The following is a 57,671-nucleotide window of genomic DNA, read 5'->3' on the forward strand; positions in this document are numbered from 1 at the left end:
CACGGCTCGCCCGTCAGCCCCGCGACAATATGGTGTACGGCCAGCCCCTTTCAGCTGCATTTCCCAACGCTTGCCGTTTAATACCGCTTCAACGACAGAAATAGCGCGACCATCTCCATAGCCGTTACCTGTCCTAAATGGACATTGCTGGGTATATTCCGTGCCGTAAATTGATAGCGCGTAACCTGTCGCCCAGCCATAAGGCACCATAGGCGAGGGAACCGCAGACATATCACCTGAAAATAATGCAGCGAAATCCGTGGTGGTGGCCAAGCTGTCGTCTAAACCTAATTCTGCAAACAAGGTTTCGCTATGCGCAATGTAGACAGGTGACATTAAAGGCGTAGGTGTAACAGGCACGTAGTGACCTGAGAACACTTGGCGAGGGTTGTGATCGTTACCGTCGCCCGGTGACTCTGGGTCAGGCGTGAGTGTATTTAGCAAAGAGTAATTTACGTGCTTTGCGAATGCGTCTAATGTTTTAATTCGTTCAGTCACTATACCTTCCTATTGCGTCACTCTGTGATGAAAACTGTCTTCGAAATTGTATTTCATAGTTGCAAGTTGAATGGGGAACTCTGCTTGTAAAAGCTTACTGCTTGGGTCGCAATGCGAGTTGGCCTTGCTCAACAGTCAGTTGCAATGGCACTGTTGACAGTAGGCTAATGGCTTTGTTCGTTGCGTCTAAACGATATACAGGATTAGTCGCCAAAAAGCCGTTAATCAGTTGCATCAGCTCGCCACTTACCGGCGCTAAATTGCCTTTAAATCCACCAGCATCAATGGTGCTATCAAGTAGCGACAGGGAGCGTACAAAAATGGCTTTTTCTTCGCTGTCGTAATATGGCGTGCCTTCTAAAGCAAGGCTTACCTTCGCAGGGTAGTTCAAACCAAACGCGCTAACACGGGCAGTGGCAATAGCGCCTAGATGAACCACATCTCTGCCATCTGGGCCAATGGACACCGTCATATCTTCAACATCTAATGTCAGTGGAATACCAGCAAGTGAAGTCTGCTTTTGCAGCTGGCTAATTTGGCCGTCGAGTACCTGCTCTAGCTCGGTGCTAGATACAGTGTACACCGATAATTGCGAAAGCGTTGCACAACCCACAAGGGCAAAAGCAAGGGCAAGCGAAAGTAAATAGTTCATAAAAGGTGCCTCTTTAGAAAAGCAGTGTCGATTTGCACAACATTAAGCCGCAACAAGGTCGTAACCATTGTAGAACCTACAACCGGTGTACACAATGCGCACACCTCGTGATGCCATCATCTTACGATGTAGGTGGGCTATTGTGCTATTTCAGCAGCGACTACAGATATTTCTACCAGCAACGCGTCGCGAGCCATATCTGCGGTCACACAAGCCCGAGCTGGCGCGAAACCTTCAGGAACCCAGTTATCCCATACCTCATTCATCTTAGCGAAGTCATCCATAGTTTTAAGATAGATAGTGGCAGAGAGCATATGCTTTCTGTCGCTGCCTGCTTTCATTAGCAGGCTATCAACTTTGTCTAACATGGTTTGTGTTTGGTGTGTGATGTCTTTTGTTGCATCAGCACACACCTGTCCACACAAATAGATAACGCCGTTGTGTTTAACTATACGACTCATACGCTGTTTGGTTTCTAATCTTTCGATATTCATTCAGTTGAGGCCTTTGAAGAGGAGGGATCAATAATAGGCAGCGACTTTAATAGGTTTGTGAGGCTACTTCAATGGAAAGAGAATGCAACGACATCAAACCTATACTGCTGTATTTCGCCAGGCTTTAAACATGACTGTCTTGTTTAGAGGCCTCTGTTAAAAATGGCTGGAAACTTGGGCAAGACAAACACAGCTGTTGTAAAGCACTCATCGCGTCAATAAAGGCAGTAAGCTGTTCATGTGGACTATGTACCTCATTAAAAAATGCATCCATACGCATTAACACGGCAAAAGGGTGGTACCAATTGATATCACCCTTGTATTCGCTACACATATTATCGACAACCTTCCACGACTTATTGTGAGCTATGTCTGCAACGATTGATGCATTTAGCGCATCAATTTTATCCGAGAGCTCGTGTCGAAATTCTTCAAAATAAGGCATTGATGGTAGTGAGTTATGAACTGATTCATTAAAATCGAAAATTAATGCAACATGCATGTGCTTTCCAGTGATGTGTTCATATTTATGATCGGAACTATCGGCTAAAAAACCACAAAATATACCGGGTTTCCAGTCAAATTTTTGGTTGCTGCTAAGCTGGCAAAATTCGATGCCAATCCTACTTTCGACAGCATTAAGCCGATCTTTTACTGTGGGCTTCAGTATATTGCCTAACGGCCAAGCAACATGGTCAAGGGATGCTAAACGAAGAAGGGAGCGCATTTGTTCTTCCAACGCTTTAGCTTCAAGGTAGTGGGTAATGGCTAACTGGTTGATAGGGGTTATTTTCCCTAACCCTTCTGCCTGCAGTAGCTTCTTGAATGACTGCATATACCAATCAGTTGTTGTATTGTTTAAAGGCTTTATATCGTCTAATAGGCCATAAATATCATGCCAGCATATAGCGCAGTCGGGGTCTTGTTTGTGCTGATATTCCCGCGCTGTGATAAGCACCACGTAATGGTGGTTAAAATGTTGCTCGGCAAAAGCTCTATAGTTTGCTAGCTGAGAATCACTAAGTTCCGAATAGACCTTGTGCTCGAAGACTATTGCCACATCGTCCCACTTAACAAGCATATCGGGAAACTTGCCATTGAAGTTTTCTTGAGTCGAAACGTCATATCGACTGGGATTAAAAGCCTTTGGAAGTTTGGATTTTTCGTTAAGTTTTGCCAGAACTGCTGACATCACTTCATCACTGCTTTTCAACAAGTGAGCAAAAGCTTCAGTTAAAAAATTCTCTAAAGGATCGGATTTGTCTCTGGGCCGGTATTTCCTTAAATTGACGAGTAAATTATTTTCCATGTTATAGGCTGTTCCACGTTATCTGATGTTATTTCTTTGACTGGTAAGTCATTTGTAGAGCTATAAGTTTGATGCTTAGTTTTCAAACCGCATAAACATCGTTATAGCATTTTATAAAATGACCTTAGATTACATATCGCTTAAGCGCACTTTTGCTGGGATAAAGCTTTATTCTATTCCCTTAACTGAAAACAACATAGTGAGGATCTGTTCTCCAGATGCATTTCAGCGCCTGTAGAGAAAATGTGTTAATGACCATTTGTCTATGGAGCTTACTTCTTACAATTTTTCTATCGGCGAACATGCTAAAAGTGCTATTTTTCTTATCAAATAGTATTCGCCCGCGAGGTAACGCCTGATATTCAGAGTCAAAAAGCTTTGGATATTCAGGAAGGTATACTTTTTCTAATTCCCAAACATCAATGTGGCTGAATCTGCAGTCGGCAATTCCTACACTGCTATATGAGGCTTGGGATAATAGTATAGATTTTGATATGAGTTTTTGTTGGTAAACCCAAAAGATACCAATACGAGGATAGGAAGGGCGCATTTATATTTCCTTTTGGCAGTTTTAGACCCACTGACGTTTTTCGTTTTTAGAACCCTTCTATTAATTTCGTATTATTCAGTGAATTGAGTTGAAAGCGACGACCCACCATAGGAGGAATTAACCAGCCCTCTTTGCTTGCACACGTTTTTTCAATTAAACGGGCAAAATGAGGTCACGCATGCTCGTGGCTTTAGTGAATCAGAGTACGTTAGAAGGAATTGTCCAAAGCCTTGTAGCAAGAAGCTCAAAAACTCGCTCATAATTTAAGATACGGACAGGGAAGTTCAAATGAGGGTATCTCGGGTGTACCGATACGATCTTTTCCAGATACAAAAAAACCGACTCAAGGTCGGCTTGCTCTCTATTTAAAGAGAATGGTACCAGAGGCCGGACTTGAACCGGCACGCTATTTCTAGCAACGGATTTTGAAAGTTTAGCGTCTAAGAAAAATAAATAAAAAACAAAGGTTTAAAATTGATTTATAGGCGCTTTGCATGCACTTTGCACGGAAGGGCTTTATTTCTTTGTTTTTAACGCATCCGCTCTATAGCTGGAATATCAAAATAATCGTCAGGTGAGGAGGCTTTCAATTTACTCATGTTCTCTTTCCGTTCCTTCCTTCGCTGAATAGTTTCGCCAAACACAAGAATGTGTTCTTCCTCATAAATATCGCGAACTTCTTCTGAAGTTAAAATCCCAAGTAGCCGACATGCCTGAAAGAGTCCTTCAGTACGGCTTTTCTTCACGTCATCACCGTTGCCTTTCTTTGTATTCTCAAAACAAGCTCTTAGCTCATTACGACAATGTTGAATAAATTCTTGTGGCTCCACTAGTTCTCCTTTCGTTTGTTAGTCCTTAAATACAGCCTCGTCTCTTGTAGTTCGCTGCCCATTCTTTGGCTCTGCGGGAGTAGCTTTCTATTGCTTTTTCATTGGAAAGTGCGAATCGGTTTTTAATCTGCTGAACCTCGTCAAGTTCAAGGCCAGATAGCTGGTTACTATACATTTTAGGAACAACATGACTGTAGTGTTGTTCAATCATAGATATGGATGTACCGCACTGTTTGGCAAGAACTTCTATGGGAACTCTTTGAGCTCTCATTTCCCAAGTTATATAGCTATGGCGTAATGAATATAAGGTTCGCTCGCCTGATGAGTTATCTTGCTCACCTTTCTCTGTTTTAGGTTTCTTTAACCCAAGGTTTTCGAGAGCAAGCGCAAATGTTCTACCAAGCTCCTTAGTTTGCTTCCCGCTTTTCAATCTAAATATCAAATCGTTAGGCTTTCGTTCCGGAAAGTCTCTGGTGAGAAGCCAAATAGCATCATAAATGTTTGCGTTACAGACTACCTCTCTTGTTCCAGTGAACTTGGTTGTTTTACCTTTCCTAACATTCAAATAGAAGCGCGCTTGATGGCCTTGCGTTTGGATATGTAGGTCGCCCCACTTTAGATTATCGAGTTCAGTACCTGGCCTTAACCCCGTATTTATCGCGAATTCCATATAATAGTAAAGTAGTCGTCGGATTTCGGCAGTAACCTTTTTCCTAGAGTTTTGCTCAAGTCTGAGTACTTCTTCGCAGATTTGGTCGTATTCTTCAGGCGTGAAAGATAGACGTCTGTGCCCAGACTCTCCATCATTTGTTAACTTGGGGACCTGAATTGGGAGCATCCATTCATTGTCTAAAGCAAACTCAAACACTCGCTGTAATGCTGCATTGTGGTTGAGGATTGTGGATTTAGATAAAGCTTTACCGGCTTTTTTAAACCGCCAATTATCAAATTCCTTAAGCTGCGCTCTTTTAATGGACGTAATCGACGTTTTAGCAAAAAATTCGATGTGGTATTTCCTCAGCACGCCGATGTAGTCTTTGAATACTACTTTACCGGTTCCAGCATCCATTTTGCGCTTCATATCAGCTATTGCGAGTTCGGCAACCTCTTTGAAACTCTTATTTTTTACTAAGGTTCCTTCATTAAGTTTAGACTGAAACTCTCTTCTAATAAATTTAGCTTCAACTCTTGCGTCTTCGAGGTCTTCTTGACCCGTGGTTTTGCAGTACCATTTTTTACTGGGGTCGTTATCTAACTTAAAGCGAGCGAGCCACTTGTTACTGTTATCTTGGAGAAAAACATAGAAGTGTTCAAAACCCTCAATATCTACTCGTTCAAGTTGTGCCATTCGCGTAACTGCCCATGCAAAGAAAAATAACGTGCCTAGTGCTTATAGTACTTGAATTACTTGAAGTCGCAATCGAAAGTGGATAGCTGCTGTTAACTGGTGATTTAAGCTTCAGTTCTGCGGGCAAACTTCATGTCTAATTTTATTAATATTATTAAAGGATTAGTAAAATCCGACGATATGTACATTAGATAAAGTTACGCAAAGAATAATTAAACAAGGGACTGATATAAGGTTTTTTAAGAACCTTTACACGCACAATGAGTTTATTTGTCAATACCAACATATCTTCATTAACTGCTCAGCGAAATCTTTTCTCTTCTAGTATGCAGTTAGATAAGTCATTCGAACGCTTGTCATCTGGCTTCAGAATAAATAGTGCCTCAGATGATGCTGCTGGTTTACAAATAAGCGATCGGCTTTCAAGCCAAATAAATGGCCTAAATCAAGCTGTTAGAAATGCAAATGATGCTATTTCAGTGACTCAGACTGCTGACGGTGCGCTCAGCGAGACAGTAGGGAATCTTCAGCGTTTACGTCAACTTGCTATTCAATCTCAAAATGGTATTAATTCTCTCGCTGATAAAACGGCACTTCAAAAAGAGGCGCAAGAGCTCGTCGAGGAGATAAACCGCATTTCTACGGATACTCAATTTGCTGGTCAAAATTTGCTAGATGGAACATATAGCGCCGCGTTTTTGGTTGGCGCGAATGCGGGACAAACAATTACCGTCAGTTTAACCCAGTTCTCCGCAGCAGGGTTTGGACCGCAAGGGGCTTTAATCCCTAATCCAAACCTTATCAGTGGAACTTCAGGATATGTAAAACCGGAAAATGTCTCGGGTGCTGCTGATCTGCAAACCACAGGAGGATTAGGCTTTATTATCGATGATGATCGGCTTGCCTTTGCTGATAACAGAGTCTATAACCTAGCCGTTTCATACGATGGGGGCAATTCTTATTCTGAAATATCACTTAACTTAACTGATCCTGGCTTTGGTCTAGAAGAATTTGCCTCCGCTTTAAATGAGGCCGGAGGGGGAAACCTATGGTCTGCAAGTTCTACTGATGTCTCTCCTACAGGGAGTATCAATGATTTCAGGATAGCTGCACCCGACCAAAAAACGATAGATGAACTATTTCCCAACCCAATATTTTTTAGAAATGAAGTAGGAATCTATAAGTCTCAAGATATTTTACAGGCTATTGACGGTGCAATATCTAGGTTTGGAAGTGTAAGGTCTGAGCTTGGCGCATTACAAAATAGATTCCAGTCCACAATTAGGAACCTCAGTATCACCTCTGAAAACTTAAGTGCATCTAGAAGCCGAATAAATGATACCGATTACGCTAAAGAAACTGCTAATTTGGCCCGAAATCAAATCATTCAGCAAGCAAGCAACACCATACTAGCTCAGGCAAATCAAAGGCCTCAATTAGCGTTGTCACTTCTTTCGTAGTTGCCTTTAATCCGTATTAACGTGGGGCTAATTTGTGTTGTTATCTTGGCGGGCATTTTTATTTCCAGCGGTTGTTAATAACAACATTTTAAAATTTATTAGAATGCTAGCTAAGTGAGTTGGTGCTAGTAATCGCTTACTCACATATTCCGTCAATCACAGAAGCAGACCGTCAGAATTCTTTATAGCTAATTCTGTTTCCGTCAAACAGCAGTTGCTCGAGGGCCTTATAATCGACAAAAAACTATTGGCTAATAATTAAAGACGAAGAAGCAGAAGCTAACTGTTTTATGTCCTGGAGAATGAGCTGTTGGCGCTATACGTTAGCTATCCAGTATTCTACGCATTTCAGCCTCAAGCCATACATATTTATCTTTTACACGCTTAGGCGGGTCAGCCGAAATTATTTTTTGAATTTTTGATAATGTTTCAGATTGAGCAATTTCTACAGCTTGAAGCTGCTTTGTTTTTGAATAAGCCAATGTACTACAGGTTGTTATATATCTAAAACAGGCAGGTAGTGAGATGTAGCTATATTTTTCATCGCTCTCAATTAGAGACTCAAAGATACTGAAAGATTTAATTTTTCTAAACGCATTAATACAGTGTTCGTCAAAAATAATTCTTGGAGCCTCAGCCTTTTTTGACTCCAAAAAATAAGCTCGATTCATTGCAGGACCAAATAATGGGCCGTTATCTTTATGTACCAATTTACCTAAAGTGATGCCTCCACGAACTAGCAGTGAATATTCATCCCATAATTTAATACTAAGTTTAGCCAAAAGCTCGAGGATAGATTGCGAAGCAATTACATTGTCAATATCAGCTGATAGAACTAAGCTATCTGAAAAGTATGATATGGCCACAGGATGCATTTTACTCATATTTTCATTCATTTTAGCGATGGTAGCTTTGACTTCCTCCAACTGATCTTTTGGTATTTTTTCCTCATTTATTGAGCCATACATTGATTCCTGAAGTAAGTTGGGATTCATTGAAAGTAACGCTTCTGAAATGCTTTCTGCGAGTTCAGGAACTTCGCCACTTTTTTCTACCAAGGCTCCAAAGCCAAGAATATCTATGAAGGCTATAAATTTATTTTTATACATGTAGATTATTGACCTGTATCTCTACCGCTCCGCACATACTTTGGCTGTCCCAGTGACCAACTGCTTGCGGCTTATTTTGCAAATATATTATTGGCCTTGTGCACTGACATCCAATCAATATATTCTTTAAGAGCTTCGAACTCTCGCAAATCTATATGTCGATTCTTTAACTCTTTTTGACAACGAGATAAATACTCTTCGATTGCAGCCAGCACGCCTTTATTTGTTTTTTCCCGTATTTCACTTTCAACAGCTAACTTATGTGCTTTGAATTCAAACTCCTTCTTCCGAGTCTTCTTTTTTCGTCTCGGCTTAGTGCTCCAGTATTCGCCTCGAACCTGGCTGCCCATAAAAAAGAGCTTTATGTGTCCAATGACTTCATTGAATTCCCAGTCACCGCCATAAGAAGAACGATGATGATTCTTCCAATTATCAACTAAGTCAGGATTTTCTTGTCGAAAGCTACTATCCCAAGACTTGGACACTAAACGCTCAAACTCTTCATCCATCTGAGAATAATACCTTTCCTCTGACAATCGATAGACTGGGATAACCATGAAATAGTTGTCAAAGATCACGATCCTTCCTTGTGTGCGTAATGGCTTAATACTGAAACTTGATAGTAACACTCGTTTTCCATGAAAACACAGGGTATGTTTTCGTAGGAAAGAATATAACTGCGCCAATTACACTTTTGTGGTTACTTTATTGCCAATGCCCCAACGACTACATTATTGTGTTGGTAGAACACATCCAAAACTCTTAGCTTCACCAATTGGCGCATAGTTACCTTTAACATGCACTAACAGTATCTAGATTGAACAAGTACATTTGCTGATATAATCAAAATATGACCTGACGAGCACTATACGTTTATCAAAGTACTAGCGAGACTGGTTAATAACTTGCGAAATTGTGACTCGACTTTTTCCTTATCGACGATACATGTATGTCTCAATACCGCTTTTTTCTTCTCCGGCTCGAGCGTTTTAAAAACAGCTTGAAGACTATTACGAAGCACCTCTAGCTTTTCACTATCGTTGAGTTCTACGAAGAAAGTAGGCTTCATCACTCTGATACCTCGAAATGCTTCTGAGATAGTACCTATACTTTGCAAAGAAAGGGTCTTTCTTTTTTCATTACTTTGGCTGTGCCCGTTGAATACTCTTTCAAGGCGAACAGTGCCATGGATATCTTTTAACTGGTTGTAGCTATAATCTTGACTCTTAATCCTACAAACCCTAGCTGGAATGTCGTAGCTTTTAAATGGGTTAGAATTGCGTGAACCATACCTTTCAAATTCGCACCAAATACCGTTGCCGTCATCACGTCTACGGAACGTAACGCTGGCTCTAGAATCGCATAAAACGTGTACAAATAGCTTTGGCACTCGGTACAAGTCGATTGCCCGCTCTATCACATTTAAGAATGCGCTAGATACGACTTCCTGATATCTACTTTTTCCAAGTGCTGTCTTTAATAACATAAAGAATTGGATTAACTGTTCTTCCGACAACTTAGTGGGGTTAAACGATACTTTTATTCGCCTTGCTATCATGATGGGCTCATAGAGCAAAACGACTTTAACGCCAGATCTAAAAATGACAGATAACCTTTTGGCATACTTGGAAAGGTATCTTTGTTGTCTTGTGGCTGTCCTATTCCGAAGTTTATACGAGTCAGTAACACTTGCGCTAAACCTCTTCAATGTCGTGAATATGGATGCCTGCTCCGCCTCAGTAACATCGATTGTCAGCTCAATTTTGTCTAGCAGACAGTTTGTAGCTTGTTTGCCTGATAACTGTTTATGGAGCTTATATCCATATTTACGTAGTAGTTTCCTATTGTTGAGAATATCCAGTAATGCTTGTTCGCTAACAGCCTTTGACTGCCCACTGTCACTATATAAATTATTAAGAATAGTTACTTGTTGAGATACTACATTAAGTAATTGAAAAGACATAAATTTGATCCTCGTTTTAAAAGATCAAATTATTATTCTCATCAGTATTCGTCAGAAAATTTGTCGCGAATCGCGACAAATTGTTTAATCAATAAGAGTGAGTTTTACACCTCTTTTGTCACCGTGTTTGCTCTTGTTGTACGGCGTTTCTATTTCATAGGTGTATAAGCCAGCCTCAGATATGCTCTTAAGAGCTAAACTCATCGCACCTTTTGTTGGAACCTTAGTTCTTCCTGAGTATTTCGCCACCTTTTCTGCCAGTGTTTGAAGGTCTTTATAAAAGAGTGAACTCAACATTTTTCTCCCTCCGCGACTGGCTAAAAATATGCAGATATCGACGGAAAGCTTTGTGAACCGCCTAGAAGAATCATTGCTGGCTATAATTGCCTTTCTTAACAATCTGCCTCTTGTCCCATCTTCAAACTTTCTACCTTTATTTGCGACATCCGATCCTTCTCTCTCCATTCTTTTCTCTCATTTCACTTGTGACTTAATATTATTATGTCATTTAGTTTTCAATTTGAAAACCAAATAATTGCAATTATGTTTTCAAATTGAAAACCTAAAGTCTTATAAACCCTTTGTTTTATTGGTGTTGCAAAATTTGTATTGTGTGTTTATTATTGCGTTTGTTGGCGGTTTTTTGTTGAGAGGGTAATATGGCAGACTGGGTGGCTATGTCGAAAATTGCAGCAAATGGATATTATCCGGATTGCTGTAAAGCAATGGTTGAGATCATTGAAAATAAAGGATGGGAAAAGCTTAAGTTTGAGTCATTTGAGGACTGGCGGCGGAAGTATTTTCCTAAGCGAAAAGATGAGGCGTACCTCATAGCAGATGCTGGAATGGTTCAATTCGCTACGGTTGGGAAGTCGCGGATAGGTGAAGCCTCCTATGAAGTGGCGTGTGCGTTAGCAGAAGCTCATAAAGAAGAGTTTTTGAACGAAGTGCTAGCAAAGCTGGGTGGATGGGATAAGGCAATAAAATGTTTACCCAGCAGAATACGGGACGTTATTCATGGGTACTATCCAGGGCTTCGTGCAAGAAGGGAGTTGCACCAATGGGAGAAGTCCGAAACTGAGAGAATCAAACGACTTAGTGCGATAAAAAATAGATTTAAAGAACTATCGCTAATGGAACAGTACGAATTTTTTTCAGAGCATTTTGACAAGTTCATTGAAGGAGAAATTAGGAAAGAACTGAAGGGGTATTTACGTCTTATGGAAATAATGACTCAACACCTTAACCACTTTATTAATATAGTTGAGCAGGGCGTTAACGAAGCGAATGACCCAACGCTGTATATGTTCAGAAGTCCTTTAGATGAGGATGATTTTAGTGAGGTTGAGTTATGAGTGGCGTTATTAAACCTGCCAATGAGGGAGCATGCATTGGATTTCAGCTTCTAAATGAGCATGACGAAACAAAGCTTCGAAATGAAAGCAAAAGGGAGATAAATGAACGGATAAATAAAATTGAATTAGGTGTAGCCAATCGACGAATCACAGCTTACTGCGTTTTAGTGTTCAACTGGCACGACACTCTGGGCTTTTCAAGCAAGACTGACTTTATTGATCATCACTTTCCCATGTCGCGACAGGAAGTGTACAAAGAAAAAAGCCGAGCAGAGTATGAGTTAATATTATTCAACGGAGATGTAGATAAAGTCGGTATTATAAGAGCAGCGCATTTGGACTACCTAAGACATCGTGCGCGCAAATCATTTAAGTCGTTCGAAGATATCAAAGCTTTTCTTCTAGGAGTTTGGGCGCGCGTTGAAGAAACGCTCAATCTTGAAAGCAGACTTCATGAGGATAGCGAACGTTACAGCCTACTGTCAGTCAATCAACTGCGTCACATGGTCGAAAGCTACCTGATTGATGACAGTAATATGCGCACAAAGGCTGATACTTGTAACAACAGCGATTGTAAATCATCGAAAGATGAAAGTGAGGCAACGGATCTTTCGGTCGAAAGCGAAGAAAATGAAACGGATTCAAATGTTGATAACACTCCTGCTGAGAAGCAAGCCTATTTACCGAACGAGCAACCCTGTAGCGACGAGCCTGAAAATAACAAAAGTACTGAGTCGCCGCAGAATAAAGGTGAATTTGACGTCTGGAAGCTTTTTGAAGCCAGTAGCAGTGCAGAACTCAATCGAGACGAGCGCAATCAGTTATATAAATGGCTGGATACTTGGTTTATCAATGAGCATAAACGAAAAATAGTCGAGGTTTTTATGGAAGGACTGTTGCGGACTGACGAATTCGACATTCATTCTGTCTTAATGCAACACAGTCGAGTTATGGGCCTAGAAAAACATGTCAACGCGTTACAGTTAAATATCAAGTACAGCCTGGGCATAGAAAAGAAGGCAAAAGCTGCATGAGGAAACTGAATCTCAACTACTTGGGTCAAAAATAGCGGCAGGAATCCCCTTAAATGGGCGCTACATTGTGGGTATGGCTGTGGTCAAGCAGCCCCCAAATCCCACACAAAACGCTTATTCAGGAGGTTTCTATGGATGCTCAGTGTCCGTATGCGCTGTATTTGGCTAGGTTGTCACAAAATAGCAGGCGGTCAATTCAGGCTCAGTTAGAAGGTATTGCTGATGTCATGGGTTGGCCACTTGTTGATTTACCCGCCAAGCTTGCTTGTGTCGACTATGCGCAGGCGCTTTCTATTCAAAACACACTGTTAAACGAGGGCCACGCACCACGCACTATTAATAGAGCCATGATGGCTGTTCGTGGTGTGGTGAAAGCTGCTGTTATTACTAACCAAGTCGACCAACAACATTATCTCAATCTTCAATCTGTGCCCAAAGTAAAGCACGGGCAGCATGCCGGTACGCCGCTCACAGTGCATCAGGTGCGAAAGCTATTTCGGCTGCTCGCTCAGAACCGCACACCGTTAGGTCTGCGCAACTATGCCATCTTTGCTGTGATGCTAGGAAGTGGTCTGCGCAGAAGCGAAGTCGCAGACTTGAATATTGGGCATTACGATAAGGAAAAACGCACACTGTTTGTGGCACAAGGTAAAGGCAACAAGTCGCGTACCGTCTACTTGCCTGATTGGGTGCAAGTCACCATCGAAGACTGGATAGAAGCGCGTACCGACGAACCTGGCTACCTATTTTGTACGGTAAAACGGGGTGGTCATGCGCACACTGGTAACCCGATTAATGGAGAATTGGTTTACTCGCTCGTTAAACGGTATTTCAAAGACCTGGGGCTGCCTACCGTCACACCACATGACTTACGCCGAACCTATATCACCCGTTTACTTGATCAAGGTGCTGATTTAAACACAGTCCGGCAAATGGCAGGGCATTCAGATATCTCAACTACCGTCATTTACGATAAGCGTGATGACAAAACCATGCGCAAAGCAGCGGATGAACTCAATTATGGTGATTCAGGACTGCTGATATGACATCCCGCAACATGGTATCCAGCGCATTGCCTGCACTTGGCTCGAAGCTGGCTTTACGACTATTGGACGTGACACCATCACACGTTGACTTTGACTGGCCTGCCACATTGCCTAAAGTGATAGACAAACATGTCCGGCTTGCCAAGACGCTAAAGAAACAAGACGTAAAAAAGGTACTGTTATCAAGTCTTACTCTGTCTCCAGTAGAGCTGCGGTTATCCAGAAACGTCGATAAGGTGTGTGAGCTGTTTGGCCTAGCGCATCCATGCGGCGAGATAATGCTGTTCACGATGCTTTTATCCATCAATGAAGGCTTCGCGAAGCTTTACTCTGACATGGAGTTTACCGTCCAGCGTCTGACTAACCAGCGCATCTTATGCCATATGTTCGAGTCGCGTATCGAAGCATTGCATGATGCTCAGGCAAAGCTTTTTGAACTCGGTTTTGTCGATAGCATGGACATCGACAATTTATCGACCTTGGGCTTACCGTACTTTCTGCGTAATGCGTTGCTGACGACAACGATAAGCACAAAAGAGCAGTTGCTAGCACCGTTGATGACGAGCAGCCCAAATGCACAGTTCGGGCTCAAAGACTTTTCGCATATTAATCATGAATTGGTGAGTGATTACCTACATGCTGCAATTGATAAACAGGTATCGGGTGTTTCGCTTCTGCTTTACGGCGAAAGCGGTAACGGTAAAACCGAGTTTGCCCGAACGCTTGCAAAAATCACACATCGTCAGCTTATCGAGGTACGTGCAAAAGACACCAAACAGACAGCTACGCAGAATGAATTCGGCTATCCATTTGCCAGCGATGAAAGGTTGCAGAGCCTCAAGCTGCTACAAACTCTATTGGGCAGTAACAGTAATGCCATGTTGTTAATTGATGAATGTGAGAGCCTGTTCGACCAAGCCGATACCCGATATACCAAAGAACGGCTTCAGCGGTTTATTGAGCAGACCCGAGTGCCGTGCATCTGGATAACGAATTATATCAACTGGCTAGAGCCGAGCTACATTCGCAGGTTTAAACTGGTGATGGAAGTTACCGCACCGCCTGCATCACAGCTTGAGTCGATTATCCAGAAATCGAGCAAAGGCTTGCGTCTGTCCAAGACGTTCAAACACCAATGGGCAAAGACAGATAACTTAACGCCAGCGGTCATCGATAATGCCTGTCATGTTGCTCATCTGGTAAATCACTCCGGAAGCGATGCCGAAAAGACGGTAACCGAAATGGCTGAAAACACCTTAATCGCATCTGGCCTGTTGGAGTCTGTGCCGCAATACCAAGGTGACATACCGTTTGATATGAGCCTGCTCAATATCAAAGGCCCCAAGTCGCGAATTCGCGACATCGAGAATGCGATTAAATGCGATGCGCCTATTCGTGTATTGCTCACCGGACCACCCGGTACAGGTAAAACGGCACTGGCCCATCATCTTGCCGAGGTTCACGACAAGGTAATTATCCGTGTGTCTGCATCCGATGTGCTCAGCAAATACGTTGGCGAAAGCGAGCAACAGGTATCCGAGCTGTTTTATCGCGCCCATCGCGAACAGGCCGTGTTGCTTCTCGATGAAGTCGATAGTCTGTTAGCAAGTAGGCAGCATCTGACTGCCCAACACGACGTACAGCTGGTCAATGAGCTGCTGACGCAACTAGAGTGCAATACACAGCCCGTGTTTGCTGCAACCAACTATGCAGCCAAGTTAGACCATGCAGTGCTGAGACGCTTTGATATCAAGCTTGAATGCACGCACTTGTCACTTAAGCAACTGCATAAGCTGTACAAGCAAACGCTTGGCATACGCGCTCTCACGCAGTATGAGGCCTCTACGCTCAGTCAGCTTAAGCATATTACGCCAGGTGATTTGGCAATCGTTGCCAGACACATGCGTTTTAACCCCAAGACGGACTACCGCAAACATGCACTCTCACTGCTTGTTGAGGAAAACCGTCGCAAACAACCTAAAACCCCAATCGGCTTTATAGCCAACTAAACCAACCTAGAAGGTAAACAACATGACTACATCAGTATTGAGTTCGCTCAAGGTTATCGCTCGCCCTAAAATCGAGCCAAAGCCACCAGTTCTTGGCAAACGTCTCAAGCTTATCGAGAAGCTGGAACAGCAAAAAGAGATGGCTGTCTGCATGATTGAGAACCGGCGTTTCGAAGCCTTCCGAGATAAGAAAGTCAAAAATCCCGAAACAGGCGAAGTCACCGTTCAACGTCGACCTACCAGTGTTAGGCCGTGGTATTACGACAGTGACGACCACTACTATCTGGAAGTCAAAGTGAACAATAAGCCTATTGAACTGCAAAAAGGTAAACCCGCTATTGATGTCGGTGATAAGGCCAAACTGCCTGAGGTGATTGAAACCATCATCAAAGCCACAGAGTCCGGTGAGCTTGATGAATTCTTGCTCAAACCTGCTGTGCCGAAGAGGGCTAAGCAATAGCGAGCAGAAAGCGGATAACAAAACGAGCCTTATCCGCTTATATCCTTCAAGCCATAAGATACTGCCGTAAAGACAGGTGCTTGGCTTATCTGCATACTAATAAATTAGTTTCTTTCATCAAATCCAGTGCCAAAAAGCGCACAACACATTCAATCTAAGTATTCGAGGTATTTTATGCGTATTCATTACGATGGACTGGCGTTGCCCGTCTCTACGAAATTTGTTCATGAACTTGATAATCTGTTAAGAAATAACCAACAGCACAGCGAGGCGGTTACTCTTAATTTTCGAGATCCCAACTATTGTGCCAAAAGAGGGGGCTTTCATCCGGTCGAGATAAGGCTCGAACAACGCGACAACATGTGGCATTTCTGCTACATCACCGATTTTGCTTACATCGGTAGTGGACCTTATGCGGAACTAACGAAAGAACTCGACTTTGATTTTCAGTCTGGTGTTTTTCAGAATCTGTTCGGCGTCTTTCCTATCGAACAAGCAAAAGACATGTATCAAATATGGGAAGGCAACTTTTTATATTACTTGCTTGAATTAGAGGCTTTCACTGTGAGTATTTCCGAATAAACCCAGCGGCATTTCTGAAAACTGTAAACAGTTAGGGAATGATTAAACACAGTAAGGACAGGATTATGCCAAGAGGTTTTGACGATATAAAACTTTCCCGTAGACATGCTGCTTATGTGGTTTTCGAAGGTTATGAACCTGGCGTTTACAGCACATGGCAAGAGACGGAAGCGCAAGTAAAAGGTTATCGAAACAATAAATACAAAGGCTTTCCGAGCATCGAAAAGGCAAGGCGTGCTTACGATCGTTATCTAAAGGAAAAGAAAGCGATATCTAAACCGAAATCCAAACCCAAGAAGCAGAAACCCATCAAACGGTCAGCCGTTATTGATGATGACCTTCCGCCTTGGGATATCGATTAGCCTAAGATGTTGCGAAGATGGGGCGGTACAGAATGATTTGTGTCGTCCCTTTTCCTTTTTGTCTCGTCATTTCAAAAACGGTCGACAGACTTGAAATAATATCGGTAACTTTTGCAGCACCATAAGTTCTTGGGTCAAAGTCAGGCTTCGCACGTTTTAGGAAGCTACCAGCTGGGCCCGCATTCACCCATCCATCGTCATTTTGATAAAGCTCCCATGCTTTAAGAAGTGCCGGTATTAACTCCTCTGCACCATTGGAAGCATTAGTCTCTGTTTGCTTGGACTTTCCTGTTTTAGGTACTTTTCCGGCTTCAAGGTTTTCCGTAAAGATAAAGTCATCACAGGCATTCCTGAACGACACAGGCGTTTTCTTTTCACCCACACCAAAGACAAACTTCTCTGACTCTCTCAAACGTGACGCAAGCTTGGTAAAATCGCTATCACTGGACACCAATGCAAATGCATCAATTTTTTCAGAATAGAGTAAATCCATCGCATCTATGATCATGGACGCGTCGGTGGAGTTTTTTCCGGTGGTATAGGCAAATTGTTGAATAGGCTGGATGGCTAATTCATTGAGTGACGTTTTCCAGTTCTTAAGGGCTTCAACAGACCAGTCACCATAGGCACGCTTGATAAGCACATGACCGTGCGCGGATATCTCATCCAAAATGGCAGATAACTTCGATAGTTGGGCGTTATCTGCATCAATAAGTACCGCTACTTTTTTATGAACATCCAAGTCTTTCATCTATTTTCCTTAAAATAATTCTTCGGTGTAACGGCATTTGGGGAAGGCAGAACAACCCAAGAAGACGTTTCCAGCATGAGCGCCACGTTTTGCTTGTCGTTCTACAAGCTCACTACCACACCTAGGGCAGACGTTTTGTTTAACCGTTTCTACTTTTGGTTCTGTTTGCACTTCATGAATAAGAGATAGCAGTTCATTTCCGTCAATGAGAGTCACTGGTTTATCAGATGCGAAGTCTATTGCCTGTTGGGTGAATCTGCCTGAACAGATGACAATAACCTTGTCTGCATTACTGGCGGTTAATACACCAAACATCTCGCGAACCACACTGACGCCAACTTTTTGTGCCTTCCATTGTTTGCACTGAACGAGAATAAGCCCTTCGCCTTTCCTCAGTTCTAGGTCAATACCACCGTCAGCACCAAAACCACCTTCGATTACTCGATAACCTTGTCTTCGATAGGCTTCTGCCACTAGCTCCTCAAAATTGCGCCAATGCAGTTGTCTAATGGTCTCAATACTCTTTTGAGTATCTAATTGCTTGGCTTTACGACGCCCATTAAAAAACGAAAAAGGTGCGATGAATAATATGAAAATTGCAAAATAAGGCGCAGGAATAGCGAGCGCCTTAAATACCATGTTGATAAGCTGGTTATCAGTTTCAACAGAAGGCAGTAGGTGACCCATTACTACATAGGTAATTGCTGCCGTTATCACCGAAACCCACCACGGCGTTTGGAAAAGAAGGTCAGCAAAAGACGTGTTTTTTCTTGGCATAATTGAACATCCTTGTTAAATATCGAAAATATATTAACTCAGGCAATGTCTGGATTGGGTATTAATTCCAATCGTGTAGTATCTTTTAACAGTGAAATATTCATTCCTGACAGATAGGAGAGACAAACATGGACGTGTTTATCGGTATCGATGTCGCTTGTGCGAAAGGTAAATACCTGCCACTGGTGATTTGTACTCTAGAAAATGGGCGATTATTGCCGTTTCCGTTAGCCAGTTACCCAATAAAACCACCTAGAGGTTTAGGCAACGCCCGGACCTTGGACGACAAGGTTAATCAAGCATTTGCAGAAGATGTCGCCAGTTACATAGAAACGGTATGCGACGCTTTCCATTTAAGCCCAATCCGAATAGGTATCGACTCACCGCTTCGGCCACGGGATAACCATCTTAATCGCAGATTTGCAGAGCAGGCGCTCGATAAGGCGGGTATTAGCTGTTACACCACACCTTCTGCCGATGATTTTAGGATGATTAAAGCAAAAGGTATTGCACATCTTGAGGCGGGTAAGCCGATACAAAACCTGCCTCATGCCCACCAAATCTTTATGCTGTTAGGTTTCGCCTTGAACGAGCGACTGAGTAAAGTTGCCGAATGTATAGAGGTCTATCCACACGCGACAGTGAAACAGTTAGGTGTCGCTGATATCCATAAAAGCAAAGGGAATCAGGCTGAGTTACAGCTGTCTGCCATGTCGCATTACACTGGTTGGCCTAAAACCGACGACGATTGGTCGCAAGCAGATAATATTTGCCTTGGACCAATGCACGATAGAGTGGATGCCTACAGTGCCGCATGGGTAGCAAGCTTGCCCGAACAGGAACGCATCTCATTTGGTGAGCCAGAAAAGGGTGATGCTATCTGGATACCAGACGTTAAGCCTATAAGCAGCACAGCTGCCAATCTACCGACAAAGCCCAACCCCATAAGGAAGACAAAACAGGCTGTTTCCAATATTGCACGTCAACAAGCTTGTCCAGCCTGTAATCAACACCTATTTAAACGCTGGCCGCTTGGGTGGGACGCGCATGCAGCACACAAGTGCACGGGATTAATAGAAGGCGAACCTGAAGCAAGAAAGAAGGAGTTTAAGCGCCGATTTATGAGCAGTTAACGATGTACCTTCTTTACAACCGTCTCAAAATAAACCACACTGGACTAAAGTATAGAAAAGTACACAGGGACGATGCTCGACTCCATCAGCTTTGCTCAAAAACAACGCCTTGCTTATATCGACTTTTGCCTGTTGTTCAAAGGTGCGATTTACCGTCAGGATTTAATTAATCGTTTTCAGGTCGGATTGTCGGCAGGCTCGCGCGATTTCAGTATTTACAAAGATCTTGCACCGGATAACTTGTCTTACGATTCGCGAGAAAAGCGTTACTTCCAGACACCTCAGTTCAAACCTGTCTTCGAACATGATGCAAGACGCACCTTAACCAAACTCGCCAACGATATTTCCGATGGGTTTGATGCAATAGGTGATATCCATTTCCCAGTAGAAGCACCGTCCAGTCTGAATGTACCAGACATCTTTATCGTTGCTCGCCTTGTTCAGGCGATTCTCAATAACAAAGCTGTTAGCGTTATCTATACGTCACTTTCTAGCGGTTCTAATGCCAGAGAACTTGTACCGCACTCCATCGTAGACAATGGCCTACGCTGGCACGTCCGCGCCTTTGACCGAAAGAGTCAAAGCTTCCGAGACTTCGTATTAACGCGCATTAGCAAAGTAACGATTAAAGATGCGCCTAACGAGGAAGAAAGTGCCCAAGCAGATACCGAATGGCAGCGACTGATTCCGCTTCAACTCGTGCCGCATCCAAAGAACGTTGAACATCCTACCGCCATAGAAATGGATTATGGTATGCAAAACGAGCAATTGCTTATCAACGTAAGAGCGGCGATGGCGGGTTATCTGTTAAGACGATGGAATGTGGACTGCACTGAGCGCGGCACGCTAAAAGGTGCGGAATACCAACTTTGGCTACAAAACCGGTTTACGCTGAACAATGTGCAAAACTTGGCGATTGCACCGGGGTATGAAGTTAAAGATTACGGAAGCGGAGGTGGTAATTGATCCTCCATTGCACCAAGAAGCTTTACGCCAAGCTGCCAGAGAAGATGAAAGCCACAGAGCAACCTGCGACTGCTATAGGCATTCAGACGAAGTGGCTCAACTGGCATGCGAACCTCATAACTATTCAGCGCAGGCAGTGTGTCATTGCAGTGCATGATGCGACACGTTTTACGTTATTCATTCCATGCCTAACCAAGAAAGACTTCGCAAACCTCGATTGGCAGCTTAACGATGTGTTTATTAACACCTTGCTGAAAAGTGATATGCCGCCAGAGCTGGTTTATGCCGCTGCGACGAACTACCAACCACTTACGTTCGATACAAACTGTAATCGTTCGGTACAAGGTACGATGAATCAGGTGGCTCAGGAAATTGATTATGGGTTGTATTACAAGAACACCTCGGTTGCGGATATAAGCCCGTACCGATACAGCGCAGATCTGAGCCACAGGCCGTGCGGCGTAAAAGGTCAGAAAGAATATATATGGCCAGATAGAGAAATGGCCCAGCTCTTAAACAAATTAACGCAATAGACACCGAATAAAGCATTAACGCCCAACTAATAAAGTTGCAGGAAAGATGTAGCAAGGAATAAGAGACAATGGTTGAACAACATAAAAAAGCATTAGAAAAACAACTGTGGAATATTGCCAACGCGCTTCGAGGCAATATGAGCGCCGATGAGTTTCGCGACTACATACTTGGTTTTATTTTCTATAAGTACCTCTCTGAACGAATGGACATTTATGCCGACGAGCTTCTCAAAGAGGACGGTATTAAATTTGATGGAATCGACGAGAATTCACAACAGGGTAAAGAGTATTTAGATGCTATTCACGAAGAAGCTATTGATCACTTGGGGTATTTCCTAAAGCCGAGTGAGCTTTTCCACGTGCTGGCTGAAAAAGGTAAAAACGGTGAGTTCATTCTTGAGCAGCTTTCGGAAGTGCTTAACCATATTGAGCAAAGCACTATGGGTACTGCGGCTGAGGATGATTTCAATGGTCTGTTTGACGACCTCGATTTAACATCAAACAAGCTCGGTAAAACAGAAAAGGCCAAAAATGAGCTGATCTCTAAGATATTGGTCCATCTCGATGATATCGACTTTCTGCATCATGAAACGGAAATTGATGTACTGGGCGATGCTTATGAATATCTGATTGGTCAGTTTGCATCAGGTGCAGGTAAAAAGGCGGGCGAGTTTTATACACCGCCTATGGTGTCGAAGCTTCTGGCGAAACTGGTTACTCAAGGAAAAGATAAACTTCGCAGTGTATACGATCCTACATGCGGCTCTGGCTCTTTACTATTGCGAGTTGCAAAAGAAGTGAAAGACGTTGGCCACTTTTACGGACAGGAGCAAAACCCCAGCACCTACAACCTGGCTAGAATGAATATGATTTTGCACGGTGTGCACTATCGTCGATTTGATATTCAGCAGGACGACACACTAGAACAACCACATCACTTAGAACACAAGTTCGAAGCCGTAGTCGCTAACCCACCATTTTCAGCTAAATGGAATGCTTCGCAAGGTTTTCTTACCGATGAGCGTTTTCAGGACTATGGCAAGCTTGCACCTGCTTCAAAGGCCGACTTTGCTTTTGTTCTACATATGATCCATCAGCTCGATGAGAACGGAACGATGGCAGTGGTTTTGCCTCACGGCGTGCTATTCCGAGGAGCGGCAGAAGGGCATATTCGTAAGCATTTGATTAAAGAGAAGAACTATCTTGACGCGGTTATTGGGCTGCCTGCAAATATCTTCTATGGAACGTCTATACCAACTTGTATTTTGGTTTTGAAGAAAAACCGTGAGCATAAAGACAATATCTTATTTATCGATGCAAGCCAAAATTTCGGTAAGGCAACAAATCAAAACTATCTTAGAGATGAAGATGTGAATGCGATACTGGATGCTGTAGAAAGTAGGGAGTTTAAAAATAGATACTCTTATGTAGCACCTATAAAGTCGACAGCAGATAGCGAATCAGTAGAAGAACACGGATATAACCTAAATATACCTAGGTATGTTGATACCTTTGTTGAAGAGCCTACAGTAAATATATCTGTGGTGTCTTCAGAGTTGAAGAATTTCGAATCTCTGCTTGTCGATACTGATGAAAAAATTCAGGAATTTTGTAGAGAACTCGATATTTCTTGCCCATAAGGATTTTATCTATGACTAGACTCACACCTTCAGCAAAACCTCAATTAAGATTTAATGGGTTTCAAGGCTCTTGGACTATATGTGAACTAGGTGACTACCTAACTTTCAAAAATGGCATTAACGCTGATAAAGACTCCTATGGTTCAGGATACAAATTTATTAGTGTTCTGGATATTATCAATAATGATTTCATTACTAATGAATTGATTACCGGAACGGTTAATGTTGATAAGAAGACCTTTGAAAAAAATGAGGTTTTATACGGCGATCTTCTGTTTCAGCGTAGTTCCGAAAATCGAGAAGAAGCTGGACAGTCTAATGTTTACTTAGATCACAACAATTCGTCATGCTTTGGTGGCTTCGTTATAAGAGGAAGGGCTAAAAGAAAATATAACCCTGTATTTCTTAACTATTTGTTGAAGACGGACTTGGCAAGAAAGGAAATAGTCTCCAAAAGCGGAGGTAGTACTAGATACAACGTTGGTCAAGATACTTTATCAGAAGTGAAAATCTATATTTCTGGTGATGAAACTGAACAGCAAAAAATAGCAGATTTTCTATCGGCTGTAGACAAAAAAATCAGCTTGCTAAAAGAAAAGCATGCATTGCTTGCGCAATACAAAAAAGGCGTAATGCAAAAGCTTTTCAAGCAAGAGATTCGTTTTAAAGATGATAGTGGTAGTGATTTTCCCGATTGGCAATGGAAACAAGGTAATGAGTTTTTCGACGCTATTTCAAATAAAAGTCACAATTCAGACTTGCCGATACTAGCTATCACACAAGAACATGGCGCTATTCCTCGAGATTTAATCAACTATCAAGTTCAAGTTACTGACGGCAGTGTGGCAAGTTACAAAGTTGTTGAAGAAGGCGATTACATAATTAGTCTTAGAAGCTTCCAAGGTGGCATTGAGTATTCAAGATATAAGGGGATATGCAGTCCCGCTTACATCATATTGAGGCCATCTATCTCGATTGATGATGACTTTTATCGGTACTACCTAAAGACTGGCAAATTTATCCAAGAGATGAAGAGACGCTTGGAGGGTATTCGAGATGGTAAAATTCTAAGCTATAAATACTTTTCAGAAATTAAGCTGCCATACCCATGTATCGAGGAACAAAGAAAAATTTCTCAATTTATTAATACTCTTGATAAAAAGATAAGTTTGGTAAAAGAACAAATCGAGCTCAATCAAACCTTTAAAAAAGGGTTATTACAGCAGATGTTTGTTTAGGATAACGGTGTACAAGGAGTAAATGTGGCCTATCAGTCGGAACAAGAATTAGAAAATAAGCTCGTTGCACAACTTGCTAAGCAAGGTTTTGAACCCGTGCAAATAACCGATACCAAATCGTTGCGGGCAAACCTGAAATCTCAGCTTTCAAAGCTCAATGGTTTTGAAATAAGCGATACTGAACTAAAGCAAATTCGCAACGCCTTAGCGAAAGGTAATGTGTTCGATAAGGCTAAAATTCTTCGTGACCGACTGCAAATTAACAAGGATGATGGCACCACTGGCTACATTCGTTTTCTGGATGAAGATGTTAAGCAAAATCACTTTCAGGTTACTCAGCAAGTTATCGTAGAAGGGCGATATAAGAACCGTTATGACGTCACTATTCTGGTAAACGGCCTACCTTTGGTGCAAATCGAACTTAAGCGCCGCGGGCTTGAGCTAAAAGAAGCTTTCAATCAAATAAACCGTTATCAGCGTCACTCTTATTGGGCAGAAGATGGCCTGTTTCAGTACGTGCAGGTATTCGTTATATCGAACGGAGCGAATACCAAGTATTACGCCAACAACCGTAAACAAAGCTTCAAGCAAACGTTCTTCTGGGCAGATGAGTTAAATACCAAACGTTACAGTGACCTTACTGAATTCGCGCAGGTTTTTTTAACGCCCAATCATCTCACCGCCATGATCACGAAGTACGTGGTGCTAAATGAGACTGACCGCATTCTTATGGTAATGCGTCCGTACCAGATATATGCAACTGAAGCGATTATCGAACGTGTTGCCGAACGCCAGGCTTTAGTCGTAAGTGCTCAATCTATCGATAAGATGAATGGGTATATCTGGCATACTACGGGCTCAGGCAAAACTTTAACCTCATTCAAAACAGCCCAGTTGCTTACAGGCGACAGTAAAGTTCACAAAGTGGTGTTTGTCGTTGATCGCAAGGATCTCGACTACCAAACAAGCAAAGAGTTTAACGGCTTTTCGAAAGGGTGCGTAGATAGCACAGATAATACAAAGCTACTTGTAGATCAGTTTACCGATGCGCCGGTTGCCGCGGATAAGATCAATGAGCAACGCAATACAAAGCTGATTGTCACAACCATTCAAAAGCTTAACAACGCGATAAGCCACAAGCGTTACTCTAAAAGAATGGAGCCGGTGAAAGATAAAAATATTGTGTTTATCTTTGACGAGTGTCACCGAAGCCAGTTTGGTGATACCCACCAAAAAATCAGCCAGTTCTTCACTAATCATCAAATGTTCGGTTTCACTGGTACGCCGATTTTTGTTGAAAACGCTGTTTCGAAATCATCTCGCAAATACACAACGACGGACTTGTTTCATAAGCCATTGCACAAATACACCATTGTCGATGCGATTAAAGATGAGAACGTACTCAAGTTTAACGTTGAGTATGTCGGCAGGTACAAAAAGAAAGACAGTGCAAATGAGATAGACATTGAAGTTGAAGGCATAGACACCAAGGAGCTGATGGAATCAGAGATTCGGCTAGAAAAAATAGTCGACTACATCATTGCCCAGCATAACCGCAAAACTCATAGCCGAGAATTTACGGCGATGTTTTGCGTATCAAGCGTTCCTGCGTTGATAAAGTACTACGAACTTTTTGCCAAAAAGAAAGCGGAAGGAAAGCATAACTTACGAGTTGCAACTATCTTTTCTTATGCAGCCAACGAAGAAGATCCCGATGCTGATGGACTAGACGATAACGACTTAGATAAGGTGGCGGAACCTCAGGCTGTGTATAGCCACAGCCGCGACAAGTTGGAGCGGTTTATCTGCGATTACAACGAAATGTTTAGTTGTAGTTACACCACCAAAGACAGCGAGTCTTTTTATAACTACTACAACGATATTTCAAAGAAGGTTCGCCAGCGGAAGGTAGACATACTGTTAGTGGTTAACATGTTCCTTACAGGTTTCGACAGCAAAACCTTGAATACGCTATTTGTCGATAAAAATCTTAAATATCATGGCTTAATACAGGCATATTCTCGCACTAACCGCATTCTTAACGAACAGAAATCACAAGGTAATATTGTGTGCTTCCGCAACCTCAAAAAGTGCACTGATGAAGCACTAGCTCTGTTTTCAAACAAAGACGCTAAAGACACTGTCATCATGCCGCCGTATGATGAGTTTGTGAAACTCTTCAACAAAGCCTTCGGCAACCTTTTAGCAATCGCACCCGATCCTGAAAGCGTAGATAGTCTGGAAGATGAGAATCAGGAACTGGAATACATAAAAGCGTTTCGCGAGTTAATGCGCTTGAGAAACATTCTGGAAAGCTTTGCAGATTTTAGCTTTGACGACGTGCGAATAGATGAACAAGAGTTCGAAGACTTCAAGAGTAAGTACCTCGACTTACACGACAAAGTGAAGACGAATAATGCCAAAGAAAAGGTGTCTGTTCTGGAAGAGGTCGACTTTGAACTCGAACTATTGGCGATGGATGAAATAAACGTTGCCTACATACTGAAACTCCTGAGTAAGTTAAAAGAAACAGAGTCGGAAGAAGAATACCAGTATCAGTACAAGGCTCTTATGCAAGCGGTGAATGGCGATCCTAACCTAAGAAGTAAGCAAGAACTCATCGATAAATTTATTAAAGAAAACCTACCTAATGTGAAGTCTGCTGAAGAAGTAGACGACGCATTTGCAGTGTATTGGGAAGTCGAAAAAGAAAAGGCAACCAAGCAGATTGCAGAAGAAGAGCAACTCGTTCCAGAGCGCATGCAAGATGTTGTCGAACGAATGATTTACAACAACCAAGAACCGTTACGTGAAGAAGTAGCAGGACTCATGGAGAAACCACCCAGCATACTTCAGCGCAAGAAAGTCATACCGCGCCTTACCGAGAAGCTGAAAGACTTTGTGAATACGTTTTATGGTGGTGTGTAAAATGGCACAAGGAAGACTCAATATGAATGAAACGTAGGATTTATTTGACCAACAATATGAAGAGAATTTTCTGCTTCGAGATCTAGATACCGTTGTTCGCCAAGCACGGCTATCCACTAGTTGATCGCGTTGAGGTGTATAAAGAAATCTTCGAGCATGCGGAGAATTTTTAAGAAGGATAGAAATAAAACATAATGACCCCAAAATGCTCGGGAAATATAATTATGAATTGCCGTTAAAACAGGAACACGATGCCTTTATTACTGCCAACAGAGCTTCAATTTGCAACAGAATATGCTTTTTCCATACCTGATGATGCTTTCAGAGAATTTCAGGCGCTGATCCGTAAAATAAATCACAGTGAACGTTGTACAGAAAAACATATACTTGAAACCTTCAAGAAGCATATGGCAAAGCCAGCTGCTGTAGAATTCGGTACAAGCTCTAATACTGACTGGGCGAGAGGAGACTTGGAATGGTACATGGAAAAAGCCAGTCAGGACGGTCCGGGATTCATTGCTGCACTCCATAATGCATGTGAACAGCTTTCTCTTTTAGAGACTAATGTCCCTTCAGATTTATATATAAACCAAATACTGTCGAAACATGGGCTTCCTTGCCATATTAATAACAGCGAACTGATATTGGCAGGTAACGTAAGAATACCCGATTCTAATGCGTCTGTATCACAGACAGTTGTACGTGCATTACAAGATGCAAAGACATTGTCACCAGCAAGCGCGATTGATCGTGTGCATACGGCACTTCATGCATATCTGGTTGAATTGTGTCACCAAGCTTCTATCCAGTTGGAATCAGGTGCTACGGCTCAAAAGGCTTTCAAAGAACTGAAAAACAATCACGCAGCTCTTAAACCAATCGGAAATAGGCCAGCAGAGGTAGCTAACGTTCTAAACAGCATGGCCGCAACAATAAATGCTTTGGGTACAATTCGAAACCACGCCAGCCTTGCCCATAACAATGAACTGCTTCTAGAACCAGAAGCTCAAGCGATGATCAATGCAGCAATGACTGTTTTTCGTTACATCGAAGAATGTATTGCGCGCCAGAAGAAGACCTAATACCAGAATTAGTGTAAAAGCGGTGTTTCCGTTATAGCGATTCACTCACGTATGAAACGTTGGCTTAAGTAAAGCAGTTACGATTCACAAAGTACTAATGCTGATTAGTTTTCTTCTGCGGATATTTCTACGGTAACTTTATTCACCTTTCGGTGGCTCATCTGTCCTATGCGAGCCTTCGCCTTTTCGAATAAGGCAAGGTTATAGCCTGAGCTGACCGAGCTAGAATAGAGAACTCCGTCATAACGACTTTTCTTGATAAACTCACACAAATATTGGCTGGGAGTATAGTCAAATGCAGCAGCCATTTGCCTTACCGGACGAGTCAACTCATGTCCTAGTCGTTCCAAGAAAACAAGGTCAGAACGCATTTTCCCAATATCCTTTTCGTCCTCTAATATGAAAGGGGAGACAGAGCGCCTTGGAGCTCTGAGATCTACTAGAGTTAGGTTATTTGGAATACTAAAGGTTGCAACACAGACTTGGTCACCAGTATGAGGCCTAATTTCAGATATTGCGGTTTCGACTTCTGACCCCAAATATAAGTATGGAATTCCGGCTGGATTAGCTCGACCATGCGATGCTAAATGAGATGGAGGTGCTGACATTTCCTCTTGTAGAAATAGTTCGTCACGAACTTTTGTGCGAGCACGATACCACTCAGTTTGAAGATCAATTGAGCCAACAGAAATGTGTGAAAGCAGTTCTTCAAGACGCTCTAAATCTACCTCGGTCTCTGGGAAAAACCTATTTTTATGCATTAACTCCTTTCTAAGCTCTTCCCATTTACCTAATCTATTCGATAAGTACTGCTCAGAAGCCATAAAATTTTGGCGAACTAGTTGTCCGTCATCTAAAACGTCTCCAAGTAACATTTGTCCCTGTGCGATTGTCATTTGCGGATGAGAAAATAGACACCAATCCTTTTTTAGTAGCTCTATTATTGACGTTCCATTTTCATTCTGCTCATAGGTATTTAGAAGTGATGCGAATTTATCTTCTAGCATCGATGGATTGACAAGATGTACGTCAGTCGAAGCACAGTAATCGCAAACACCAACTTCATGAGATAAAAATTTTATATGGGACTCTAGTCCACTATCGCCAAAACAGCTTGAGCAACAATTCATGATAGCTATTTACCGTTGAAGAAATCAGCTAACACTTCAATATGATGCTGCATAGACAGCTTTTTAACATAACCTAGGCCCGGAAAATGCTTTCGTTCATGGAGATCGCGAAACTCCGCTAGTGCCTTTGTGGCCAAGATCTTTGTTGTTGGCTCATCCGCTTTAATAATAAGTTTGTTTAATGCTTCGAGAAACTTACCTGCTGGATCCTGAGGGGTGTCTTGTCTATCTGAGATAAAGTGATAAATGAACATAGCTTCATCTTGCTCTTCATCAATGAAAGTAAGATGTATTGCGACGGCGTATGCTGGGCCGCCACTCTCCGAATACTCATCTCCAACTATTAAAAAGTCACCAAAACCTTGCATGTTTTCCATCTGAAAGGTTGCGTGGAGATCTGAAAAGAACTCCTCACTTGGGTGTTCTCTATTTTTACGCTTCTTGAATCCATCTCTAATTAATATTTTGGACTTAGCGGCCATAAAGTGCTTTTGATACAGCTTCCCAGCATCTTCTTCAAAAAAGCAATGTGTTATATCTTTTACTTTATCTCCAAGAGCGTTACTTAATTCCCTTGCATACGCGAAACCTGCATGGATAAGAGTTAAGCTATGTTGTTCATGCGCTTTACAACTCGAAATCGCTGCTTCAAGCGAAATCTCATTAGTAAGTAATATTCCGGCGGAAATGCCGTCTTCACCATCAAAATGCTCAGCTAGAAGGTTCGTCAGAGAGTCGCCATTTTTCGAATAGTCACCGTGAAACGGATTAACGATTACAATAGCTCGGCCTTTTGAATTAACAACGGAGTCCAATGCACGTTTGAGACCATTTAAAGTTTCTTTAACCGGTTCAATTATTGGAACGAAGCCTGCCTGAGCCATTAAGGAAGCGTTATTCCGAATTGTAATAAGCTCGTTTTGCTTACCTCGAAAGTAGGGGAAGTACATTGATATTCTTACGTCCATTGTAATGCTTCATCGATAGATGTATTTACTGCTTTAATTAACCTATATCGATCTGATTTTCGAATTGAAGTTGTGAGGACTGCCGATTTTAATGATATAGGCATGTCATCAATCACTTCTTGTAAAGGTAACAGATTACGGGTCTTTTTGAGAACCTCTACCATTCCCCTGTGCGCTTCGACTGGTGTTAGCTTGCTGAATGCGCTTTTATACACAGAATATCGCTCAGTATTTGGAACTTCAGGACATTCGAAACCGGCACGGTTAAGTATGTTCTTAGCTTCATTTATTCTAATTGAATTGAAAATCTCTGTCGGGTCTGTTCTTTCTGGAGCGTCTATAGCATTCCTGATTTCAGAGATATTTTGCGCACTGGATAAGACTTTAATTCCAACATCTTTTGGTACGGAATCAATAACCGATTCAATGTGATTCTCTCCCGCAATAACATACACTTTGGCAAAAACTTTCCTATATGCAGATATTTGCTTTTCAAGCCGACTTAAAGAATCTCTCTCCGACTTTATTTCGTAGACAGTTCCTGTTCCATTGAGTATTACCACATCTGCTTTGCAATTATTAACTCTGAACTCTGAGAGCATCGCGGCAGTTCTTAAGGAGTGTCTGCCTAGAAGGACGTTTTGAGCTAAAGCAGACTTGTAGACATACTCATGCCTATTATTCTTTAACTTTAATATTGAAAACGCCTTATCAAAAATGTCTCCAACCACGAGTCTTGAGTTTGTAGGCACACAAAGCCCCGCTTCATTCAAAAGACGAGCAAATAAGGGAGATTGGCCCTTTCGCGCAAGCTCTTTGACTACGCTAGAAGTGAAAAGCCTTGAAATGGCGGATATGTTGTAATTTTGATTTATTTTCACGTCCCAAAAATACTTATGTTTGTTGTTATGCTTGTTCAATGTCTCCAGTCTATTACATAGGACACTAAAAGCAATAAATACGTAAGCGATCAATATAGACCCGGATCACCCCATTTTATCTAAATCGCTCGTCAATTTTTTGTCCGCGAATTTCTCTTTCCAGACTCTTGGCGTCAGGTCGAGTACATCTTTGGCCGGGTGCAGTGCTACACGCTGCAATACATCCACCAGATAATGGTAGGGATTGACGCCTTGCAGGCGGCAAGTCACCATCAGGCTTTGTAATATGCCCAGTTGTTCAGCCCCGAGTTCGGACCAACAGAACAAATAGTTTTTTCTGCCCATGGGGATTACCCGCAGTGCCCGCTCAAGATGATTGGTGTCCATGGGTAACGCGGGGTTACTCAGGAACACCTTGAGTTGGCTCTCTCGCTCAGCGGTGTAATGAAGCGCCTTGGCGAAGGGGGATTTGGGTAGTAAATCAGTGCGCTGTCGTTGTTGGTAGACCCACCGGAAGAAGTCAGTCACGAGTGGTTCGCTGTGTTGTTGGCGGTAGGTATGGATATCGGCCAGGTCTGATTGCTTATCCCGGATGTGTTTTTCATGCCGGTAGAGTGTGGCGATAATATCCAATGCCTGTTGTGCGGTGTGAGGCTCACTGTCGAGGGCTTTTTCAAAGCCTCTGCGCATGTGTACCCAACAGGCAGCGTGCACAATCTGCCGTTCGTGTTGATTTAATTGTTCAACCGTTTTGGTGTAAGCGGCATAGCCATCTGTGAGCAAGGTACCGGTAAAGTCCTGTAACTGTGCTTTGGCGTGCAACATGCCCCGGCTGTGACTCCAGGTAAACGCCACCTCATCACTGTCACCGTACATCGGCCAGAAGTAGGTTTGTTTCATTTGCCCCGGTTTTCGGCCAGCCCCTTTGGTACGCCCGGCTTTAATGGGCACTTCATCCATCATCAGGATTTTGCTTTGCAGAATGTGCTGCCACTGGGCCTTGGCGATGGGCCGAAGCAGCTCAATGCCTTGTTGTATCCAGTTGATTAAGGTAGCCCGGCTAAGGGTGATACCGCTATCAAGCATGCGTTGATGTTGGCGGTGAAGCGGTAAGTGATATACCGCTTTATCCACCATCAGCCCAGCGAGTAGTGAGACATCGCAGTAACAGCCTTCCAGTACATTGGTAGGAGCCGGGGTATCCTTAAGGGTTTGCGTGGTTTTATGACGCACGACCTGACGACGATACACCAGTACCACATAACTGCCGGGCTGTTGTGCTAAGCGACGGGTTTCTTTGATATCAACAACTTCATACTGGTCGGCATTCGTTCCTTGTAATTCCGGCGCAGGCAGGTCAATCACCTGTTGCGGCACCGTCTCATCAAAGCGCAGGCCGTCATCATTCACATCCGAGTCGCGGCGTTGTTTTTGGGATGAGCGGGTATGGGCCTTCACCGGTTTGGTGTCTGCCGGTAAGGCGTGCGACTCTCCCTCGTCAAACAAACTGCTCTGCGCCGGATTATCCACTAACACCTTTTCAGACTTACGCCCGAACAACTGGCGTTTAAGCCAGTCGAGTTGATGCTTTAATTGTGCAACTTCATCGGATAAAGCCGCAATTTGTGCATCTTTTGAGGGATTGTCTGAGGGCGTTTTCATGGCGTAAATTATAACAAAATCAGTTAATTAAATCGTCTGTTTTGTTTGCCTTTTTGCCAGTAAATCCCATCAATCAAACACTGTAACTGGGCACTGTTTAATGGTGTTTTTGCTGTGCCATCAGTGACTTTGGCGAAGGTACCTCTTTCTAACCGTTTGCTCCACAAACAATAACCGCCCTGGTAGTAATACAACACCTTGAGCTGCGTGCGGCGTTTATTGATAAACACAAACCAGTCACCACAATGCGCCTGCATGCCCAACTTGCCCTGCACCAGTGCTGCCAGCCCATCAAACTGTTTGCGCATATCCGTATTACCGGTATACAGCCAAATACGCCCATTGGATAAGGGTAACATCAGGCGGCCCGGTTCATCCGCAGCACCACACCACCGGGCAAGGCTAATTCAATCTCCCAGGTAGAGCCTGCACTCTGGTTCCCACTCGCGGGCATATCAAAAGCAAGCCAGTTATCCTGCGGCGCAAGCGATTGACTATCATCGCTCAGTTTTTTACGCCACAGATAGAAGTTTGATACTGTTAGCGCATGCTGTGCACAAAATTCACTGACCGACAGTTCGCTTGCTGCTTGCTTATCAACCAATTCCTGCCATTGCTCGCGTGTACGTCTTTTTGTTGCCATCGATTAAGTCTCCGTGAGTAAAATCTACGGGGACTATTTTACGGGGTAGTTCAATGAGGAAAAGACGGTCTAAATTGATCGCTTACATAAATACGAACCAGAACAAGAAGTAGTTAACCGGCACTCAATATCTTCAGAATACCTAGTTTCACGACTACAGTATGAAGTTTTTTGGAGTTTTGTGGAGCTTTGCTTTTGCCGTATACGTCTCGAGAACATGGCATCGATTAACAGGTCAAAATAGTACATAACTGAGAAATCGCGTAAGAAAATTTCAGAGTTCATTTATGCTCGTATTGGGCAGTTAAAAACACAAACTGAAGATAGCTACTACTAAAATGCCTGCCAAGACAACAGCCGGAAATAGCTCCATGTTAATGCAGCCTAAAGGCAGCAAAATTCCGATAGGCGTTAACTGAAATTAGTTGCTGTTAATATGAATTAACAGTTGCTAACCAGATAAATTGTGCAAAGCACGCTACTGATCAGTACTCAACTGAACTACTACAATTCATACCTGCAATGAGTTCGATTCTGTTGTATGAACCAAGACCGGTTGTATTTAGAGTTCAAAATTCCTTATTTCTGTCTCTTTGATTCCTAATTTTTGCTTTTGCTGTATTAGCATATAAGTCAGTCAGGGCTCCATACGTGTGTTTGAGTGTTAGACCAAGAAGCCCTAGCTGGATCACTGTGATTGCACCCAATAAAACATATAGAGCTCCTCTGAAATAACTTTTAGCGGTCAATGACCATTGAAATAATCCCAGAATTTCTTTTATGAATGGAATACACAAGGATAGGGCTATGATTATTATGGAAACAATCATAGTACTTATGAACCCTGTAAGGGTTTTGGAGTCTTCAACAGCTTTTTTTAGTGCAGTTTCACGTTCTGATGAGTCCGAATTCTTAGCAGCTATTGCGGAGCTTAATGCTCTTGGGTAAGTTATTGCTAACCATGCTCCAGTCACGCCAAAAATTATAGATGCGACAGTTCTTATGTTCTCAAAATACTTTTCTTGAACTGAATAGTCGATACTCTTTCCAGCTAAAAATAAGAGAACTGTGAATGCAATCGAAATTAGTACACCGGCAATAACCCCAATTTTCTTAGTCTTTGCATTCACTTTTAAGCGACCTGTGATGAAGAGGTTACTTCTCTCAAAACTGGTAATAGAGAAATCAGCTCACTTCTTCTAGAGTTTATTGAAGCTTTAAGGTTCTCCATATCCAAAAGCTGACCCGGAACTACCCATTCAACGTCGATATTTATTTTGCTTTTCGCATATGACTTACTTAGCCATTCCTTTTCATCAGCACCGAAAGTATTGTTCTGCGGAAATTTAAATCCGACATCTTGCCAGCTACCGTTATCAACACCATTTTCGTAATCCGAAATTATTCGCGTGAGTTCAGACTCTGAGGGTCTGTAGTTTAATTCATATGATAAAGGAATCTCATGTGGCATGGAGTTATCTTTACTAGTAATTCCCACCAGACTTAGTAGCTTATCGATGGTGCCATCGTGGCTAGCTTGCGATCTATCTAGACTTATTCGTCTTATGATGCCTCTTATTTGATCCCTATTTTGTATGATTAAGTCTCGCTTTGCTGGGTTTTTATGAAGAGTTCTAGTAAAGCGGGGAACAAGATCGGGGTTTGGACTATTTGTACCTTGTGCATAACCCAGAAACATATCACTTTGGTCAAACCTCACGTAGCGACTTTCGGTTTTAAGGAATGACTCGAGCCAGTATGAGAAGGGTTTCATCCCTGTGCGTGGAGTTCCAAAAGTAATTGTGGCTAATGAATTTTGACTAGGAATAAACCAAAAATACGTTGCATATCCTGGTATTGATTGTGCTGGTAAGTTCCCTTTGTGTAGAGCTCTTGCACTTAGATTGTCGACGGCAGTGGATGGGTCTAGTGCATAGACTGAATCGCCTGATTCATGAGTTTTATTCCACATCGCTCCAAAATAATCACCAGTTACGTTGTCATGCTTGATGCTTACTAAGTATGTTTCTAAGAACTCCATATCAAAATCGGGACTTACTTCATACGTGCATGTATTCTGAATAAGTCGCTGATCTGAGTTGGACCAATTGAAAATATTGTTTATTACTTCTGTAAAGGACCCCATTTCGGGAGTTCTTGCTCGCTCTCTATATATTCCACAATGTTTTACTTTGTGAAATCTAATACTTGCTTTTTCAACCACGATGAAACTCCCTTTCAATTTCTTACTTGATTGTTTCAGATTTACCGATTTTTTAATAGTGCCAGCGATTTGACCTACCTGTTTACATTAACGATGAAGAGATACTTAATCAACGGCAGCTACCTATACAATATCGACCAATTATCCTCGAATTTTGATAAGTCACTAATTGTTAAAATCGATTGCATTGACTTACCCCTCTTTGGACGCCTATATCCATGTGACTTGATCCAATTCACAAATCTATTAATGTGAGCTTCTTGGATATCACGTTCATTACAAAGAAAAAATCTTGCTTGTGATAAGTTTTCGTTTGGTAAATTTATCGCTACCCAAATCATATCTGGATTATTAAGCGGTATTTCGCTACCAAAACGATATAGTCCGGTATCGTCTACCTGTGTCTCTATCCATTTGTTGATCTCACTTTGAATTAGAGTATCCGTAGTGCTCGCTTTTACTTGCAACACAAAAGACTCAAGGGTAGTAGCGTTTACTGCGGTAACATCAAATGCAGGTACGTTGCCTGCGTATGGACTTGCGTAAAATCCCATCATGCCAAGCTTAGCTGAAAGCAGGTGTTCACCAACTTGACCTACCAATTTAGTATTTATCTTTTTCTTCAATGTATAGCTCTCACACTGTTTGATTTTTGTGTTATTGAATCATTGTTCACACAACTTATTTCTTTGTTTCAATGATTAGAGAAGTCACAAATTGCTGTTTATCCGAGCCTTACCAGTCCATGTTTGCAGCAACATCAAACCTGTGCTGAAGATACTCAACCAATTCTTCCATTTCTTGTAGAGACTCGATCGCACTTGGGTATTGTCCATCTTGCGCCATAGTTAAAATCGATGGTAAAGAGCTTTGTATATAAACTTTAAATGGCATTCTCGGACCTGCCCATAAATGCACAATAAACTTTTCAATCAAGTTGAGCACTTCATCTTCATCAAAACTAAGGTCCGAATAGAATGTGAAGCGAGCAGCGCCTTGTTTCTGAGGAAGTAACAAAGGAACGGCACCTACATTAGAGTGGAAGCTCATTGCTTCTCCATTTTTACCGAAAGCGCCATGAGTGATATAGTTGCGTAGCTGTCTTTTTATTGTCGTGAGTTGTTCATAAAAAGTATGTGTTTCTTTGTCACTCACATCTAGTGCTGCTTTGAATTTATTTGCCCAATTACCCGAAGCAAGCTTATCAACATCTTTCCCTGTTATTGTTTTGCCTCTCAATATCGCCATATGAATGAAAACGTGCTCAGTCCAACTAAAAAACGCATCGATAGCAGACATTGAAACCCATTCAGCATTTTGTTTAATTTCTGTCGAGGGGTATGAAATGTGGGTCCAACCACCTATCTCCTCTTCGATCTTCTCACCTTTTCTATGTTCAGCATCCTCGATAAGTGAGCTGTAGAGAGCAGAGAAGTAACGATATCTGTCAAAAAGAAAATTACTATGATTAACTACGTTGAGCTTAGATTGTTCCGCAGCTTGCTCAGCTTTCCACTCAAAAAATGGCTTAGCCATTTCTAAAGCTGCGTTTAGTTTATGAACAACTTCTTCAGCCGTCTGTTCTTTTTCTTTAGGTTTTTCAGTGACAAGTCCTAACCCTAATTTCCGATGTTCAAGAAAGAAAAGTTGTCCTTTGTATTCAATTGGAATGGAGAATGAAACTTTTTCGAACTGCCCCAAATCTTCATATTCGAGAAATTCTACGAGCAGAAAATAGTATAAGTAATATTGCCTGAGAGCCCGTCCTGCAAAAGTTCTGTCTGTATTGAAGTGCGATGATAAGTTAGCAAGTTTGTTTTTGCTAACGGGCTTTAGATCCTGCAATTCTTTAGAAAGTCGAGCTTTTAAAAAGCTTAATTCTTCAGGTAATACTAATTGAGTGTTCATTTCCTTCCTTTTTTATTAAATCAATCCATGCCTTAGCCTATTTTGTGCTAAGTCGGCTCATACGCTTCTGCATTCTATATACAACCTCTATCTTTATACTCTTTTGCCCATTCTTTAAACCGTTTCTCGTCACGTTCCATACTTCTTTCTTGTCGAGCTAACGTTTTTTTCGACTTGGATTTTGGCTTCTCTTCATCGAATGTCACACCAGATAAAGCATCTGCAAACATCTCAGGTTTAACATGGCTGTAATGCTGCTCAATCATGGCTGCACTTGTACCGCACTGCCGCGCGATAACGTCCATGCTGGTTCCTGTTAGCAGTTGCCAAGTAATTTATGTTTCTTAGCGAATAAAACATTTGTGAGCATCAGAGTCTTTTAGCACAGAAACCTTCGGTGGTTTTGGAGAGGCGGGTTTATATTGAAACGGGTTCGGATCTTCCTTAGGCATTCTGTCTCGCTACAGTCGTGAGAGAAGCGCCATGAGTTGATTATTGGATTAACTTCTGAAAGAGGGTTAAGTAAGGACACAAAAAAACCGACTCAAAAGTCGGTTTAAGTATCTGCTTCATAAAGAAGAGATGGTACCAGTGGGCGGACTTGAACCGCCACGCTATCGCTAGCAACGGATTTTGAATCCGTCATGTCTACCAATTCCATCACACTGGCATTAATATTTGCAGTCTACAAAACTCTAAACACTTTGCATGACTTTGCAAGCATTTTTTAACTTGTTTGAGTCAAAAGGTGCTTACCTTTCAATGACTTGCCTAGTTTAAGTTGTTAGACGCGACCAATTTTGAATCCGTCATGTCTACCAATTTCATCACTCTGGCATTTATCTGTGCATCAACATAGCGCTGATGTGGGGCATTATAGCGATAGTGAGCCGTCATACAACACTTTTTTTATCTATCTGTAGTCGGTTGACTAAAGATTGCCCAAATAAAAAAAGGGGCGATTGCTTTAACACGCCCCTTTGTCTGTTTTATGTGGCCTTTATGGTTAAAGGTAACTTAATTAGAACCAGTTATAAGCAAACTGTAAATTAATCATACGTTGTTGGTTTAGCGTTTCTGCGGTAATGCCTTGATCGCCGGTTGGCGCGCCAAGTATGGCGCCAATGGGGGCGGCTGGTGGGCTGCTGAAATCCGCTGAACGGGCGTTAGTGATATTCTGAATTGACAGTCGTAAGTTCCACACTCCATCGTAGGGTTCAATGCCAATAGAGAAATCTAGCGTAGTGAGGCTATCCGAAGGGTAGGTTTCATTTATTTGGCTTACCATATCGTCACGATAGCGAAGGGTGCCTGAACTTAGCAATAGCAAATCCTTAACGCCTAGTTCTGTAATGTAAGAATAGCCTACGTTGCCTGTCCATTTTGGCGCTTGTGCTAAGTCTGAGCCGTCGTCTTTGTGAACACTATCTGCGTATGTTACGGCGGCAGATATACGCCAATCATCGTTAATTTGATAAAGGGAATCTAGTTCAAAACCTGTGGATTCAACATCCACATTTTGGGTTAAAAAGCCAGCGCTTGAGTCGGTGACAAGAAACGAGGTTTCCTGAAAATCGAAAATTTCAGTATAAAATATAGCGGCATTTAGGTTCACACTTTGATCCAGCAACACCAATTTTGCACCTGCTTCATACGTATGAGCTTCTTCCGATTTCACCCGTGCCCCTCCTTCAGATACATCTAATGAGGGGTCGCCACTAGTGACTTCAGCAGATTCAGCAAAGCCGCCGGTTTTGCTTCCAACGCCATAAGATGCATATAGCGTAGTATCGCGATCGTAGTTATAGCTTAACGAAGCATTGCCGTTTAAAAAGCTGTCTTCAAAGTCTAACTCCGACTCGAAAGGTGGGTTAATAACGGTGTTCCATAGGGTTTGTAAGTCACCTTGAATGCGATCAAACTCTACATCTTTGCTTTCATCGGTATAGCGTAAACCTACCGCAAGAGTAAGATCGTCAGAAAGGTATATATCCGATTGAGCAAACACAGAAAGCGTTTCTGTTTGTTGCTTAAAGTCGTTGCCGAATGAACCATTGAATATTTCACCGCTTATATCTCCAGGGGGGAAATTGGGGGTGTTAAAGAACTGTTCTTCTAGAGAGTCCCAATCACTGTTGAAGTAGAAAAGACCTGTCATAAAGTCGAAATCGTCGCGGCCTTCTGAGGCCAATCTCAATTCTTGTGAAAATTGCTCATAGGTTTCAACACGTTTGAAGTATGTGCTGTAGTATTCAACGTCTCCGGTTGTCACATAGGTAACTTCGTCAAACGCACTGCCGAAATCAAAATCATCATAAAAAAGAATGTCGTAGTTCGCCGTAGAAGTCACCGAGGTAAGCATTAACTCACCCACTTCTTTTTCTATGGTAAGGGTGAAAGCGTCTACGGTGGTGTCGTGATAGCTTTCATTGTATTTGCACTCGTCGCACCAAGCGTTTTTTGTATCGTCTAATTGCGCCTCACCAATAATGTCGATAACGTCTTCGGTAAAATAATTACCGTTATCCACATACTGATAGGCGTTACCAATACGCTCACCGGTAGAATGTTGGTACGCACCTGTAATAGTGAGTGTATCCGATGGGGTATAAAGGCCAGTAATACGTAACCCCCGGTCGCTGTCTTCCGGTACATCTCGACCAGTAGCAATATTTTCTACCCAGCCGTCTTGATCTGCTGCATGTCCCGCTATTCTTAAACTGAAATCATCACTAACGGGTAGGTTGATAGCACCGTCTAAATTCCAGCCTCCATTGGCGACCTCAATGCCCCCTTTAATACTGGCTTCAAATTCATCTGTAGGCTTGCGACTAACAATACTGATGGCACCTAAGCTGGTATTTTTTCCCAGTAGGGTGCTTTGGGTTCCTTTTATCACTTCAATGCGCTCAACATCAAAAAAAGCGGCGGAATACATGCGCCCTTTTCCTACAAACATGCCATCTTGAAACAGTGCAACAGACTGGTCAAAGCTTTGCGTTCTGGCTGGGGTGCCTAAGCCTCTTAGGGTTAGGGCTAAGCCGTCGTCAGGTGCGCGAGAAAACACCATGCCAGGGACTAAGTCGGCAATTTCAAAGAGATCATCTACGCCATATTTCTCTATTTCATCTGAGGGCAGAGCGGTAATAGTGGCAGGCACTTCTTGTAACGTTTGGGTGCGTTTTTGAGAGGTAACTTCTATAACCTCCAACTTAGCATTACTTTTTTGCTGTTCATCTACTTGCTCTTGAGATACCGCAGAGTGGGATATCGCTGCTGAGCAACTGAGTATTATTGCCTGTGTGAGTGTGCTGCACTTGAATTTCGTCATACCAGGTTTCCCCAAGTTTGTTATAGACATTACTTTGCCCTTTGTTGTTACCACAATGTGATACACCTGTATTGTTCAATAATTACGCTACAACTCATTCGCCCATCCTGTCAATAGAATATGTTAAAAATGTAAATAAAAAGTTATCTGTTTTTCAGGTGTTAAGTTTTTTTTTGATTGTTTAAATATTAAATTCATGAATTTATTGCGTTAATTATCATTTTTCATATTTTCTCATGTAAAAAATATGTTGTTGACACGTTCATTTTATGTTGATAGTTTCATATTGCGGTTAACATGTATCACAATATGGGTAACAAGATGAAGATTAATGACATAAAGCGAGTTCATAAAATTGCGAAGCAAGACATGGACAGCATGATTCAAGAAGAGAATGTGAATAACGACACGGGTCTGGAGTTTTATGACCTTAGTCATGAATGGGGATTAGGGCAGCCTTGCTGGCCATATTTTGAAGACGTAAAGATTGAACGCCTGCATGGTATGTCTAAATCTGGTGTGCTTACTCAGCGTATTACAACGGTTATGCACTCGGGTACACATATAGATGCGCCAGCTCATGTAGTTGAAGGCACACCTTTTATGGATCAAATGCCGCTCCCCCGTTTCTTCGGGAAAGGTATTGTGGTGTCTATTCCGAAGAAAAAATGGGAAGTGATTACGGCCGAAGACTTGGAGAATGCAACCCCCGCTATTCAAGAAGGCGATATCGTTATCATTAATACTGGGTGGCATCACACCTACGCAGACTCTTCTGAATATTATCATTATGGCCCCGGCCTTTATAAAGAAGCCGGCGAGTGGCTAGCTAAGAAAAAAGTAAAAATGGTAGGTATCGACGTGCAAGCGCTTGACCACCCTTTAGGTACGGCAATTGGGCCTCATGGTCCTGGTCCACTGATTCCTCATTTAGAGCAAGAATACAAAGAACATTCTGGTGGGCGTGCAATTATCGATGACTTCCCTGATTGGGAGCCTTGCCACCGTGCGCTTTTAAGTAATGGTATATGCGGCATTGAAAATGTCGGTGGCGAGTTGGATAAAGTGACAGGCAAGCGCTGTACTATCGCGGCTTTTCCGTGGCGTTGGAAAGGCGGTGATGGTTGTATTGTCCGACTTGTAGCAATGATAGACCGTTCAGGTTCTTTCCGAATAGAAAGTGGCGAAAGCGAGTAAAACATTGAAGGAGGTTCGGCAAGTTAGCGCCTCCCACTAACTTTATTTAGGATGTCACCATGTTCGAGTCAACCAATGTTGCTGTTTTAGGGGCGGGTTTGATGGGCTGCGGTATAGCTCAGGTATTTGCCAGCCACAAGGTGTCGGTGCTTTTATTTGACCCCTTTGAACAGGCGAGAGATACAGCGCTATCTAAGATAACCAACGGCATTAAAAGTATGGGTGGCGACATCTCTGCTACCCAATATATCAGTGTGGTCAGTGATATCGAAGCCGCAGTGGCGAATGCCGACGTCATTATAGAAGCGGTACCTGAGAAGCTTTCCTTAAAACAAGAGGTATTCCAGCAAATACAGCCCCTTATTAAGTCTACAGCCATCGTTGCCAGTAACACGTCGGTGATCCCTATTAAGGATATTTTCGATGGATTGGATTTTCAAAACCAAGTGGTTGGTACGCACTGGTGGAATCCGCCTTATTTAGTGCCGTTAGTCGAAGTTGTGGAAAGTGAAAAAAGCAGCACTGATGTCATTAAAAAGATGATGGCGCTGCTCACGTTCGTTGGTAAGAAGCCGGTCCACGTGAAAAAAGATGTGCCAGGATTTGTAGGTAATCGAATGCAGCACGCATTGTGGCGCGAAGCCATTGCGCTCATCAACGATGGCGTTTGCACAGCAGAGGATGTGGACGTAGTGGTTAAGAACAGTTTTGGGCTGCGCCTGCCTCAACTTGGCCCTATCGAAAATGCCGACCTCATTGGGCTAGATCTCACCCTCGATATACACAACGTCATTCTACAAAGCCTAAATACCGATAAAACCCCTTCGCCGGTTTTACAGCAACGAGTGGCTAAAAATACCCTCGGAGTGAAAACGGGGCAGGGGTTTTTATCTTGGGATGACAACAGTATCCAGAAGGTGAGAGAAAATCTTAATACTTACCTATTGAACGTGACCAAACAGCGAGGATAGAGCAATGAAAAAGAACAAAAAAGTTATTATAACGTGCGCTGTCACCGGGGCTATGCATACGCCCACTATGTCTGATGCGCTGCCTATTACCCCCAAGCAAATTGCTAACGAGTCAGTAAAGGCTGCCGATGCCGGTGCGTCCATTATCCACCTGCATGCGCGTGACCCATATACGGGTCAACCTACGGGCGACCCAGACGTATTTATGCAGTTTTTACCCGAAATAAAACAACACACTGATGCGGTGATTAATCTTACTACTGGCGGTAGTCCAACCATGTCTGTGGAAGAGCGTTTGGCGTGTGCAATGAAGGTAAAACCAGAAATGTGCTCGCTTAACATGGGCAGCATCAACTTTGCAATGTTTCCCTTGGCCTCGCGTTATAAAACGTGGAAGCACAGTTGGGAAGAGGATTATGTGCGAAATAGTGACGATTTCATCTTTAGAAACACCTTTCGTGACATTGAAAAAATCATGACGATTATGTCTGAGCACGGCACTAAGTTTGAGCACGAATGCTACGACGTAGGACATCTTTACAACCTGGCCCACTTTGTAGACCGAGGTTTGGTGAAGCCCCCGTTCTTTATTCAAACTATCTTTGGCATTTTAGGTGGAATAGGGGCGGATGAAGAAAACCTGATGTACATGAAAAGTACTGCCGACCGTTTATTTGGGGATGACTATCAATGGTCAGTATTAGCGGCGGGGAAAAACCAAATGCCGTTTTCTACACAAACCGCCTTAATGGGGGGCAATGTTCGTGTAGGTCTTGAAGACAGTTTGTTCATTGGGAAGGGGCAAATGGCACAGAGCAACGCACAACAAGTTGAAAAAATTAAGCGGGTTCTGTCCGAGTTCTCGTTAGAGATAGCCACACCAGAAGAGACCCGCTCTATGCTGGGGCTAAAAGGCAAAGATAACGTCGATTTTTAAGGACAGGGTAATGAAAATTGTTTCACTTTCAGACATAAAACCATACAACCCACCGGCCCATTTCGACATGGTTGCCCTCAAAATACAGGGCGAAGAAGAAACAGGGTTAACCAAATTTTGGCAAGGGCTGAGTTATTTCCTACCAAATGGTGGCGCCAACATGCAATACCAAACAGGCACCTTTGGCGCAGAGTTCGAAAAATCGTACTACGTCATTGACGGCGAGCTAACGGTGATTGATGAAAAGAATCACGCTACGGTATTACACGCAGGCGACTCTGTGGCGATATACCCTAATGAAGGGCGCAAGCTGAAAAACAATACCAATCGCGTTGCCACTGTGTTGGTGACATTTTCAACGTCTTAATTTGGTGAAGATGTTACCAACTAACCTGTGAAAATGAGTAGAGGACAGCCCATGGCTATGACAGATTCTTGGAGTGATGATTTCGCTCTCAATTTATTCAATGTGAAAGACAAAGTAGTGGTGATTACTGGTGGTAATGGCACGTTAGGTGCCGCTTATGCTCGCACTTTTGCATTACACGGTGCTCATGTCATCGTGACCGCCCGCAACTCATCCACGTTAGATGAGGTGGTGGCGTCAACGCAAGACACTGAGGGAAGTTGTGTGGCTTACAGTAGTGATGTAACAGACCGAACATCTATTAGTCGCTTGGTGGGTGAAATTGATCGCAAGTATGGGCACATCGACGTGTTGATTAATAACGCCGGAATGGCGTTTAGGGCACCTGCAGAAGCAATGCCTGAGGATAAATTTGAACATGTTATGTCGGTCAATGTGACAGGGACACTGATACCTTGCCAAGAGTTCGGTAAGTATTTTATGAAGCAGGGACACGGCAAAATTGTGAATACTTCATCAGTACGTGGTTTTTGTGGTCACCCTGATGGCTATACCGCTTATGCGGCGTCTAAAGCTGCCATAGATAATTTAACGAAGCAGTTAGCAACAGAATGGTCGATAAAAGGTGTAAAAGAAGGCTTTGCTATTAATATCAACGCCATAGCGCCAACATTAATCAAGTCGCCGTTAACACAAGAAATCTGTGAAGACCCAGATAGAATTGCGCCCTTTTTAGCTCGGCTTCCTATGGGAAGGGTGGCTGAAACGAAAGATATGGTAGGGTTAGTGATGATGTTGTCAGCTTCCGCATCGAACTTTATCAACGGCCAAGTTATTTATGTTGATGGTGGATGCACTGCCGGGTAATGGGTGCGCTAACGTCATAGCCTTGAGTTGATAAGAAGAGAAATAAGAGGTCACCATGAATACCATTTTAGTACTGGTGCTTGCGTACAATATTATCGTCATCGGTGGGATTGGCAAATATCTCAGCTGGCGGACGTCACAACAACAGCAAGTAACGGATATGGCGCTAGGTGGGCGTAATGCGGGCGTGGCCATGTTCTCAGTCACGATTGCCATTACCTATTTAGGGTCTGCACATGTTTACGGCCTAATGGAAATGTCTTTTTCTCTGGGGGCTGTGGCGCTTTGGTTTTGCTTCGCACATACCATACTATTATGCGTGATCTGCTTAGGTACAGGACGCTGGATTCGTCGAACAGGCACGGCCACTATCCCTGAACTTATCGGTAAGTTGTACAACAAAAAATTACGAATTTATACCGCCTGCGTTGCTGCTATGGTGGTGTTTGGTTTGGTCACGCTTGAAGCCCAAACACTGGGTATTGGCATCTCCGCCATGTCTGGCTGGCCACTAGGCTGGAGCGCAGTGATTGGGGCAGCCATTGGTACCGCCTATGTTTGCATGGGCGGAATAAAGCAAACCATGTGGGTGAATTTGGTCAATGCGGTGGTGATGTATGTGGCGGTCATTACGGCGGGTATTTACCTCGCATATGTACTTCCTGAAGGTTGGGAAGGGGTGGTGCAACATTATGAAAACCGTGATGAAGCCTTTAAGTTGTCTATTCTCAGTAAACCCGATTTGCTCGTGAGTTTTGCCCTCGCTGCCATATTTTCAGTGGTATTTTCTCAATCCGTGAATCAACAAGGCATGCAGGCTGCGATGTCTGCCAAAGATGAAAAAACCATACAGCGTTCATTGTGGATAGCCGCACCTATTAATGGTCTATTCGGTGTATTCCCAGTGCTGGTGGGTATTGCGGCAGCCACCATTCCCGAGTTTGCTCAACTAGGTCCAAAGTTGGCTGGCGCGGCATTAATCATTAATTTACTGCCTACCTGGTTAGTGGTGCTGTTACAAGCAGGGTTCTTAGGTGCTTTGTTATCTACCTTTGCAATGTCAGCCCTTGCGCCCGCTACCATCTTCGCCAAAGACATCGTTGGCTTACATTTAAAAGCGGCGCTAACTCCAGAGTCAGAGAAAAAACTCATTCGCTATACCATTATCACTATTGGCTTTGTAGCTGCGTTGATGACGTTATTTTTCCACCCTAACGTTATTTTGGCGATTACTTGGCTGTTTGCTTGGTTAGTGCCTTTCTTCTTTATCATTGTGGCGGGGTTATTTTGGAAAAGAAGTGTAGGGGTAGCCAAGTTGGTGTTGTTCTCTAGTTGGCTTGTTAACTTGCTATGGTCTTTTACACCACTTAAAGCTTATTTAGGCCTAACGATGCTCGAAAACGCACACGTTGTGGCCATCGTCGCCTTTGGGTTTACCCTACTAGGGAACATTGGGGCTAAAAATTGCCACCCAGCGTTATTTGCTAAGAAGCCTAAATCCATGGCAGTCGCGGGTTAGGAGGTACCATGAACTTAGCTGCAGAGTTGTTTTTAACATCACTGGTAACCATTGCTTCCATCACTTTGTTTTTCATCGTGATACACGCAATGATAAACAAACGAGGAGAGAAAAAATGAGTGTTGATATGGTCACAAAGCTTTGGATGGGCGGTATTATTCTGTTTGGCTTAGTATTGTATTGCGCTGCCTATTGGGTAGCGCAGCAAAATAATCGATAATCTAGACTATTTGTAGAACTGAGATGATAGGGGTTAACCCCTTTTTAAGCCAAGGGTTGGGGTAAATTAAAGGGCACACGTGGTGCCCTTTTGTATAATCCCGTGTCGGTGAACCATTGTGCTTCAAATTATTGCAAGCTGGCGCCCAATGCTTTTTCAATAATGGCTTTGTATTCAATGAGCTTATCTGAAATTTCCCGTTTATTTCTGTTAAATCTTACCGACGGAATGGGAATAGAGATAGCAATGTTGCGGCCATAAGGATCTTCAATGGCAATGCCTATTGCGCACACTCCCTCGCAATGTTCTTCTCTATCAAAGGCCACGCCTTTTTTGCGTATTTTCTCAATTTCAAGTTGTAAAGAAGACGCTTCAGACAAGGTGTATGGGGTTAGTTTTGTGAAGCTGGCATTAGCCAGTATGGCGGCAACTTCGTTGTCAGATTTACTGGCTAGAATGGCTTTGCCATTTGCGCAAGAATGAATAGGGAATGCATCACCCACACCAGACACGGCGCGAAGTTTTTGTGAGTCGGCAATAACTTGATCAATAAATATCATGGCATTGCCATCTTGTACCGACAAATCCACGGTTTCCTCTATTTCTTTCGAGAGGCGTTTCATGTAGGGCAGGATCACTCTGTCTATATCGACTTTTGCCGCAGAGCCTAACGACACCAAACTTGGCCCTAAGCGCACTCGTGAAGTCGGACTGGCTGAAATTAAAAAACCCTCAGTTGCGAGTGCACCTACAATACGCTGAACTGTCGAACGAGGTAAATCAACTTCATTAGCAATAGCACTTAAACTTAAGCCGTCTGGCTTACCTTCTAAAGCGCGAAGCACTTTTACCGCCCGTGAGATGACCTGTATACCTTGCTTTGAACTTCCTGCCTCTGACATAGTTTTTCCTAACTTTACTTACCAGGGATTTTGTACCGCATAACAATACAATTATATTGAAAAATGCTACTAATGACAGTTTTATTCCCAGTAATTAGTGTTTTATGTCTCTCTTTTAATGCGAGTAAATGTTTATACTCCCTAGCTGTTGTGTCAAACTTAACAAGGAGATTATTCAATCGGAAATAGTGTGAAAAACAGCAAGTCGTCATCTAAAACATCAAATAGGCACACTTCTGCAGGCCGCAGAAAAACAGCGATAAACAACAACATCGAGGGCGAAAACGCCCCACCTGTGGGGATGAGAGCCGGCTTTTTTCGCAGGCTGCTTGCCATGATTTACGACACACTAGTGGCTACTGCGGTAGGCATGTGCGCAGCGATGGTGATGATAGTCACGTTAGTGGTTATGCTGAAAAACGGCGCGCTAGACCTACAAGGCTATGCTGAACCTGCCGACCTGATTCAGGCTTCGTCGACTTATAGACTGCTTATTCAAACTTGGGTAGGGATGTGGATAGCTGGGTTTTTCTTATGGTTTTGGCGAAGAGGTGGGCAAACCTTGGGTATGCGAGCATGGCGTTTGCGGATATACAGCACCGTAGAAGAGCCAATGACTTGGCCGCGTTTGCTTATTCGCCTTGTGGCATCGTTGGGCGGTTTGGGCACATTGTTAGTACTGTTCGATTTTAAGCACAAACAATCGCTGCAAGACCGCTTAGCGAAAACCGAAGTGTTGAAACTGACCAAAGAAGCGAACGACCATAAAAGCTGGTAACCGCTAGCGATTGAAGCTAGCGTTGTCGCCTCAATCTACTAGCTATTTTCGCAGCATCAGTGCTGCAATTGCGGCAAAGAGCATGCTTGGTAGTATTGCGCCCAAATAAGGTGGCAGTTGATACACCAAACTCAAAGGGCCAAATACTTCGTTTAAGATGAAAAAGCCAAAGCCGGTTAATACGCCCATAATCACCCTAGCGCCCATGGTGACGCTACGCAGCGGGCCGAAAATAAACGACAAGGCCATCAGCAGCATAACTCCCACTGAAACGGGCTGAAGTATCTTGCGCCATAACGCTAGCTCGTAGCGAGAAGGGTCTTGGTCATTGTTATCAAGGTAGGCGATATAGTCAATTAGCCCTGTAATAGACAACGCTTCTGGTTTTACCGCTACAATGCCTAGCTTATCGGGGGTAAGGGTTGAGTTCCAACGGATACGAGCTTGATTATCTAATGTGACTTGGTTGTCGCCGAAGCGCGTTACGTCAACACCCTCAAGCCACCAACCATCACCGTCAAAGCTTCCTTCGGCGGCGTAGGTAATGCTTTCCAAAGCCAAGGTGTCGTCGAAGTCGAAAATGGTAATATCTTGTAATGAGTCTCGGCTGAGAACCTGCCCAATACTGACAAAGTGTTCGCCATCTTTCGCCCAAACCAATTGATCAGAAGAAAACAAGCTTCCCCCTGAAATGGCTTCGGTTCGTATTTCTTTGGCTTTCGACTCACTAAAGGGCGTTACCCATTCTCCTACCGCCATCACCAGCAAAATCATTAAGGTGGCTGACTTCATGGCCGAATTAATAATATTCCAACGGCTCATGCCCGCCGCTTGCATCACCACAAGCTCACTATTACTAGCCAGTACCCCCATACCAATAAGGCCGCCTAATAACGTTGCCATGGGGAAAAACTGTTCTAAATCTCGGGGTAAACTTAGCAATACGTACAGGAAGGCCACCATCATATCGTAGTCGCCTTCGCCTACTTTTCTAAGTTGTTCTACAAACTTAATGAGTGCACTTAAACCAATGAGTACCGAGAGGGTGACGGCCACTGTGCCTAACAGCGTGCGGGCAATGTATAAATCGAGGATCTTAAACATCTATTTTTTTCCTAATACCCAGGCTCGCAACTGTGTACCTGTTTTCCTGTCTCTAACGATCAATGCTATTCCAATAATCAGCATGATGGTATGTACCCACCAAAGGCCAAGTTGCGGCGGCATTTTGCCGTCTTCAAGCACCCGTCTACTTGCTAACAACAATAGGAAATACCCCAAATAGAGCAGGATAGCTGGAAACATCTTTCCGAAACGCCCTTGTCGAGGGTCTACTGAGCTTAATGGCACAGCAATGAGTACCAGAAAGGGGATAGATAACGGAATTGCTATGCGCCACTGTAGCTCAGCCCTAGCTTCAATACTGTCGTCTTGCCATAGCTCTGCGGTGGGGAGCACGCTGACTTTTCTTCGCGCCTCTTCTGCGGGCTTATCGGCAATTTGGATTTGATATTCGTCAAACTCTACTTTTCGGTACGCTTTTGCCGACTGTTCCCCCTCGTATTGCACACCCTCTTTTAATACAAGGTTTCGGGTTCCGTCTGGATTATTAGCCACTTGTCCCGTCTGGGCGTAAACCACGCGCACTTGTTTGTCATTGTTATCTGCTTGGTTTTGCGATAAAAACACCCGTCTAAGGCCATCGTCGGTATCGATGTCATGAACAAATATGACCGCTTTTTCGTTGCCCGTTTGCTGGAATCGCCCCGGTATTAGCGCTGATAGTCCGGCTTCGTTACGGGCCTTTTCCCTTAATTGGTATTCGTTTTCTGCAGCTAAAGGTGCAAAATACAGGGTAATGGCACCGGTAACTATCATGATAAGCACAGACAAAAACAACATCACCCGTGTGATGTACCATTCGCTTATGCCACATGCGCGCATTACGGTCATTTCGCTATCCACATAAAGCCTACCGTGGGCCAGCATAATGCCTAAGTAGGCGCTTATCGGTAGAACGAGGGAGGCGAGTATGGGCGCATATAAACCCAGGAAACCGAGTACCAAGCCGGCAGGTATATCTCCGTCTGAGGCGTCACCTAGTACGCGCACAAATCTTAACGTGACAAAAATTGCCATTAAAATGAAGAAAATCGCTAACTGAGATTTTAGCGTTTCCTTAAGTAAATAGCGGAATATCAGCATCTCAGCCCTTCCGGAAAATGATGAATTTTAGTGAAAGAAAGCACAATTTTGTTTAAACTTCCGTTTTTACACGTTTTGCCTGCAATCAGAAACCGTTTGCATGGTGTGTTGACGCAAATACAACCTATATTTGATAGGTGGCTAAGCGTGAATTGCAGCGAGCTAAAAGGTTATGCTGCGTATTAAAACATAAAGCAGCGCGAAACGTTACGTGATTTTAGTCATCGTGCAAACCATAAACGACGAAAAACGAGGTGATATCGTGGAGTTTAGTGTAAAAAGTGGCAGTCCTGAAAAACAACGCAGTGCCTGTATTGTTGTGGGTGTCTTCGAGCCGCGTCGCCTAACGGCGGTGGCTGAACAACTAGACGAAATCAGTGAAGGGTACATTAGCAATTTATTGCGTCGTGGCGACCTAGAAGGTAAGGCCGGGCAGATGTTGCTGTTACATAATGTTCCCAATGTACTGAGTGAGCGTGTGCTTCTTGTCGGTTGTGGTAAAGAACGTGAACTCGATGAACGTCAATACAAGAATATCATCGCCAAAACGATTAAAACCTTAAATGAAACCGGCTCTATGGAAGCCGTTTGCTTCTTAACTGAACTTCACGTTAAAGGGCGCGATACATACTGGAAGGTGCGCCAAGCCGTTGAAGCCACCGAAGATTCTCTATACACCTTTTTGCAATTAAAAACCAAAAAGGGTGAGCCTCGTCGTCCCTTACGTAAAATCGTATTTAACGTACCTACTCGTCGCGAACTCACGGTAGGCGAGCGTGCAGTGGAACATGGTCTGGCGGTTGCTCGCGGTGCTAAAGTGACCAAAGACGTGGCGAACATGCCGCCGAACATTTGTAATCCAGCGTACTTGTGGCAACAAGCACAAGCGTTGGCGAGTCAATATGACAGCGTAACCGCAGAAGTGGTGGATGAAACCCAAATGGCAGAATTGGGCATGCAGGCCTATTTGGCTGTGGGTCGGGGTTCGGAAAACGAAAGCATGATGAGCATTATGCATCATCGTGGTGGGCCAGCCGATCAAGCGCCAATTGTGCTTGTAGGTAAAGGCTTAACCTTCGATTCAGGCGGCATTTCAATTAAGCCAGGCGAAGCCATGGACGAAATGAAATATGACATGGGCGGCGCTGCAGGCGTATTAGGTACCATGCATACTATCGCGGCGCTTAACCTGCCTATTAACGTTATTGGCGTGCTAGCAGGCTGTGAAAACATGCCAGACGGCAAAGCGTATCGCCCAGGTGACATCCTAACTACCATGTCGGGTCAAACCGTTGAAGTACTTAATACGGATGCAGAAGGCCGTTTGGTATTGTGCGATGCGCTAACTTACGTGGAACGCTTCGACCCAGAATTGGTCGTAGACGTTGCTACCCTGACGGGGGCGGCCATTATTGCTTTAGGTCACCACGCCACGGCGGTAATGAGCACGCACAACCCACTTGCCCATGAGTTATTAAATGCATCTGAACAAAGCTCTGACCGCGCATGGCGCTTGCCATTATGGGATGACTATCAAGAACAGCTAGAAAGCCCGTTTGCTGATATGACGAACCTTGGTGGACGTCCCGCCGGTTCAATAACAGCAGGTTGTTTCTTGTCACGTTTCACTAAAAAGTACAACTGGGCGCACCTTGATATTGCCGGTACAGCTTGGCGCAGTGGCAAGAGCAAAGGAGCTACAGGTCGTCCTGTACCTATGCTCTCACAGTTCATTATGAACCGTGCTGGCATTAAGCTAGAGGACTAATACACGATGCCTCAAGTCGTGTTTTATCAGCTTGTCGATAGCGACAATGGTGTAACGGCAAAAGCCAGCAGGCTTATTGCCGATGCCTACGCCAATAAGCAAAAAATAAGCGTGCTTTGCGATACAAAAGCACAAGCTGAGCAGGTTGATGAGTTGCTTTGGCAACTGCCTGCAGATCGTTTCGTGCCACACAATTTGTATGGGGAGGGGCCACCATCTGGTACGCCTGTAGAAATATGTTGGCAACCGCAGCAGGTAGCGAGGCGTCAAATGGTGGTTAATGTAGGGTCAGGCATGATCCCGTCACCGAATAATCACCGAAAAATTATCGATTTTGTACCCGTGGATGAAAAGGCAAAACAAGCCGCGCGGGTGCGCTATAAAAATTATCAGCAGGCCGGATGTAGTATGCAGTTCCAATCTGCATCATCGTAGTGTACTTCCAGTTTATGCGTAAAATTTGAGAGTAAGTAATGGATAAAACCTTTGAACCGCAATCCATCGAGCAGCAATGCTATAAGTCATGGGAAGAAGCGGGTTTGTTTAAAGCTTCAGGTAGCGGCGACCCATATTGTATTTTGCTTCCGCCACCAAACGTAACCGGTAGTCTTCACATGGGCCATGGTTTCCAGCAAACCATTATGGATGCCTTAACCCGTTATCACCGTATGAAGGGCGATAATACACTATGGCAAGTGGGCACTGACCACGCCGGTATTGCTACCCAAATGGTGGTAGAGCGCCAACTTAACGCCGAAGGCAAGACCCGCCACGATTTAGGTCGTGAAGACTTCATCAATAAAGTGTGGGAATGGAAAGAGCACAGTGGCGGTACTATTACCGGTCAAATGCGCCGTTTAGGTACGTCGCCTGATTGGTCTCGCGAAGTGTTCACCATGGATGAAGATCTGTCTAAAGCCGTGACTGAAGTGTTCGTGAAACTGCACGAAGAAGGTCTTATTTATCGCGGTAAGCGTTTGGTTAACTGGGACCCTGTGCTTCACACGGCGGTATCAGACTTAGAAGTATTAAACGAAGAAGAAGACGGTCACATGTGGCACATGCGCTATCCGTTAGCTGACGGTAGCGGTGAGCTAGTGGTAGCGACAACACGTCCTGAAACCATGCTAGGTGATACAGCGGTTGCTGTACACCCAGATGACGAGCGTTATCAGGGCTTTATTGGTAAAGAAATCAAACTGCCGATTACTGGCCGTTTAATTCCTGTGATTGCTGATGACTATGTCGATCAAGAATTCGGTACAGGCTGCGTGAAAATTACGCCTGCTCACGATTTCAACGACTACGACATGGGTAAGCGTCACAACCTACCTATGATCAACATTCTTACCGACGATGCGAAAATTAACGATGATGCGCCTGAAGCGTACCGTGGTTTAGATCGTTTCGACGCCCGTAAACAAATAGTGGCTGATTTAGACGCCCAAGGCTCGTTGGTTAAAATTGAGCCGCACAAGCTTAAAGTGCCACGCGGCGACAGAACGGGTGCGGTTATCGAACCATACTTAACTGACCAGTGGTATGTGGCGGTTGAGTCTCTTGCTAAGCCGGCTATTGAAGCGGTAGAAAGTGGCGAAATTCGTTTTGTACCAGAAAACTGGAACAAAACCTATTACCAGTGGATGCACAACATTCAAGACTGGTGTATTTCACGTCAGCTGTGGTGGGGACACCGCATTCCAGCATGGTACGACGAAAACGGTAAGGTTTTTGTTGGTCGCACGGAAGAAGAAGTGCGTGAAAAGCACGGCCTTGGCAGTGATGTCACCCTTTCACAAGACGACGATGTACTTGATACCTGGTTCTCAAGCGCGCTATGGCCGTTCGCGACCATGGGCTGGCCAGAAGAAACGCCAGATCTTGAAACCTTTGTGCCGTCGTCAGTGCTAGTAACTGGCTTTGACATTATTTTCTTCTGGGTTGCCAGAATGATCATGATGACCAAGAAGTTCACCGGCAAAATTCCATTTAAAGATATCTATATTACCGGTCTTATCCGCGATGAGAACGGCGATAAAATGTCAAAGTCGAAGGGTAACGTGCTTGACCCCATCGATTTGATTGACGGTATTGATATTGAGTCTTTAGTGACCAAACGTACCGCTGGCATGATGCAGCCACAGCTTGCTGAAAAGATTGCCAAGCGTACTCGCAAGCAATTCCCAGATGGCATTCAGGCCTACGGTACAGACGCACTTCGCTTTACCTTTGCCGCTATGGCGTCAACCAGCCGCGATATCAACTTTGATATGGCCCGCGTTGAAGGCTACCGCAACTTCTGTAACAAAATTTGGAATGCATCGCGTTTCGTATTGATGAACACAGAAGAGCACGACACTGGTCGTGACGGCGGCGAGATGGTGCTTAGCATGGCCGATCGCTGGATTTGGGCGAAGTTTCAACAAACGTTGGTAGAGTTTGAAAAAGCCCTTGAAGACTATCGCTTCGATATTGCTGCGCAAACGGTTTACGAGTTTACCTGGAACCAATTCTGCGACTGGTATCTAGAGTTGACCAAGCCTGTGCTTAGCAACGATGCCAGCACCGACGCTGAAAAGCGCGGTACACGTCATACGCTGATTAACGTACTTGAAAGCCTGCTTCGCATGTTGCACCCGCTAATGCCATTTATCACCGACACTATCTGGCAGCGTGTTGTGCCACTAAGTGCGCTTAAGGTAGACGCGGGCGCCAGCATCATGGTTCAGGCATTCCCTGAAGTTGAAGCGGCGAAACAAGACGACAATGTACTTGCTGATATCGAGTGGGTGAAGAAGTTTATCGTGGGTATTCGTAATATCCGCGGTGAAATGGATATCTCGCCAAACAAACCACTGAATGCGCTACTTAAAAACGTAAGCGATGAAGACGCCCGTCGTCTTGATGCGGCTAAAGCATTCCTCGATAAGCTTTCTAAGCTTGAAACCGTCACTATTTTAAAAGACGGTGAAGAAGCGCCAGCGAGTGCCACTGCGCTTGTAGGCGAGATGGAAATTCTTATCCCTATGGCAGGGCTTATCGATAAAGACGCAGAGCTTGCGCGTATTACCAAAGCCATGGAGAAAATCGAGAAAGATGTTTCTCGTACTCGTGGCAAATTGGGTAATGAGAAATTCGTAAGCAATGCGCCAGAAGCGGTTATTGAAAAAGAACGGGGTAAGCTAGAAGAGGGCGAGAAAGCCCTCGCCAAGCTTAAAGAGCAGTTCGAGACTATCAAAGCGTTGTAAGTCACTGCATTGTTGAAGAAAGCTGCCCTCTGGCAGCTTTTTTTATAGGTAACGTTTTAACATATCAACCAATGCTTTTCGCTTGATGGGTTTGGTAAGGTAATCGTCCATGCCAATATCAATCGCACTTTTCCTGTCTTCCTTCATAGCATTCGCACTCAGCCCTATGATGGGCAAAGTAGTGAAACCTTTTTCCCGCAATGCTTTTGTGGCTTCGAAACCGTCCATAACGGGCATTTGAACGTCCATGAGTACCACGTCGTAATGTGGCGCGTTGCCTACCTTTTGCACAGCCTGTTTACCATCTTCGGCAATATCAAAGGTGACGCCCAGCCCCGTTAATATCTCGCCGGTCACAATTTGATTAATATTGTTGTCTTCTACCAGAAGTAAATGGCCTTCTAGTTTGGTATCGATGTTGTCGTCTTGGGCGCGTTTGTGTTCATGGGTATTATCGTCACTGAGAACGAAGTGAATGAATTGTTCAAACTGCTGAGGGGTAAAGGGGTGGGTTAGCAGCGGGCCTTTCCATAAATGGCTGTATTTGTTGTGTAGCGCAGTGCCAATGGTATCGGAAATAAGGCCAATTCGTTTCCCATTTTCCTGTAACTCCTTTAGCCATCCTATGTTTTCTCTAAATACAGCAAAGTTAGGAATGTCCACCAACATATAGGGGCTTAATGCTTCACCTTGTTTTGCCTTTTCTATAGACAGCCTTTGTGTTGGGCTTAGGCTCAAAGTTTGAAGGTAGGTGTCAGCAAGTAATGGTGCATCGGTTAGGTAAAGGCTGTTTTTAGGGAGTTGTGGGGTAGCCGCTAAAATCCCCCCCTGATTAGGGTAAACGCGAAGGGGAATAGACACCATAAATTGACTGCCTTTGCCTTCTTGGGAAGCGGCAGACAGTTTGCCCCCCATTAAATCGGTGAGTTGTTTCACAATGGCTAGCCCCAAGCCTGTGCCACCGAATTTTCTGTTCGTTGACCCATCGGCTTGAGTAAACGGGTTAAAAATTCGCCCTAGTTGTGCGTTTGTCATGCCGATACCAGAGTCTTGAATTTCCATAATTAAATTAAGTTTCTCGTTAGCGCTATCGACCTTACCGTCAAATTTAATGGTAATACTTCCTTGCTCGGTGAACTTCACCGCGTTATTTCCGATATTCATAATAATTTGCGCAATACGCAGCGGGTCACCAATGACATGAGGGGGCAAATCTGGTGCAACGTCTAGCCGCACAGAAAGGTTTTTTTCCTTGGCACGAAGGGCAATAACCGCAATGAGGTTGTCGAATAGCGAGTGGAGAGAAAAGTTCACCTCTTCAATTTTTAGCTTACCGGCTTCAATTTTTGAAAAGTCGAGAATATCGTTGATCACACTCATTAGTATTTGGCTGGAGTAGGCCGCTTTATCTAAGTATCCGCGCACTTTTTCAGATATCTGGTGCTGTTGTGCCAATTCAATCAACCCTATTATGCCATTCATTGGCGTGCGAATCTCATGACTCATATTGGCCAAAAACATGCTTTTTGATGCCGTCGCTTGTTCTGCTTTTTGCTTGGATTCAATCAGTGCTTTGTTTAACGTTTCCAAACGGGTATTGAGTTCTTGCGCCTCTTCAAGTAAGCGTTTAGTTTGCTTGTTTTTACCACTAAATACGCTGGCAGCCTTCGCGAGATTACCAATTTCATCTTTACGGGTGATGCCAGGAATGCTGGAAACCTTATCGCCCTCAGAAAGCCTATTAAACACTTGGGTGATAGAACGAATAGGGCCAAGTATCCTGTGTACAGTAAATACTGCCCCTGCTAGGGCAAGTAGAACGGCAATAAGCGAAAA

At 43.5% G+C, this 57,671-nt stretch carries 54 protein-coding genes and 1 tRNA gene (2 of these 55 cut by a window edge); 25 read left to right on the forward strand and 30 right to left on the reverse strand.

Features of this window, described 5'->3' with window-relative positions:
* The 7 genes from IUA53_RS03855 to IUA53_RS03885 all read right to left on the reverse strand — a co-directional run.
* A protein-coding gene (locus IUA53_RS03855) for a protein adenylyltransferase SelO (protein WP_044448537.1) crosses the window boundary here: on the reverse strand, positions 1 to 498 show its 5' end (the start). The gene continues 1,194 nt to the left of window position 1, outside the view; 498 of the gene's 1,692 nt are visible here — the first part of the coding sequence; the start codon lies at positions 496 to 498; its stop codon lies beyond the left edge, outside the window.
* Positions 499 to 592: 94 nt separating this feature from the next.
* On the reverse strand, positions 593 to 1,150 hold the full coding sequence (locus IUA53_RS03860; RefSeq protein WP_044448535.1) for a DUF1439 domain-containing protein: 558 nt from the start codon (positions 1,148 to 1,150) through the stop codon (positions 593 to 595).
* A gap of 137 nt (positions 1,151 to 1,287) precedes the next feature.
* A complete protein-coding gene (locus IUA53_RS03865; protein ID WP_044448533.1) occupies positions 1,288 to 1,644 on the reverse strand; it encodes a RidA family protein in 357 nt (118 codons plus the stop codon).
* Positions 1,645 to 1,768: 124 nt separating this feature from the next.
* Positions 1,769 to 2,953 (reverse strand): PD-(D/E)XK nuclease family protein, encoded by a 1,185-nt coding sequence (locus IUA53_RS03870; RefSeq protein ID WP_044448531.1) that lies wholly within the window; start codon positions 2,951 to 2,953, stop codon positions 1,769 to 1,771.
* A gap of 181 nt (positions 2,954 to 3,134) precedes the next feature.
* Positions 3,135 to 3,503, reverse strand: a complete 369-nt coding sequence (locus tag IUA53_RS03875) for a hypothetical protein (RefSeq protein ID WP_044448529.1) — start codon at positions 3,501 to 3,503, stop codon at positions 3,135 to 3,137.
* A gap of 530 nt (positions 3,504 to 4,033) precedes the next feature.
* Entirely contained in the window at positions 4,034 to 4,333 is a 300-nt protein-coding gene (locus IUA53_RS03880; protein ID WP_196898430.1) for a hypothetical protein, read from the reverse strand.
* 25 nt (positions 4,334 to 4,358) lie between these two features.
* Positions 4,359 to 5,681, reverse strand: coding sequence for a tyrosine-type recombinase/integrase (locus IUA53_RS03885; protein ID WP_196898432.1), 1,323 nt, complete (start codon positions 5,679 to 5,681; stop codon positions 4,359 to 4,361).
* Positions 5,682 to 5,941: 260 nt separating this feature from the next.
* On the opposite strand from IUA53_RS03885, the gene IUA53_RS20350 reads away from it, so the two are divergent.
* On the forward strand, positions 5,942 to 7,141 hold the full coding sequence (locus tag IUA53_RS20350; protein WP_196898434.1) for a flagellin N-terminal helical domain-containing protein: 1,200 nt from the start codon (positions 5,942 to 5,944) through the stop codon (positions 7,139 to 7,141).
* Between the two features lie 323 nt (positions 7,142 to 7,464).
* Here the strand turns inward: IUA53_RS20350 and IUA53_RS03895 are convergent, their stop codons facing one another.
* The 4 genes from IUA53_RS03895 to IUA53_RS03910 all read right to left on the reverse strand — a co-directional run bounded on the left by IUA53_RS03895 (position 7,465) and on the right by IUA53_RS03910 (position 10,678).
* The gene (locus IUA53_RS03895; RefSeq protein WP_196898436.1) at positions 7,465 to 8,250 is read right to left on the reverse strand and encodes a hypothetical protein; all 786 of its coding nucleotides are present in this window, start codon (positions 8,248 to 8,250) and stop codon (positions 7,465 to 7,467) included.
* A gap of 71 nt (positions 8,251 to 8,321) precedes the next feature.
* Positions 8,322 to 8,828, reverse strand: coding sequence for a hypothetical protein (locus IUA53_RS03900; protein ID WP_196898438.1), 507 nt, complete (start codon positions 8,826 to 8,828; stop codon positions 8,322 to 8,324).
* 287 nt (positions 8,829 to 9,115) lie between these two features.
* Positions 9,116 to 10,213 (reverse strand): hypothetical protein, encoded by a 1,098-nt coding sequence (locus tag IUA53_RS03905; protein WP_196898440.1) that lies wholly within the window; start codon positions 10,211 to 10,213, stop codon positions 9,116 to 9,118.
* 84 nt (positions 10,214 to 10,297) lie between these two features.
* On the reverse strand, positions 10,298 to 10,678 hold the full coding sequence (locus IUA53_RS03910) for a hypothetical protein (RefSeq protein WP_196898442.1): 381 nt from the start codon (positions 10,676 to 10,678) through the stop codon (positions 10,298 to 10,300).
* A 194-nt stretch (positions 10,679 to 10,872) separates the two neighbouring features.
* Here IUA53_RS03910 and IUA53_RS03915 point away from each other — a divergent pair, with 194 nt between their 5' ends.
* From IUA53_RS03915 to IUA53_RS03945, 7 genes are all read left to right on the forward strand, one after another.
* A complete protein-coding gene (locus tag IUA53_RS03915) occupies positions 10,873 to 11,568 on the forward strand; it encodes a hypothetical protein (RefSeq protein WP_196898444.1) in 696 nt (231 codons plus the stop codon).
* Entirely contained in the window at positions 11,565 to 12,602 is a 1,038-nt protein-coding gene (locus IUA53_RS03920) for a hypothetical protein (protein WP_196898446.1), read from the forward strand. Before IUA53_RS03915 ends, IUA53_RS03920 begins: the two co-directional genes overlap by 4 nt.
* Before the next feature lie 131 nt (positions 12,603 to 12,733).
* Positions 12,734 to 13,648, forward strand: a complete 915-nt coding sequence (locus IUA53_RS03925) for a tyrosine-type recombinase/integrase (protein WP_196898448.1) — start codon at positions 12,734 to 12,736, stop codon at positions 13,646 to 13,648.
* Positions 13,645 to 15,657, forward strand: coding sequence for an AAA family ATPase (locus IUA53_RS03930; RefSeq protein ID WP_196898450.1), 2,013 nt, complete (start codon positions 13,645 to 13,647; stop codon positions 15,655 to 15,657). The genes IUA53_RS03925 and IUA53_RS03930 overlap by 4 nt, the downstream gene beginning before the upstream one ends.
* A 22-nt stretch (positions 15,658 to 15,679) precedes the next feature.
* A complete protein-coding gene (locus tag IUA53_RS03935) occupies positions 15,680 to 16,117 on the forward strand; it encodes a DUF6641 family protein (RefSeq protein ID WP_196898452.1) in 438 nt (145 codons plus the stop codon).
* Between the two features lie 174 nt (positions 16,118 to 16,291).
* Entirely contained in the window at positions 16,292 to 16,699 is a 408-nt protein-coding gene (locus IUA53_RS03940; protein WP_196898454.1) for a DUF2787 family protein, read from the forward strand.
* 65 nt (positions 16,700 to 16,764) lie between these two features.
* The gene (locus IUA53_RS03945; protein ID WP_196898456.1) at positions 16,765 to 17,061 is read left to right on the forward strand and encodes an RNase H1/viroplasmin domain-containing protein; all 297 of its coding nucleotides are present in this window, start codon (positions 16,765 to 16,767) and stop codon (positions 17,059 to 17,061) included.
* Between the two features lies 1 nt (position 17,062).
* On the opposite strand, the gene IUA53_RS03950 is transcribed toward IUA53_RS03945, so the two are convergent.
* Together IUA53_RS03950 and IUA53_RS03955 are read right to left on the reverse strand one after the other, a co-directional pair.
* Positions 17,063 to 17,812, reverse strand: a complete 750-nt coding sequence (locus IUA53_RS03950) for an NYN domain-containing protein (protein ID WP_196898458.1) — start codon at positions 17,810 to 17,812, stop codon at positions 17,063 to 17,065.
* A gap of 9 nt (positions 17,813 to 17,821) precedes the next feature.
* Positions 17,822 to 18,589 (reverse strand): restriction endonuclease, encoded by a 768-nt coding sequence (locus IUA53_RS03955; protein WP_196898460.1) that lies wholly within the window; start codon positions 18,587 to 18,589, stop codon positions 17,822 to 17,824.
* Between the two features lie 128 nt (positions 18,590 to 18,717).
* On the opposite strand from IUA53_RS03955, the gene IUA53_RS03960 reads away from it, so the two are divergent.
* The 7 genes from IUA53_RS03960 to IUA53_RS03990 all read left to right on the forward strand — a co-directional run bounded on the left by IUA53_RS03960 (position 18,718) and on the right by IUA53_RS03990 (position 28,109).
* Entirely contained in the window at positions 18,718 to 19,722 is a 1,005-nt protein-coding gene (locus IUA53_RS03960; protein WP_196898462.1) for a DUF429 domain-containing protein, read from the forward strand.
* A 72-nt stretch (positions 19,723 to 19,794) separates the two neighbouring features.
* Entirely contained in the window at positions 19,795 to 20,688 is an 894-nt protein-coding gene (locus tag IUA53_RS03965) for a WYL domain-containing protein (protein WP_196898464.1), read from the forward strand.
* Positions 20,685 to 21,221 carry a DUF6933 domain-containing protein gene (locus tag IUA53_RS03970; protein WP_196898466.1) on the forward strand — a complete coding sequence of 179 codons (537 nt, stop codon included), beginning with the start codon at positions 20,685 to 20,687 and terminating at the stop codon, positions 21,219 to 21,221. Before IUA53_RS03965 ends, IUA53_RS03970 begins: the two co-directional genes overlap by 4 nt.
* Positions 21,222 to 21,289: 68 nt before the next feature.
* The gene (locus IUA53_RS03975; protein WP_196898468.1) at positions 21,290 to 22,861 is read left to right on the forward strand and encodes a type I restriction-modification system subunit M; all 1,572 of its coding nucleotides are present in this window, start codon (positions 21,290 to 21,292) and stop codon (positions 22,859 to 22,861) included.
* Positions 22,862 to 22,872: 11 nt separating this feature from the next.
* Positions 22,873 to 24,099: a restriction endonuclease subunit S gene (locus tag IUA53_RS03980; protein WP_196898470.1), complete on the forward strand. Its 1,227-nt coding sequence runs from the start codon at positions 22,873 to 22,875 to the stop codon at positions 24,097 to 24,099.
* Positions 24,100 to 24,123: 24 nt separating this feature from the next.
* A complete protein-coding gene (locus IUA53_RS03985; protein ID WP_196898472.1) occupies positions 24,124 to 27,027 on the forward strand; it encodes a type I restriction endonuclease subunit R in 2,904 nt (967 codons plus the stop codon).
* A gap of 251 nt (positions 27,028 to 27,278) precedes the next feature.
* A complete protein-coding gene (locus IUA53_RS03990; protein WP_196898474.1) occupies positions 27,279 to 28,109 on the forward strand; it encodes an abortive infection family protein in 831 nt (276 codons plus the stop codon).
* Positions 28,110 to 28,213: 104 nt separating this feature from the next.
* Here the strand turns inward: IUA53_RS03990 and IUA53_RS03995 are convergent, their stop codons facing one another.
* The 13 genes from IUA53_RS03995 to IUA53_RS04055 form a co-directional block, all read right to left on the reverse strand.
* Positions 28,214 to 29,116 (reverse strand): RES family NAD+ phosphorylase, encoded by a 903-nt coding sequence (locus tag IUA53_RS03995; protein ID WP_196898476.1) that lies wholly within the window; start codon positions 29,114 to 29,116, stop codon positions 28,214 to 28,216.
* A 128-nt stretch (positions 29,117 to 29,244) separates the two neighbouring features.
* A complete protein-coding gene (locus tag IUA53_RS04000) occupies positions 29,245 to 30,207 on the reverse strand; it encodes a sce7725 family protein (RefSeq protein WP_332310799.1) in 963 nt (320 codons plus the stop codon).
* A complete protein-coding gene (locus tag IUA53_RS04005; RefSeq protein WP_196898477.1) occupies positions 30,198 to 31,088 on the reverse strand; it encodes a sce7726 family protein in 891 nt (296 codons plus the stop codon). The genes IUA53_RS04000 and IUA53_RS04005 overlap by 10 nt, the downstream gene beginning before the upstream one ends.
* Before the next feature lie 105 nt (positions 31,089 to 31,193).
* Positions 31,194 to 32,750 (reverse strand): IS66 family transposase, encoded by a 1,557-nt coding sequence (tnpC, locus tag IUA53_RS04010; protein WP_196897418.1) that lies wholly within the window; start codon positions 32,748 to 32,750, stop codon positions 31,194 to 31,196.
* A gap of 23 nt (positions 32,751 to 32,773) precedes the next feature.
* On the reverse strand, positions 32,774 to 33,109 hold the full coding sequence (gene tnpB / locus IUA53_RS04015; protein WP_196897417.1) for an IS66 family insertion sequence element accessory protein TnpB: 336 nt from the start codon (positions 33,107 to 33,109) through the stop codon (positions 32,774 to 32,776).
* A complete protein-coding gene (gene tnpA, locus IUA53_RS04020; RefSeq protein WP_196897416.1) occupies positions 33,109 to 33,393 on the reverse strand; it encodes an IS66 family insertion sequence element accessory protein TnpA in 285 nt (94 codons plus the stop codon). The genes tnpB and tnpA overlap by 1 nt, the downstream gene beginning before the upstream one ends.
* A gap of 569 nt (positions 33,394 to 33,962) precedes the next feature.
* Positions 33,963 to 34,523, reverse strand: a complete 561-nt coding sequence (locus IUA53_RS04025) for a hypothetical protein (protein WP_196898478.1) — start codon at positions 34,521 to 34,523, stop codon at positions 33,963 to 33,965.
* A gap of 2 nt (positions 34,524 to 34,525) precedes the next feature.
* Positions 34,526 to 35,617, reverse strand: coding sequence for a hypothetical protein (locus IUA53_RS04030; RefSeq protein ID WP_196898479.1), 1,092 nt, complete (start codon positions 35,615 to 35,617; stop codon positions 34,526 to 34,528).
* A gap of 119 nt (positions 35,618 to 35,736) precedes the next feature.
* On the reverse strand, positions 35,737 to 36,243 hold the full coding sequence (locus IUA53_RS04035) for a hypothetical protein (protein WP_196898480.1): 507 nt from the start codon (positions 36,241 to 36,243) through the stop codon (positions 35,737 to 35,739).
* Between the two features lie 109 nt (positions 36,244 to 36,352).
* Complete coding sequence (locus IUA53_RS04040) at positions 36,353 to 37,525, reverse strand: hypothetical protein (RefSeq protein WP_196898482.1); 1,173 nt, start codon at positions 37,523 to 37,525, stop codon at positions 36,353 to 36,355.
* 74 nt (positions 37,526 to 37,599) lie between these two features.
* Positions 37,600 to 37,830 (reverse strand): hypothetical protein, encoded by a 231-nt coding sequence (locus IUA53_RS04045; RefSeq protein WP_231401253.1) that lies wholly within the window; start codon positions 37,828 to 37,830, stop codon positions 37,600 to 37,602.
* Positions 37,831 to 38,108: 278 nt separating this feature from the next.
* Positions 38,109 to 38,195, reverse strand: a tRNA-Leu gene (locus IUA53_RS04050).
* 351 nt (positions 38,196 to 38,546) lie between these two features.
* Complete coding sequence (locus tag IUA53_RS04055; protein ID WP_044449743.1) at positions 38,547 to 40,856, reverse strand: TonB-dependent receptor; 2,310 nt, start codon at positions 40,854 to 40,856, stop codon at positions 38,547 to 38,549.
* A 321-nt stretch (positions 40,857 to 41,177) separates the two neighbouring features.
* Here IUA53_RS04055 and IUA53_RS04060 point away from each other — a divergent pair, with 321 nt between their 5' ends.
* The 6 genes from IUA53_RS04060 to IUA53_RS04085 are packed head-to-tail and all read left to right on the forward strand — an operon-like array spanning position 41,178 to position 46,714.
* Entirely contained in the window at positions 41,178 to 42,053 is an 876-nt protein-coding gene (locus IUA53_RS04060) for a cyclase family protein (RefSeq protein ID WP_044449741.1), read from the forward strand.
* Positions 42,054 to 42,112: 59 nt separating this feature from the next.
* A complete protein-coding gene (locus tag IUA53_RS04065) occupies positions 42,113 to 43,024 on the forward strand; it encodes a 3-hydroxyacyl-CoA dehydrogenase family protein (RefSeq protein ID WP_044057996.1) in 912 nt (303 codons plus the stop codon).
* Between the two features lie 4 nt (positions 43,025 to 43,028).
* Positions 43,029 to 43,961, forward strand: a complete 933-nt coding sequence (locus tag IUA53_RS04070) for a 3-keto-5-aminohexanoate cleavage protein (protein ID WP_044448528.1) — start codon at positions 43,029 to 43,031, stop codon at positions 43,959 to 43,961.
* A gap of 10 nt (positions 43,962 to 43,971) precedes the next feature.
* The gene (locus IUA53_RS04075; protein ID WP_044057994.1) at positions 43,972 to 44,328 is read left to right on the forward strand and encodes a cupin domain-containing protein; all 357 of its coding nucleotides are present in this window, start codon (positions 43,972 to 43,974) and stop codon (positions 44,326 to 44,328) included.
* 51 nt (positions 44,329 to 44,379) lie between these two features.
* The gene (locus tag IUA53_RS04080) at positions 44,380 to 45,195 is read left to right on the forward strand and encodes an SDR family NAD(P)-dependent oxidoreductase (RefSeq protein WP_044448526.1); all 816 of its coding nucleotides are present in this window, start codon (positions 44,380 to 44,382) and stop codon (positions 45,193 to 45,195) included.
* Between the two features lie 55 nt (positions 45,196 to 45,250).
* Positions 45,251 to 46,714, forward strand: coding sequence for a sodium:solute symporter family protein (locus tag IUA53_RS04085; protein WP_052806714.1), 1,464 nt, complete (start codon positions 45,251 to 45,253; stop codon positions 46,712 to 46,714).
* Between the two features lie 348 nt (positions 46,715 to 47,062).
* Here the strand turns inward: IUA53_RS04085 and IUA53_RS04090 are convergent, their stop codons facing one another.
* The gene (locus IUA53_RS04090; RefSeq protein ID WP_044448524.1) at positions 47,063 to 47,836 is read right to left on the reverse strand and encodes an IclR family transcriptional regulator; all 774 of its coding nucleotides are present in this window, start codon (positions 47,834 to 47,836) and stop codon (positions 47,063 to 47,065) included.
* A gap of 301 nt (positions 47,837 to 48,137) precedes the next feature.
* Here IUA53_RS04090 and IUA53_RS04095 point away from each other — a divergent pair, with 301 nt between their 5' ends.
* Complete coding sequence (locus IUA53_RS04095; RefSeq protein WP_156141839.1) at positions 48,138 to 48,614, forward strand: RDD family protein; 477 nt, start codon at positions 48,138 to 48,140, stop codon at positions 48,612 to 48,614.
* 42 nt (positions 48,615 to 48,656) lie between these two features.
* Here the strand turns inward: IUA53_RS04095 and lptG are convergent, their stop codons facing one another.
* Both lptG and lptF read right to left on the reverse strand, forming a co-directional pair.
* Entirely contained in the window at positions 48,657 to 49,718 is a 1,062-nt protein-coding gene (gene lptG / locus IUA53_RS04100; protein WP_044057992.1) for an LPS export ABC transporter permease LptG, read from the reverse strand.
* On the reverse strand, positions 49,719 to 50,819 hold the full coding sequence (lptF, locus tag IUA53_RS04105; RefSeq protein ID WP_044057991.1) for an LPS export ABC transporter permease LptF: 1,101 nt from the start codon (positions 50,817 to 50,819) through the stop codon (positions 49,719 to 49,721).
* 262 nt (positions 50,820 to 51,081) lie between these two features.
* On the opposite strand from lptF, the gene pepA reads away from it, so the two are divergent.
* Genes pepA through IUA53_RS04120 form a run of 3 tightly spaced genes read left to right on the forward strand, consistent with a single transcriptional unit; the run spans position 51,082 to position 55,835 of the window.
* Positions 51,082 to 52,587, forward strand: coding sequence for a leucyl aminopeptidase (gene pepA / locus IUA53_RS04110; RefSeq protein WP_044449728.1), 1,506 nt, complete (start codon positions 51,082 to 51,084; stop codon positions 52,585 to 52,587).
* Between the two features lie 6 nt (positions 52,588 to 52,593).
* Positions 52,594 to 53,022 (forward strand): DNA polymerase III subunit chi, encoded by a 429-nt coding sequence (locus IUA53_RS04115; RefSeq protein ID WP_044057990.1) that lies wholly within the window; start codon positions 52,594 to 52,596, stop codon positions 53,020 to 53,022.
* Between the two features lie 38 nt (positions 53,023 to 53,060).
* Positions 53,061 to 55,835, forward strand: coding sequence for a valine--tRNA ligase (locus IUA53_RS04120; RefSeq protein WP_044448495.1), 2,775 nt, complete (start codon positions 53,061 to 53,063; stop codon positions 55,833 to 55,835).
* 42 nt (positions 55,836 to 55,877) lie between these two features.
* Here the strand turns inward: IUA53_RS04120 and IUA53_RS04125 are convergent, their stop codons facing one another.
* A protein-coding gene (locus tag IUA53_RS04125; protein ID WP_044448494.1) for an ATP-binding protein crosses the window boundary here: on the reverse strand, positions 55,878 to 57,671 show its 3' portion. It continues 864 nt past the right edge of the window; only the last 1,794 of its 2,658 coding nucleotides appear in the window; its start codon lies off the right edge, out of view; it ends in the stop codon at positions 55,878 to 55,880.

The organism is Alteromonas sp. B31-7, from assembly GCF_015767655.1.
Taxonomy (GTDB): Bacteria; Pseudomonadota; Gammaproteobacteria; order Enterobacterales; family Alteromonadaceae; genus Alteromonas; species Alteromonas australica.

Coding starts and splice junctions, on each gene's coding strand:
- IUA53_RS03975 (WP_196898468.1), top strand. CDS start 21,290: ATGGTTGAACAACATAAAAAAGCATTAGAAAAACAACTGTGGAATATT.
- IUA53_RS04040 (WP_196898482.1), bottom strand. CDS start 37,525: ATGAACACTCAATTAGTATTACCTGAAGAATTAAGCTTTTTAAAAGCT.
- IUA53_RS03915 (WP_196898444.1), top strand. CDS start 10,873: ATGGCAGACTGGGTGGCTATGTCGAAAATTGCAGCAAATGGATATTAT.
- IUA53_RS03910 (WP_196898442.1), bottom strand. CDS start 10,678: ATGGAGAGAGAAGGATCGGATGTCGCAAATAAAGGTAGAAAGTTTGAA.
- IUA53_RS03965 (WP_196898464.1), top strand. CDS start 19,795: ATGCTCGACTCCATCAGCTTTGCTCAAAAACAACGCCTTGCTTATATC.
- IUA53_RS04060 (WP_044449741.1), top strand. CDS start 41,178: ATGAAGATTAATGACATAAAGCGAGTTCATAAAATTGCGAAGCAAGAC.
- IUA53_RS03945 (WP_196898456.1), top strand. CDS start 16,765: ATGCCAAGAGGTTTTGACGATATAAAACTTTCCCGTAGACATGCTGCT.
- IUA53_RS04095 (WP_156141839.1), top strand. CDS start 48,138: ATGAGAGCCGGCTTTTTTCGCAGGCTGCTTGCCATGATTTACGACACA.
- IUA53_RS03955 (WP_196898460.1), bottom strand. CDS start 18,589: ATGCCAAGAAAAAACACGTCTTTTGCTGACCTTCTTTTCCAAACGCCG.
- IUA53_RS03895 (WP_196898436.1), bottom strand. CDS start 8,250: ATGTATAAAAATAAATTTATAGCCTTCATAGATATTCTTGGCTTTGGA.
- IUA53_RS03885 (WP_196898432.1), bottom strand. CDS start 5,681: ATGGCACAACTTGAACGAGTAGATATTGAGGGTTTTGAACACTTCTAT.
- IUA53_RS04000 (WP_332310799.1), bottom strand. CDS start 30,207: ATGGACGTAAGAATATCAATGTACTTCCCCTACTTTCGAGGTAAGCAA.
- IUA53_RS04045 (WP_231401253.1), bottom strand. CDS start 37,830: ATGGACGTTATCGCGCGGCAGTGCGGTACAAGTGCAGCCATGATTGAG.
- IUA53_RS03935 (WP_196898452.1), top strand. CDS start 15,680: ATGACTACATCAGTATTGAGTTCGCTCAAGGTTATCGCTCGCCCTAAA.
- lptG (WP_044057992.1), bottom strand. CDS start 49,718: ATGTTTAAGATCCTCGATTTATACATTGCCCGCACGCTGTTAGGCACA.
- IUA53_RS03925 (WP_196898448.1), top strand. CDS start 12,734: ATGGATGCTCAGTGTCCGTATGCGCTGTATTTGGCTAGGTTGTCACAA.
- IUA53_RS04075 (WP_044057994.1), top strand. CDS start 43,972: ATGAAAATTGTTTCACTTTCAGACATAAAACCATACAACCCACCGGCC.
- IUA53_RS03940 (WP_196898454.1), top strand. CDS start 16,292: ATGCGTATTCATTACGATGGACTGGCGTTGCCCGTCTCTACGAAATTT.
- IUA53_RS03960 (WP_196898462.1), top strand. CDS start 18,718: ATGGACGTGTTTATCGGTATCGATGTCGCTTGTGCGAAAGGTAAATAC.
- tnpB (WP_196897417.1), bottom strand. CDS start 33,109: ATGTTACCCTTATCCAATGGGCGTATTTGGCTGTATACCGGTAATACG.
- IUA53_RS03950 (WP_196898458.1), bottom strand. CDS start 17,812: ATGAAAGACTTGGATGTTCATAAAAAAGTAGCGGTACTTATTGATGCA.
- IUA53_RS03930 (WP_196898450.1), top strand. CDS start 13,645: ATGACATCCCGCAACATGGTATCCAGCGCATTGCCTGCACTTGGCTCG.
- IUA53_RS03905 (WP_196898440.1), bottom strand. CDS start 10,213: ATGTCTTTTCAATTACTTAATGTAGTATCTCAACAAGTAACTATTCTT.
- tnpC (WP_196897418.1), bottom strand. CDS start 32,750: ATGAAAACGCCCTCAGACAATCCCTCAAAAGATGCACAAATTGCGGCT.
- IUA53_RS20350 (WP_196898434.1), top strand. CDS start 5,942: ATGAGTTTATTTGTCAATACCAACATATCTTCATTAACTGCTCAGCGA.
- IUA53_RS04090 (WP_044448524.1), bottom strand. CDS start 47,836: ATGTCAGAGGCAGGAAGTTCAAAGCAAGGTATACAGGTCATCTCACGG.
- lptF (WP_044057991.1), bottom strand. CDS start 50,819: ATGCTGATATTCCGCTATTTACTTAAGGAAACGCTAAAATCTCAGTTA.
- IUA53_RS03865 (WP_044448533.1), bottom strand. CDS start 1,644: ATGAATATCGAAAGATTAGAAACCAAACAGCGTATGAGTCGTATAGTT.
- IUA53_RS04070 (WP_044448528.1), top strand. CDS start 43,029: ATGAAAAAGAACAAAAAAGTTATTATAACGTGCGCTGTCACCGGGGCT.
- IUA53_RS04065 (WP_044057996.1), top strand. CDS start 42,113: ATGTTCGAGTCAACCAATGTTGCTGTTTTAGGGGCGGGTTTGATGGGC.
- IUA53_RS04115 (WP_044057990.1), top strand. CDS start 52,594: ATGCCTCAAGTCGTGTTTTATCAGCTTGTCGATAGCGACAATGGTGTA.
- IUA53_RS03995 (WP_196898476.1), bottom strand. CDS start 29,116: ATGCTAGAAGATAAATTCGCATCACTTCTAAATACCTATGAGCAGAAT.
- IUA53_RS04120 (WP_044448495.1), top strand. CDS start 53,061: ATGGATAAAACCTTTGAACCGCAATCCATCGAGCAGCAATGCTATAAG.
- IUA53_RS04085 (WP_052806714.1), top strand. CDS start 45,251: ATGAATACCATTTTAGTACTGGTGCTTGCGTACAATATTATCGTCATC.
- IUA53_RS03875 (WP_044448529.1), bottom strand. CDS start 3,503: ATGCGCCCTTCCTATCCTCGTATTGGTATCTTTTGGGTTTACCAACAA.
- IUA53_RS04055 (WP_044449743.1), bottom strand. CDS start 40,856: ATGACGAAATTCAAGTGCAGCACACTCACACAGGCAATAATACTCAGT.
- IUA53_RS03870 (WP_044448531.1), bottom strand. CDS start 2,953: ATGGAAAATAATTTACTCGTCAATTTAAGGAAATACCGGCCCAGAGAC.
- IUA53_RS03990 (WP_196898474.1), top strand. CDS start 27,279: ATGCCTTTATTACTGCCAACAGAGCTTCAATTTGCAACAGAATATGCT.
- IUA53_RS03920 (WP_196898446.1), top strand. CDS start 11,565: ATGAGTGGCGTTATTAAACCTGCCAATGAGGGAGCATGCATTGGATTT.
- tnpA (WP_196897416.1), bottom strand. CDS start 33,393: ATGGCAACAAAAAGACGTACACGCGAGCAATGGCAGGAATTGGTTGAT.
- IUA53_RS03860 (WP_044448535.1), bottom strand. CDS start 1,150: ATGAACTATTTACTTTCGCTTGCCCTTGCTTTTGCCCTTGTGGGTTGT.
- IUA53_RS04080 (WP_044448526.1), top strand. CDS start 44,380: ATGGCTATGACAGATTCTTGGAGTGATGATTTCGCTCTCAATTTATTC.
- IUA53_RS03980 (WP_196898470.1), top strand. CDS start 22,873: ATGACTAGACTCACACCTTCAGCAAAACCTCAATTAAGATTTAATGGG.